Below are 55874 nucleotides of genomic sequence, written 5' to 3' on the forward strand. Positions count from 1 at the left end.
CCTGCCCATGCCGGTGCGGTTCCGTCCGCCGCCGAGTGGGATCATGGCCGGCTTCTCGTCGAGGTTGACCGCGATCCGCAGGTCGCCCCTGCGGTACGCCAGCCAGCGCCCCTGCTCGTCGTGGGCGGTCCGCACCGCGGCCAGATCCGGATCCGACAGATCGGGCATGGTGCGGCGCAGCGCGATCAGTTCGCGGTACCAGGCGTGGAGGCGGGCATGCGGTTCGCGTTCCGGTTCGGTCCAGTCCAGGCATGAGCGGTCGCGGGTGGCCGGGTCCTGCGGGTCCGGGATGTCGTCCGCCGCCCAGCCGTGCGCCGCGAACTCCCGCCGCCTGCCGTTGCGTACCGCCTCGGCGAGAGCCGGATCGGTGTGGTCGGTGAAGAACTGCCAGGGGGTGCGGGCTCCCCACTCCTCTCCCATGAACAGCATCGGGGTGAACGGGCCGGTCAGCACCAGTGCCGCCGCGCAGGCCAGCAGACCGGGGGAGAGCGTGGCGGAGAGCCGGTCGCCGAGCGCCCGGTTGCCGATCTGGTCATGGGTCTGCGCATAGCCGACGAAGCGGGTGGCCGGGGTGCGGACGGTGTCGACGGGGCGGCCGTGCGTGCGGCCGCGGAAGGCGGAGTACGTGCCGTTGTGGAAGAAGGCGCTGGTCACGGTCTTGGCGACGGCGGCCAGCGGGGCGGTGGCGAAGTCGGCGTAGTAGCCCTGGGACTCGCCGGTCAGGGCCGTGTGCAGGGCGTGGTGGAAGTCGTCGTTCCACTGGGCGTGCAGACCGATCCCGCCCTCCCCGCGCGGCGTCGTGGTGCGCGGGTCGCAGAGGTCGGACTCGGCGATCAGGGTCATCGGACGGCCGAGTTCCGCGGCGAGTGCGTCGACCGCCGTGGACAGCTCCTCCAGGAAGGTGAGGGCCCGGGTGTCGGCGAGGGCGTGGACGGCGTCGAGCCGCAGCCCGTCGAGCCGGTAGTCGCGCAGCCAGCCGAGCGCACTGCCGAGCAGATACGCGCGGACCTCGTCCGAGCCGGCGGCGTCGAGGTTGACCGCGGCGCCCCACGGCGTGTGGTGGGTCTCGGTGAAGTACGGGCCGAACGCCGGGAGGTAGTTGCCGGACGGGCCCAGGTGGTTGTGGACCACGTCGAGGACCACCGCAAGACCGAGCCCGTGCGCCGTGTCGACAAAGCGCTTCAGTCCGTCCGGGCCGCCGTACGGTTCGTGCACGGCCCACAGCGACACCCCCTCGTACCCCCACCCGTGAGTGCCGGGGAACGGGCAGACGGGCATCAGCGACACATGCGTGATGCCCAGCTCGGCGAGGTGCGGCAGGCGCGCCGCGGCGGCGTCGAAGGTGCCCTCCTCGGTGTACGTACCGATGTGCAGTTCGTACAGGACGGCGCCCGGCAGCCCACGCCCCGTCCACGCGGCGCGCCAGGGGTACGCCTCCTGGTCGACGACGGCGCTCTCGCCGTCCGGGCCGTCGGGCTGGCGGCGCGAACGCGGGTCGGGCAGCACGGGGCCGTCGTCGAGGACGAAGCCGTAGCGGTCGCCGTCCGCAGCCTCCGCATCGGCCGTCCACCAGCCCGTTCGTACCTCGTCACGCGTCATCGGCCGCAGCGCGCCCGCCAGTCGCAGGCCGACCGAGTCCGCCTCGGGTGCCCATACCTCGAACAGCATGCATCGCTCCTCGTCTCGTCGCCTCGGCCCCATGGTCGGCAGAAGTCGCGATCACCGGCCCACGACACTGGATCGAGCCCATTACTGGCGATTAAGGTCTGGTTCTGATCATTGCCCTGCCAGGTTCTGGCTCATACGTACGGCTGCTGGAGGCCGAGATGACTGTGCCGACGTTCCCGCCGGGATTTCTCTGGGGAGCCTCCGCCTCCGCCTTCCAGACCGAAGGAGCGGCCGACGCCGACGGCAAGGGTCCCTCCGGCTGGGACGCCTTCGCCGCCCAGCCGGGACGGATCAAGGACGGCACCGACACCAGCCGCGGCACCGGCTTCCACGAGCGCTACCGCGAGGACGTCGCTCTGCTGGCCGGTCTCGGCGCCGACGCCTTCCGGTTCTCCGTCAGCTGGCCGCGTGTGGTGCCGGGCGGCAGCGGCGCAGTCAACCCGGCAGGGCTCGACTTCTACGACCGGCTCGTCGACGAACTCTGTGCCCACGGCATCACCCCGGCCCCCACCCTCTACCACTGGGACACCCCGCTGCCGCTCGACGAGGCGGGCGGCTGGCTGAACCGGGACACCGCCTACCGTTTCGCCGAGTACGCGGGCATCGTCGCCGAGCGGCTCGCCGACCGCGTACCGATGTGGATCACCATCAACGAACCCGCCGAAGTGACCATGCTCGGCTACGCGTTGGGCGAGCACGCCCCGGGCCGCACCCTCCTCTTCGACGCGCTGCCCGCCGCCCACCACCAGCTCCTCGCCCACGGTCTGGGCGTCCGCGCGCTGCGGGCGGCCGGCGCCACCGAGATCGGCGTCGCCGTCTCGCACACCCCCGTCTGGACCGCGGGGGAGTCGGAGGAGGACCGGTTCGGTGCCGAGCTGTACGACACCCTCACCAACTGGATGTTCGCCGACCCGATCCTCACCGGCCGCTACCCCGACGAGAACTTCGCCGCGCTGATGCCCGGACCGGTCGAGGACGACCTCAGGACGATCGCCACCCCGCTCGACTGGTACGGGGTCAACTACTACAACCCCACCCTCGTCGGCGCCCCCAGGGCGGACGCCCTCGAAACGTTCTCCGGCTTCGGGATGCCCGCCGAACTCCCCTTCGGCATCCGCGAGATCGAGGGGTACGAGAAGACCGACTTCGGCTGGCCCGTCGTCCCCGACGGACTGCGCGAAACCCTCGTCCAGCTGCAGGCACGCTACGGCGACCGGCTCCCGCCGCTCTACATCACCGAGAACGGCTGCGCCGTCGACGAGGCCGTCACCGACACTCGCCGGATCGCCTTCCTCGAAGGCCACCTGGGCGCGCTGCGCACCGCGATCGACGCAGGCGTCGACGTCCGCGGCTACTTCACCTGGTCGCTGACCGACAACGTCGAGTGGATCGAGGGCGCCAGCAAGCGTTTCGGCCTCGTCCACATCGACTACGAGACGCTGCGCCGGACCCCCAAGGAGTCGTACGCCTGGTACCGCGACGTCATCCGCAGCCAGAAGGCCGCACGGGCCGCGGAGTCAGCGGACTGACCTGATCCGCCACACCAGCACCCCGCCCGCCACTGTCACCACGGTGGACGCCAGGTACAGCCCCGCATAGCCACCCGCGTACGCCACGATCGGCGCGGCCAGGGCCGGACCGAGCACCTGGGGCGCGGAGTTGGCGACATTGATCACCCCCAGGTCCTTCGCCCGGTCCTCGGCCGTCGGCAGGACCTGGGTGATCAACGCCTGGTCGACCGCCACATAGATCCCGTAGCCGAGCCCGAGCAGCACCGCCGCGCCCATCGCCGCCGGCCAGGTGTGCCAGAACGTCAGCAGCAGCGAACCCATCGCCATCACCATCGAACAGACACTGACCATCATCTTCCGCTTGCCCAGCCGGTCCGAGACGATGCCGCCCGCCACCGCCGTCACCACCACGCCGCCGGTGTAGAGCAGCGTCAGATACAGCACACCCATGTCCGGGTCCGGGTAATGCACCGCGTCCTTGAGGAAATACAGCAGATACAGCGTGCCGATCGCATTGCCCAGCTGGACGAGGAACCGGGTCAGCCAGGCCCAGCCGAAGTCCGGATGCAGCCGCGGACTCACCCAGAAGTCCTTCAGCCGCACCGCCGCCCCCGGAATCCCGGGCACCGCCGGATCGCGGGTCAGCAGCACGAACGGCACCGCACACAGCACCACCAGACCCGCCAGCATCAGATACCCCGAGGCGATCCCGGTCACCACCACCGACACCAGCAGCACGCCGAGGACCAGCCCCAGCGTCTGCGGTATCCCGATGAACCCGGACACCGCCGCCCGCTGCCGCACCGGCACCTGGTCCGGCACCACCGCATTCGTGCCCGCCAGCATCGCGTTCAGCCCCAGCTGCGCCAGACACCAGCCGAGCGCCACCCCGACCACGGTCGTCTGCGCCGCCGTCACCACCAGACCGACCGCACCCACCAGCGCGCCGCCCACGATCCACGGGTGACGGCGCCCGAACCTCCCGCCCGTCCGGTCCGACAGCGCACCGGCGACCGGGTTGGCGACCACCGCGACCAACGCCCCGACACCGGTCGCCCAGCCGAGTGCCACCTCCTTGCCGGACGTCGTCAGATCGTCGATCTGCTCCGCCAGCAGCACCTGGATCGGGGTGAGGAAAGCCATGTACAGGCCCAGGTTGGCCAGCACCAGACCACTGATCCAGCCGCCGCCGACGCGGGACTGCGGTTCCGTTCGGGTGTCGTCCACGGTCATCGGCCGCTCGCCATCAGCTCGGTGGTGCGCGTAGCCATCACGGTCGGAGGTGCCCCGGAGGTGCCCGGATCCTATGAACGACCCTCTGAGCGATCAATACTTCGCGTCATGGTCGCTCCGTGGTGGTCCCGGGCCCGGCCGGGGATCTTCGTGCACCGGACACCCGCGTCCGTACCGGCCGCACCGCGCTGACCGCGCTGGTGACCGGGACGGCGGCCGCGGGCGGCAACCTGCTGCTCAATGGGGGGCCGCGCGGCGAGGATGCGACCATCCCCGCCGCGCAGCAGCTCCGCCTCGACCGGCCGGCGGAACTCACCCCGCACCTCACACCAGATGGATGCGTTCCTGTACGACCCGATGGCCGGCCCGGGCGAACGCGGCCGCCATCGGCGCATTGCCCCGGTCGGTGGCGCCCGCGACGAACTCGGCGCCCTCGGCCGCCAGGAAGTGCGTGCACTCGACGAGCAGGTCGTACCCGTAGCCGTGGCCACGCTGTTCAGGCACGACGCCGATGAAGCCGATGCACGGACCGCCCGGGTTACGGGCCGGCACCTGGATGCCGGCCACCTCGCCGTCGGGGGTGTACGCCAGCTGCCACCAGGAGCGCGGCGAGGGGCACCAGTGGAAGAAGTCGAGCTCCTCCTGCGCCGCCTGCTCCAGTCCGCCGGGGCCCTCGATGGCCCGCCGGGCGTGCGCGTCCAGCGTGACGGAGTGGACCCGGCGCAGCACATCGAGGATCACCGCGTCGTCCGGCTCCGGGCGGAACGTGAGCCGGCCGGGCCGCTCGGGCAGCCCGCACTCCGGCGTCCACTCGTACCGGTACCGCTCCACCAGCGGCTCCATACCGGCCGCGCGGGCGGCGGCGATCCTCGACCCGGCGGCGGCCGTGACATCCGGCCGCTCCCGCCAGTCGGCGGGCAGCATCAGCTCGTACTCGGCGTACAGCGGTGCACGGCGCAGCAGTTCACTGCCCGCCTCGTCCTCGCCGTCGGCGAAGTCGAACCAGTCGAGCGTCACCGGCTCGGTGTCATCAGGCCCCGACCACCAGGCGGCCCTGGCCACGACGACACCGTCGCGCAGAGCGACCCAGGTCCACTCGGGACGGGACTCGCCGCCCTCGTGCACGGTGGCATAGCTGTGGCCGAAGGCGGCGCGGCCGACGAGACCGGGGTCCTGCAGGGTGCGGAAAAGATGGGCGTCGCTCTCGGTGAGCGCGCGAACGACCAGATCGGTCATGGAAAAAGTCCTCCGGAAGAAGCGATGCGCTCCCGGTCAGACCGAAACCGAAACCGCCCGGCGAACGGGACGGGAGCGCGGGAATGAAGTGGTATTGGTACGCACTGTTCTCGCCTCCTTCCTCGATCCTCGGACGGGCGACCACCGTAACCGGCCCCACGGCTCACGGTCCACCGATTTATGCCGCGTCCCAGATCATGTTGAACGCGCGCTCGAAGTTGACGTACCCGAGGCGCTCGAACGACTTCGCCATCGGCACATTGCCGAGGTCCGTCGCGGCCCGGATCCGCTCCACGCCGTCCTGCGCTGCGAGCACCCGTGTGCCCTCGGCGAGCAGCTCGTCGATGTGGCCGCGACCGCGCTGCGGCGGCAGCACACCGATGTACGCGATGATCGGGTTGTAGGTGTTGCGGGCCGGGATCACGAACCCGACCGGCTCACCGCCGGGGAGTTCGGCGATCCGCCACCACTCCCGCGGGGTGGTGTACCCAGCGAGCTCCTCGTCGTAGTGCTTCTCCGCCGCCTTGCGCGCGGACAGGCCCGACGCGAGGTCCTCCTGGCCGTGCGCGTCGAGGGTGCCCTCCATCACCGGGGTCATCAGCGCGAGCAGATCCTCGCGCCCGGCCACCGGACGGAAGCGCAGCCGGCCGGTGTCGGCCGGGACCGGCGTACCCGCCCGCCACTCCAGGCGCAGCCGCTCGACCAGCATCCGCGCACCGGTGCGCTCCATCACCCGGATCCGAGCCTCGACGATGTCGCGGGCCACCGGGTCCTCGCGCCAGTCCGGCGGTACGAAACGTCCGTACTCCGGCCGCGGGGCTCCGGCGGGAACGACGGCCGCCGTCGCCGCCTCCAGCAGCCGCACACCTGTCTCGGTGCGTTCGGGCTCGGGCAGCGTGTCGTCGACGTCGAAGAAGTCGAGCGCCAGCGGTACGTCGCCGCCCTGGCTCCACCAGCCGGCCCGCGCCACCACCCGGTCGCCGCGCAGCGCCACCCAGAGCCACTCCGGGCGGCGGCGCCCAGCGGCCAGGTCGTCGGCCAGTTCGTGGTCGAGGACGTACGACAGACGGCGGAAGAGCCCGAGTTCGTCGGGCCCGGTGAGCGGACGGACGGTCAGCTCCAGTGGTGCAGGGGTCACCAAGTCTCCAAATCTGCTCGAGGCGTGCCGGCCAACCGGCGCTCAACGCTCGGCACGCGGCGGCAGACAGTAGCAACGTTCGCCGGACACCGCCCGCGGATTTCGGCAGGGGCGTTCTGCGCAGCTGTTCCACGCAGGTCAGGCGGGCGGAAAGCAGGCATGTTCTGGACACTCCGGGGCGGTCGGCCCGACAATCGGTCCTGTGACGTCCTCCTTCGAGTTCCACACGTATCCCGCGCGGGTCTCCGACGCCCAGCGCGACCGTGTTCTCGGTGTGCTCAGAGAAGGCGCGGCCCAGGGCAAGCTGTCCCATGACACGTTCATGCGGCGCATGGAACTGGCCCTGTCCGCCCACCGCTCGGAGGAGCTGGAGGCACTCACCGCCGACCTGCGGACCGAAGGCCGCTGGACACGCGGGCTGTTCCAGGTGGTGGGCGCGGTCTCCGGGTTCCCCGCCCGGGTGCGCAGGGCCTGGCAGGCCGAGCGGCTGCCGAAGCTGCTGCTGCCCGCGCCCACCCCGTACCCCGTGCTCATCGGCCGCGACCCGGCGAACGGCCTGCGGCTCACCCACGAGACCGTCTCCCGGATGCACGCCGAACTCACGGTGCAGGGCGGCCGATGGATCCTGCGCGATCTCGGCTCGACCAACGGCACGTGTGTGAACGGGCAGCGGGTGACCGGGGCGGTGTCGGTGCGCGACGGGGACCAGGTGAGCTTCGGCCGGATCACCTTCCGGCTCTCCGCGCCCGTACTCAAGCCGCCCGAGTCCCCCGGGATTCCCGGGCGTCCGGTCTGACGCCGACGGGGCAGCCGCGGATCACGCCTGTCGGCGGAGGCCGCATCCGGCGAGGGTGAGGAAGACCTCGCCGACAGTCTCGGAGAGCGTCGGACGGGCGTGGATGTGGTGCGCCACATCGGACGGTTCGGCATCCCGGCGGACGATCAGCCGGCCCGCGGCGATCATCTCGGAGACGTCTCGCGGTGTTCCCCCGAGTGGAGCCGACGGGTGCCCCTGTGGGGTTCACGGAGCGGGCCGGGGGCACGCGGCGTAGCCGGCTCCCACCACTGCGGGTGGGCTTCCGCCGCGACCAGGGCACGTCCACCGCCGGACCGGAGTGGAGTCCTGCCCGGCCGTCCTGCTCGACGTCGTGCCCCGGCTCCGCTGGGCGGACGGGTTCCGTCCGGTCGGCACCGGTCTGATCACCCGCGGTCCGCGGACCCTCCTCGTCCGGCCCGGCTGAGCAGCGCCACCGGCCGCTCGGCGAACAGCTCGGCCACCGCGACCGCACCCCCGGAGAACTCCCGGCCCGGCGTCAGCAGATCGGTCCACGTGCCGTCGTCCGGCAGCGTCAGCTCCGTCCCGCGCCAGCCGCCCGCCCCGGCCAGCCGCAGCGACAGCCTGGTCACCGCCGTGACCACCTCGCCCGAGCGGCAGAAGGCCAGACAGTGCGCGGCCGCCGGACCCTTCACGGTCAGTGGGGTGTAGGTTCCCGATTCGCCGAAAAGCTCCGGCCGCTCGCGCCGCAGCCGGAGTGCCGCCACCGTGAGCGCGGCCTTCTCACCGACGGGCCCGTCCTCGGGCGGCCGCCGGAACGGCTGCCGGTTGTCCGGGTCGACCAGGGCGGCGTACTCCTGTTCCGTCCCCTGGTACAGGTCCGGCACCCCCGGCATGGTCAGCTGCACCAGCGCCGCGCCGGCGATGTTGGCCTGTGCGAACGGTTCGAGCGCGGCCGCGAACCGCTCCAGCACCGCCCGCGCCGGGCCGGTGCCGGCGGCCGGTCCCGTCGCGACGAAATCCGTCACCGCCCGCTCGTACACCGGATCGGGCTCGGTCCAGCTGGTGAAAAGACCCGCCTCCCGAACCGCCTTCAGCAGTGCGGATTCGAACCGCCCCGCTCTCTCCGCGGCCGGCACCCCCGCGCAGCCGAACGCCGTCTGCCAGGCCTGCCAGGCCAGCTGGGGATCGGGTGCGGTCGCCGTCGGCGCCGCCCGCCCCAGCTCCGCCAGAAGCTCCGACCACTGATCCGGGCACTCCGACAGCACCGCGATCCGGGCCCGCACATCCGCACTGCGCTTGGTGTCATGGGTCGTCAGCGCCGTGCCGGTGGCGGGCCAGTCGCGCGCCAGCCGGGCACAGAACGCATGGAACTCCTCCGGAGGCACCGCCGGGGACCCGGGATCACCGCCCACCTCGGCGGCCGAGATCAGCGGCGCGTACCGGTAGAACGCGGTGTCCTCGACCGACTTGGCCCGCAGCGCGGACGCGGTCTGCGCGAACCGGGCGCAGAACGCCGCCCGGTCCGGCCCGTCACCGAGCCGCCCGAGCGCCAGCTCCCGCACCACCTCGACGGCCGCCGCCTCCTGCGGCACGGAGAACACCGCTCGGGCCTCCCGTACGGCCGAGTCCGGCAGCGTCGCCTCCGCCGTCGCCGTGCACGGCCCGCCGGCCGTGACGTACGGACGGTAGACCGGAACCCGGACGAGCAGTTCGCGCACGGCGGTGCGCAGCGCCCAGGGGGCATGGTCGCGCAGCGCGGGGTCCTCGGCGCAGATGCGTACGGCGAGCCTGGTCAGGTGTTCGGTCTCGGCAGCCAGCTCATGCGTCACCACCCGGTACGCGGCCCGGCGGACCGTCGCCGCCCAGTAGCCGCCGCGGTCCCCGGCCGGACTCGCGAACTCCCGGTATCTGCCGGCCAGCTCGGCGGCGCCCGCCGGGTCGATGAACAGCCCGTCGACCCGGTGCAGGGCGTCGTACCCGGTCGTCCCGGCGACGGCCCAGCTCGCCGGCAGCGGCTCGGTGCCGGTGAGGATCTTCTCCACGACCGTCCACCGGCCGCCGGTCGCCTCATCGAGCCGTTCCAGATAGGAGGCGGGGTCGGCGAGTCCGTCCGGATGGTCGATGCGCAGCCCGTCGACCACACCGTCCCGGACCAGTTCGAGGATCTTGTCGTGGGTGGCGGCAAATACCTCGGGGTCCTCGACCCGCACCCCGATGAGGTCGGAGATGGTGAAGAACCGCCGGTAGTTCAGCTCGGTACGGGCCAGTCGCCACCAGCCGAGCCGGTAGTGCTGCGCATCCAGCAGCTTCGTCAACGGCAGACCGGTGGTGCCGGCCCGGAGCGGGAACTCCTGTTCGCCGTAGTGCAGCACCTCCCCGTCGACCCGGAAACGGTCCCTCTCGTCGCTGATCCGGCCGCCGAGCACCGGCAGCAGCACCTTGCCTTCGCCCGCCGCCCAGTCGATGTCGAACCAGCGGGCGTACGGCGACCCGGGGCCCTCGCGCAGGACCTCCCACAGCGCGCGGTTGTGCCGGGGGACAGCGGCCATATGGTTCGGCACGATGTCCAGCACCAGCCCGAGCCCGTGCTCCCGCGCCGTGCGCGCCAGCTGCCGCAGCCCCTCCTCACCGCCGAGCTCGGCCCGGACGCGACTGTGGTCGACGACGTCATAGCCGTGTGTGGAGCCGGGCACGGCTTCGAGAACCGGGGACAGATGCAGATGGGATACGCCGAGCGCGGCGAGATACGGCACCGCGAGCCCGGCGGCCGAGAACGGGAAGTCGGGCTGGAGCTGAAGCCGGTACGTGGCGGTGGGCGTCATGCGAACGTACGTACCCAGCCTGACGCCGACTGTGACACCGTATCCGCCTCATCCATCCGGACGAGCGGTCTCCGCAGAGCAGCCCGGGCACTTCTGTCGCCGTTCTCTTCCCCCAGGGTCTCTCTTCCGGATCATGCCGCATCGGAAAAATAGAGACCCTAAGCCGGCCGCTGCAGTACCGCCATGCTCCGCCCCACCAACGTCACCCGTTCGCCCGCCGCCACCTTCGGTCCCGCCCCCGGGCGTACCCCGTCCGGGCTGGCCGTGTCGACCACGATCGACCACTGCCGTCCATGGTTCACCGGAACGGCGAACTCCAGCGTGTCGGCGCTCGCGTTGAACATCAGCAGGAACGAGTCGTCGGAGATCCGCTCACCGCGTGGCCCCGGCTCCGAGATCGCGTGCCCGTTCAGAAAGACCGTCAGTGCCTTGGCGTGCGCCGCCTGCCAGTCGCGCTGGGTCATCTCACTGCCCTCGGGCGTGAACCAGGCGATGTCGGAGAGTTCGTCGTGCGTGCCCTCCACCGGCCGTCCGTGGAAGAACCGGCGACGCCGGAAGACCGGGTGGTCGCGACGGAGCCAGACCATCGCCCGGGTGAACTCCAGCAGAGTGCTGGCGGGGACGGCGTCAGCCCCGCCGTCGTCCTCGGCCCCGTCGTCGCCCGGGGCGCCGGCCTTGCGCGGTTCCGGCCAGTGTACCCACGACAGCTCGTTGTCCTGGCAGTACGCGTTGTTGTTGCCGCGCTGCGTGCGGGCGAACTCGTCGCCGTGACTCAGCATCGGCACCCCCTGCGACACCATCAGCGTGGCGATGAAGTTCCGCATCTGCCTCTCGCGCAGCTCCAGCACCTCCGGCTGGTCCGCGTCGCCCTCCACGCCGCAGTTCCATGAACGGTTGTGGCTCTCGCCGTCCCGGTTGGCCTCGCCGTTCGCGTCGTTGTGCTTGTCGTTGTACGAGACCAGATCGTGCAGCGTGAACCCGTCGTGGCAGGTGGTGAAGTTGATCGAGGCGAGCGGCCGTCGGCCGTCGTCCTGGTAGAGGTCCGAGGAGCCGGTCAGCCGCCCCGCGAACTCGGCGAGGGTCCGCGGCTCGCCGCGCCACAGGTCGCGCACGGTGTCCCGGTACTTGCCGTTCCACTCGGTCCACAGCGGCGGGAAGTTTCCCACCTGGTAGCCGCCCTCACCCACGTCCCACGGCTCTGCGATCAGCTTCACCTGGCTGACCACCGGGTCCTGCTGCACCAGGTCGAAGAACGACGACAGCCGGTCCACCTCGTGGAACTGGCGGGCCAGCGTGGCCGCCAGATCGAAGCGGAAACCGTCCACGTGCATCTCGGTCACCCAGTACCGCAGCGAGTCCATGATCAGCTGGAGCACGTGCGGCGACCGCATCAGCAGCGAGTTGCCGGTGCCCGTGGTGTCCATGTAGTACCGCTGGTCGTCCGCGAGCCGGTAGTACGAGGCGTTGTCCAGTCCCCGGAACGACAGCGTCGGCCCCAGATGGTTGCCCTCCGCGGTGTGGTTGTAGACGACGTCGAGGATGACCTCGATGCCCGCCTGATGCAGCGCCCGTACGGCCTGCTTGAACTCGCTCACCTGTTCACCGCGGTCGCCGCGGGAGGCGTACGCGTTGTGCGGGGCGAAGAAGCCGATCGTGTTGTAGCCCCAGTAGTTGGCGAGCCCCGCGTCCGCCAGCCGGTGGTCCTGGACGAACTGGTGCACCGGCATCAGCTCGATCGCCGTGACACCGAGCTCCGTCAGATGCGCGATGACCTCCGGGTGGGCCAGCGCCGCGTAGGTGCCGCGCAGCTCCTTCGGCAGCCCCGGATGGAGCATCGTCAGGCCCTTCACATGGGCCTCGTAGATCACCGTGCGGTGGTAGTCCGTACGGGGCCGCCGGTCGTCGCCCCAGTCGAAGTACGGGTTGACCACCACCGACGTCATGGTGTGCGGCGCGGAGTCGAGGTCGTTGCGCGCGTCGGGGCGGCCGAAGGGATAGCCGTACACCGCCTCGCCCCACCGGATCTGTCCGGAGACCGCCCGCGCGTACGGATCGAGCAGCAGCTTCGCCGAGTTGCAGCGGGTTCCGTGCTGCGGCTCGTACGGTCCGTGCACCCGGAACCCGTACCGCTGCCCGGGCATCACTCCGGGCAGATAGGCATGCCGGACGAAGGCATCGGTCTCTCTCAGCTCCACCGCCGTCTCGGAACCGTCGTCGTGCAGCAGGCACAACTCGATTCTGTCGGCGGCCTCCGAGAAGACCGCGAAGTTGGTGCCGACGCCGTCGTACGTGGCACCGAGGGGATACGCCTGTCCCGGCCAGACCTGCATAGATATGACTCTTCCACTTCTGATCCGGGTGCTGGGGGCACTTGGGACCGACCCGGCCAGATCTTCCCCGAAAGAGTGCCCCGCACCTAGGACGTCGCCCGGTCCTGTCAACATCGGTCCTCTCCGTGTCGCCCGGAACCGGAATCCGAGAACCTGACCGGGGCGCACGTCCGGTATGCGGCACCTGACGGGGTACCCAATCACCGTGAATCGGCTCACTCCGGCAGATCTCGCCACCAGGAACAGGCCTTACTCATGGGGGAGTTGAGAAAGGAGCCTGTGCATCCGGCTGCACCGGCTCCCGCTCCCGGAGTACCCTTCCTTGATCATTGGTGGGGGAGCGGAAGGCGGTGCGCGGGTGAGCTCGGGAGGGTTCGAGCTGCCCCCAGGTGACGCAGGTCACGAGGGGGAATCCGTCGACGCCCCGCCGGGGGCGGTATCGCTTGCGCAGCCCATGGAGATCGGCGCCGAACTGGACTGGGGCGCGGATGCCTGGAGCGAGGTCCGGACCCGGGCCCAGCGCGCCGGGCGGGCCTACATCTGGCTGAATCTCGTGGAACAGCGGCTGCGCGCCGTCGTCGCCGCGGTGCTGCGTCCCATCTACGAACCGGTGCACGGCGACGACTGGGTGGTGGCCGCGGCGGGGCCAGCCGGGCAGGAATGGGTGCAGCGCGCCGTCGCCGTGCGCGAGGTCTCCCGCCGCAAGGGATATCTGCTCGACCCGGCCGACGACAACGTGCTCAGCTTCCTCACGCTCCCGCAGCTGCGGGAGCTGATGATCCAGCACTGGCCGTGCTTCGAGCCGTACTTCGACGACCGGCGCGATGTCGAGCTGGCGCTCGACGAGCTGGAGGTCGCCCGCAACGTGGTCTCCCGTAACCGCGCACTGAACGAGGCGGTCCTCGCCCAGGCCGAGCGCGCCTCGGCGCGGCTCCTGGAGATCCTCGGCAGCGGCGCCGCGGTCCCGTCCGCCGACCGGCTGCCGGTCGACGCCGTCGAGGAACTGGTCGGCGACCGCTACGCAGACGTGGTCTCCGTCCACCCCGACCGGGTCCGGCTGCAGCGCCAGCTCCCCGCCGAGGACCTCTTCGGCGGCTCGCGCCGCCTCGACGCGATCGGCATAGGCCTCAATCTGCTGGTGCAGAACTTCTCCGGCCGCAGGCTCGTCCGGCTGGCCGAATCGGGCTGCCGGATCCGGCTGCTCTTCATCAACCCGGCGAGCAGTGCGGTCAAGCGCCGAGAGCGCGAACTGGGCCTCAAGAAGGGCGAGCTGAGCCGGTCCGTGGAGATGAACATCCTCCATATGCGCCGGGTCCGCTCCAAGCTCCGCGATCCGGGTGCCTTCGAGATCCATGTCTTCGACGAGACGCCGCGCTTCACGGCCTATCTGGTGGACGGCGACGGCGCGGACGCGGTGGGCGTCGTCCAGCCGTATCTGCGCCGCGCACGCGGCATGGAGGCGCCGGTGCTGGTGCTGCGGGGCGGAGGCCGGGCGGTGGTCCGCGCGGGACAGGACAACGAGCACGGGCTGTTCGAGACATACCGCGAGGAGTTCGAATCCGTGTGGACGGACTCCCGCCCCGTCTCCTGAGCCAACCGCCTGAGACCGTTGTCAGTGGTGCATGGCAGGGTGGTCATCACCTGGGGGAGAGCACCACGAAGGAGGTACGGGATGAGCTGGCACCGGGAGGCGCTGGTCGGCTTCGACCTGGAGACGACGGGCACGGAGCCACTGGAGGCCCGGATCGTGACGGCTGCGGTCGTCGGCGTCGACAGCAGGGACGGGGAGCCGGTGCGGCAGCGTACCTGGCTGGCGGATCCGGGGATCCGTATCCCGGCACAGGCCTCGGCGATCCACGGCATCAGCAGTGAGCGGGCGGCGGCGGAGGGGCGGCCGGCGCGCGAGGTGGCGGACGAGATCGCCGAGACGCTCGCGGGCTACTGGCGCCAGGGGGTACCGGTCGTCGCGTACAATGCGGCCTTCGATCTGACGCTGCTGACGGCGGAGTTGCGCCGGCACGGGCTGCCGTCGCTGAGCGACCGGCTCGACGGCGGCGGGATCGGACCGGTCGTCGACCCGTACACGATCGACCGGGCGGTCGACCGCTACCGCAAGGGCAAGCGGACGCTGGAGGCGGTCTGCGTCGAGTACGGGGTGGTGCACGGCGGCGCCCATGACGCGGGCGCGGACGCGCTGGCTGCGGTGCGCGTGGCGTACGCGATAGCCGAACGGCACGGCTCGGTGGCCGCGCTGACGGCGGCCGAACTGCACGAGCGCCAGATCACCTGGTACGCGGACTGGGCGTCCGGCTTCCAGTCCCTCCTGCGCCGCAAGGGCACTCCGGACGCAGTGGTCGACCCCCACTGGCCCGTACGGGAACCGGCGCAGATCACCACCTGACTCCATCCACAGACCCGAGCCTGCCCGCAGACCCGGGCCCGGGGGGTCTCCCATCTCCTGAAGGCCATAGGGGAGATTCAGGACAATGTGGCCGCCGGGTGACTCCGGCGGCAACCGCTAGAACGGATACCACCGCACCTCGGCGTCACCGTCACGCAAGGACGCAACCCTGCGTCGGAACTCCGCGAGCGCCTTCGGGTTGCCCGGCGCATGCTGCGAGACCCACGCACAGCTGGCTGTCTCCCGGGCGCCCCGCAGCACCGCGCAGCCGTCCCACTCCCGGACGTCCCAGCCGTACGCGGCGGTGAACGCGTCGTACGCCTCCGCCGCCAGCCCGTACCGGTCGCGGGACAGTGCGAGGACCACCAGATCGTGCTCGCGCAGATCCGCGGAGAACGTCTCGAGGTCCACCAGCACCGGCCCGTCCGGACCGACATGGACGTTGCGCGGCAGTGCATCACCGTGGATCGGCCCCGGCGGCAGATGCGGCACCAACGCCGCCGCGGCCGCGGCGAACCCGTCCCGCCGCTCCCGCAGATATGCGGCGTCGGCCGGATCGATCGCGTCGCCCGCGATCCGCAGCCACCGCTCCACCCCACCCAGCAGCTCCCGCCGCGGCAGCGCCGGTCCGTCCGGGGCGGGCAGTGCGTGGACCAGGGTGAGCAGCGGCGCCAGATCCTGCGGCTCGGCGGGGCGCACCGCGTCGGGTAGCCGGTGCCAGACCGTCACCGGGTGTCCTTCGACAAGCCGCGCCTCCGGCTCCGCCGCCCGCACCGCGGGGATGCCCGAAGCGGCGAGCCACTGCGCGACGGCCACCTCGCGCTCGGCCCGGCTGCGCAGTTCCGGGTTCCGTACGGCGTCCCGGCCGACCTTGACCACCAGGTCGCCGACGGCGAACACCGCGTTCTCGCCCAGCGCGATCAGCTCGGCGTCGCCGGACAGCCCGGCAGCGGTCAGCACCTCGCGCGCACGCATCTCGTTCATGGTCCGATTTTCGCATCCGTGCACACCACCTTGACGAACCGACGGCCCGTCAGCACCATGGCGGGGGCCACCTGAGCGGCCGGAACTGGATGAAAGCGATCCAATGACGCAAGGGGGTCGAATTCATGACGTTGGCGAATGCAACCGCACAGTCCGGACAGCACGGTCCGCCCGGCAGTCCGCGGTCCCGACAGGGCAGACAGGCGCCGCGGATCAACCGGAACGCCGGCACCTGGTTCCTGGTGCTTCCCGCCCTGATCCCGATCCTGATCCTCAGCGTCGGCCCGCTGCTCTACGGCGTCGCTCTGGCGTTCACCGATGCCCAGTCCGGCCGCACCCGGTCCACCCAGTGGGTCGGCGGGCTGAATTTCCAGGACCTGCTCCACGACACCCTGTTCTGGGACTCGTTCCGGATCGGCCTGGTCTGGGCGGTCGGCGTCACCGTCCCGCAGTTCCTGCTCGCGCTGGGCCTCGCCCTCCTGCTCAACCAGAACCTGCGGATGCGCTGGCTGGCGCGCGCCCTCGCGATCATCCCCTGGGCCATGCCCGAGGTCGTCGTCGGCATCATGTGGCGGCTCGTCTACAACCCGGACGCCGGCGTCCTCAACGAGACCATCCGCGATCTCGGGCTCGGTGACGGCCGGGACTGGTTGACCGGACTGGCCACCGCACTGCCCGCCGTGATCGTCGTCGGCGTCTGGGCGGGCATGCCGCAGACCACCGTCGCACTCCTGGCCGGGCTCCAGAACACCCCGCACGAACTCCACGAAGCGGCCGCCCTGGACGGCGCGGGCGCCTGGCGCCGGTTCCGTACCGTCACCTGGCCGGCTCTCAGACCGGTCGCGCTCGCCATCACCGCCCTGAACTTCATCTGGAACTTCAACTCGTTCGCCCTGGTCTACGTCCTGACCAACGGCGGCCCCGGCGGCCGGACCCGGCTTCCGATGCTCTTCGCGTACGAAGAGGCCTTCCGCTACGGCCAGTTCGGCTACGCCGCGGCGATGGGCTGTGTGATGGTCGCGGTGATCTCCGTCGTCCTCGCCCTCCATCTCGTCGGCCGGCTCAGGGGAGGCGAGGACCAGTGAGCCTCCGTACCAGCAGATCCGCCCGCACCGGACAGTACGTCGCGCTCCTGGGCTACCTCGTCTTCCTGGCGTTCCCGTTCCTCTGGCTGATCTCCACGGCCTTCAAACCGGCCCGCGAACTGGGTTCCCTGCACCCCACCTGGATCCCCGAGCATCCGACCCTGGACAACTTCCGGCAGGCCTTCGACGAGCAGCCGCTGCTCCAGGCCGCAGCGAACTCGCTGATCGCCGCAGTGTCCGCCGCACTGATCGCCGTCGTCATCGCGACGCCCATGGCCTATGTGATGGCGCGGCACCGCACCAGGCTCTCGGCGGCCGCCACCGGCTGGGTCGTGGTCAGTCAGGCGTTCCCCTTCGTGCTGCTGATCATTCCGCTCTTCCTGATTCTCAAGAATCTGCATCTGATCAACTCCCTGTGGGGGCTGATCATGGTGTACGTCGTCTGGGCGCTGCCGTTCGCGCTGTGGATGCTGGTCGGCTACGTCCGCGCCGTACCGCCCGAACTCGAAGAGGCCGCCTCGGTCGACGGTGCGAGCCGGCTGCGGACGCTCGTCTCGGTCACCGCTCCGCTGCTGGCCCCAGGAATCGTCGCCACCGCACTCTTCGCGTTCATCACCGCATGGAACGAGTTCTTCTTCGCACTCGTCCTGCTCAAGACACCGGAGAAGCAGACCTTGCCGGTCGTACTCACCCACTTCCTCGGCGCGGAGGGAGCGGCCGAACTCGGGCCGCTCGCCGCCGCCGCATTCCTTGCCACTCTGCCGTCCCTCGTCCTCTTCGCGGTCATCCAGCGCCGGATCACCGGTGGCATGCTCGCCGGGGCGGTGAAGAGCTGATGCGCGCACTGGTACGGACGACGGCCGTCGCGGCCACCGCGCTGGCCCTCCTGCTCACCGGCTGCAGCGGTGGCGGAGGCGGAACGGACACCAACGGGAAGATCGAACTGCGCTTCCAGTCGCTGGCCTGGCAGAAGGAGTCCGTCGACGCCAACAAGCAGCTGGTCAAGGAGTGGAACGCCACCCACCCCGACATCCAGGTCGAGTATGTCCAGGGCAGCTGGGACAGCGTCCACGACCAACTGCTCACCTCCTTCGAGGGTGACGAGGCGCCGGACGTCATCCACGACGCCTCCGACGACCTCGCCGACTTCGCGTACGGCGGCTATCTCGCCGATCTGCGTTCCCTCCTGCCCGACCGGCTGACTGCCGACATCCCGGAGCAGAGCTGGCGGACCACGACCTTCGGTGACGGCGTCTACGGGGTGCCGTTCCTCCAGGAACCCCGGGTCCTGATCGCCAACACCAAGATCCTCAAGGCCTCGGGGGTCCGTATCCCGACCCCCGCGAACCCCTGGAGCTGGGACGAATTCCGGCAGGTCACCAAGGAGCTGACGGGCAAGGGGGAGGGGAAGGCGACGTACGGCGTCGCCTGGCCGCTGAAGGAACCCGTCTCCGTCACCCTCAACCTCGGCCTCTCCAGCGGCGGACAGCTCTTCCATCGCGGCGCCGACGGCAAGGTGACCATTCGCCTCGACGAAGGCGACCAGGTGGTCCCCGGCACCATCCGCGACCAGGTCGACACCGACCACAGCGCTGCCCGCACCGCGCTCGGCATGGGCGGCTCCGACACCCTCCCCGGGCTGTTCGGCGGGCGGTACGCGATGGTCCCGCTGGGGTTCTCGTACCGTCAGCAGGTCGTCGAACAGGCGCCCGAGGGCTTCGACTGGACGGTGCTGCCCGCCCCGGCCGGCAGCGACGGGCTCGCCCAGGGCGTGAGCCCGCAGACCCTGTCCGTCGCCGAGTCCAGCCCGCACAAGAAGGCGGCCGTGCAGTTCATCGACTTCCTGCTGCGTCCACCGAACATGGTGCGCCTGGCAGAGGGCGACTGGATGCTGCCGACCGGCACGGCGGCGCTCGCGGATCCGGCCCTGCACACCACCGAGAACGGCTGGGCGACCGGCGCGGCCCTGGCGAAGGGGCTGCGCTCGGCGCCCGCCCAGTCGGTGCGCGGCTACCCCGAGTGGAAGGACAAGGTCGCCACGCCCGCGCTGCAGGAGTACTACAGCGGGGCGATCGGCCGGGACGAGCTGAACAGGCGCCTGGTCGACGACGGGAACCGGGTACTTGCCCGCTACCAGCGCTGAGGTCCGGCGAACCGGCCGAGGTCTTCCTTCGCTCCGCGCCCCACTCGGGATGCAAGGCCCTTATGTGTATGGGGTGTTGGGGTCGTTCGCCCGACTTGCCCACCGCTGGCGGATTTCTTATTACGAAACCTTGTTGAGTAAGTCACAGCTGTATGAAGGGGTTGATCTGAGCGTGTCAATCGGCGAGGGTTTCGAGCCAGCCCCCGGAGATCTTCCGGCCGAGGGCCAATCCCCCCACAAACAATGCCGAGGAGACCCCTCTTCATGGCCATGCACAAGCGCACACCCCGGACCAAGCTGACCGCGGCGATCACCGCGGCGGCCGCAGTCGCCGGAGTCACCCTGCTGGGCACGTCCTACGCCGGAGCCGCACCCGCTCCCGCGATGGGGACGGTCTACGGTGCGGACGCGGCGACCGCCGTCTCGGGCAGCTACATCGTGATGCTGGACCAGAAGGCCGACAAGGCGAAGCTCGCCAAGGAGTACGGCGGCAAGCTGAAGCGCGCCTACAGTTCCGCCATCAACGGCTTCTCCGCCAGCGGCCTTTCGCAGACCGAGGCCAAGCAGCTCGCGGCCGACCCGGCCGTCTCCAAGGTCGTCCAGAACAAGAAGTTCCACATCGACGCCACCCAGGACAACCCGCCGTCGTGGGGTCTCGACCGGATCGACCAGACCGAGACCGCCGGCGACCATGCGTACACCTACCCGGACAGCGCGGGCGAAGGCGTCACGGCGTATGTCATCGACACCGGTGTCCGTGTCACGCACAAGGAGTTCGAGGGCCGGGCGAGCTCGGGCTTCGACGCCGTGGACAACGACGACAGTGCGGATGACGGCAACGGCCACGGCACCCACGTGGCCGGCACCATAGCCGGTGCGACGTTCGGCGTCGCCAAGAAGGCGAAGATCGTCGCCGTCCGGGTCCTCGACGACTCCGGCTCGGGCACCACCGAGCAGGTCGTCGCCGGCATCGACTGGGTCACCGCGCACCACGAGGGCCCGTCCGTCGCCAACATGAGCCTCGGAGGCGGTGCCGACCCGGCTCTCGACGCCGCGGTCCAGAAGGCCATCGCCTCCGGAGTCACCTTCGCGGTGGCCGCAGGAAACGAGTCCGCCGACGCGAGCGAGGGCTCCCCGGCCCGCGTCCCGGAGGCCATCACGGTCGCCTCGTCCACGGTGGACGACGAGCAGTCGTCGTTCTCCAACTACGGTGCGGTCGTGGACATCTACGCCCCGGGCTCGGACATCACCTCGTCCTGGAACGACAGCGACGACGCGACGAACACCATCTCCGGTACGTCCATGGCGACTCCGCACGTCGTCGGTGCCGCCGCCGTCTACCTCGCCGGACACCCGGACGCCACCCCGGCGGAGGTCGCCACGGCCCTCACCGACGGCGCCACCCCCGACGCGATCTCCGACGCGACCGAGGGAACGCCGAACAAACTGCTGAAGATCGTCGAGTAGCGGGCACCACCGAGACGGCGGCCGCCGCGCTCTCCCCCACGGGGCGCGGCGGCCGCACACCTCCGGAGGATCGTCCTAGGGTGTGCCCATGACCACCAGGTACGCGGCGCTGTTGCGCGGGATCAATGTGAGCGGCTACAAGAAGGTCCCGATGGCCGAACTCCGCACGCTGCTCACGGAGCTGGGCCATGCGGACGTCCGTACGTACCTGCAGAGCGGCAACGCCGTCTTCAGCAGCGCGTCGGGCGACGAGGACGCGCTCACCGCACAGCTCGAGCAGGCCATCGAGGAACGCTTCGGCTTCGCCGTCCCGTGTCTGATCCGGAACGGCCCCTATCTCGCATCGGTCGCCGGCGCCTGCCCGTTCCCGGCCGCCTCCCTCGAGGGCAAGCAGCTGCACGTCACCTACTTCGACCGGCCGGTGGACGCCGCACGCTTCGCCGCGATCGACGCCGACTCCTTCCGCCCCGAGGAGTTCCGGCTCGGCGACCGTGCGCTCTACCTCTATGCCCCCGACGGACTGGGCCGCTCCAAGCTCGCCGCGGTACTCCACCGCCCCTCCCTCACCAAGGGCCTCACCGCCACCACACGCAACTGGAACACCGTTGCCAAACTCGTGGAGATGACGCGTGACTGAGCCGCAGCCCGGCGTGGCCGCCGCCGTCGAGGGCGAGCTCCGGCTCCTCGACCCGCTGGTGCGCTGCTCCGCCGATCTCCTCGTCCAGGTGCTGCACCCGGAGTTCCGCGAGATCGACACTGCCGGCCGCTTCTGGGACCGCGACGCGACCGTCGCCTCGCTGACCGCGGACGAGGCCCCACGGCCCGGACAGCTCACCGCATCACGGATGCACGGAGTCCAGCTCGCCGACGAACTCGTCCATCTGACCTTCGACTCCGAGTCCAAGGGGCTCCGGGCCCACCGCAGTTCACTGTGGCGGCGGACCGAGCGCGGCTGGCTCCTCTACTTCCACCAGGCCACGCCGTTCATCGCCGAACCGACCGACGGCTGACGGCGTCCCGACAGCGATCGACTGCCGTCAGCCGCGCGTGACGCGCTGCGCCCGCGCCGTCCACCGGCCGTACGGGCGATCCGCACCGGATGCCCGAAACAGTGGCTGACCTGATCCGTGGTCAGCACGTCGTCGGCCGGACCCGAGGCCACACACCGCCCCGCCCGAAGCAGCAGCGCATGCGTGGTGGAGGCGGGCAGTTCCTCGAGATGGTGCGTGACCAGGACCGTCGCCAGCTCGGGGTGGGTGTTCCTGGCGCAAGGTGTCGAGGGCGTCCAGCAGCTGCTCGCGGGCGGCGAGATCCAGACCGGTGGCCGGCTCGGGCCCCGGTGGGCGGCCTTCGACAGGTCCGACCCCCCGCATAGGATCTGAACGCCACTATGTGTCACACGGCCGCACCGGACGGAGCCAACATGCGCTACATCATCGTGGGAGCGGGCGCCGTCGGCGGCGCCATAGGCGGGCGGCTGGCCGAGGCCGGCCACGACGTCGTCCTGGTGGCGCGCGGCGCGCAGTACGAGGCGCTGCGCACGGGCGGTCTCCGGCTCACCACGCCGGACGGCCCGCGTACCCACCCCCTCCCTGTCGTCGACCGCCCCGACGCACTGGACCTGACCGCGGACGACGTACTCGTACTCGCCGTGAAGACACAGGACAGCACCGCCGCGCTCGACGCCTGGAGCGTCAGGCCGGTGGCGGGCGGCGGTACCGCGGGCGAGTGGCTGCCCCTGATCTGCGCCCAGAACGGTGTGGAGAGCGAACGTCTCGCGCTGCGCCGCTTCCGGCGTGTGTACGGCATGTGCGTCTGGCTGCCCGCCACCTTCGTCGAAGCCGGCGAGGTGTCCGCGGCCGGAACGCCGCTGACCGGCATCCTGCACCTGGGGCGCTACCCCACCGGGACCGACGAGACGGCCCGGCTGATCGCCGCCGACCTGGAGAAGTCGAAGCTGCTCGCCCCGGTCGTGCCGGACGTGATGCGCTGGAAGTACGGCAAGCTGCTCTCCAATCTGGCCAACGCGATCGAGGCCGTCACCGGTCCGCTCACCGGAGACGACGCCGTCGCCCTGTTCGAGCGGGCGCTCGCCGAGGGCCGGGCCGTGCTGGCGGCCGCCGGTATCGAAGCGGTCGGCCAGGAGGAACAGGCGAAGGCGCGCGGCGACCGGATCCGCTTCGAGCCGTTCGACGGCTCCCCGCGCGGCGCCGGTTCGTCCTGGCAGAGCCTCAGCAGGGGAACGGGCACGATCGAGGCCGACTATCTCAACGGCGAGATCGTGCTCCTCGGCCGGGAGCACGGGGTGCCCACACCGGTCAACGACGTACTCCAGCGCACCGCGAATGCCTTCGCGCGGGAGCGGCGGGAGCCCGGATCGATGTCGGTGGCCGAACTCACCGCACTGATCGACGCGGCCTCCTGACCGGGCCAAGGCCCGGCCGCTGTCGCTTTTCTTCAATACCCGTGGCGGCGGCCGCTCTAGCGTGCTGTGCATGAAGAACGAGCACGCTCACCTGACCGAATGTGCCGCCGAGTCGGCCCGTATCGCCCGCGCCGTCCGCGCCGAACAACTGGACGCTTCCGCCACGCCCTGCAGCGACTGGGAGGTGCGCGGGTTGATCAACCACTGGGTGCTCTACACCTCGTACGGACTGGAGCACCGCGCCCTGCGCAAGGACCTTCCCGACGAGCTCACCACCCGTGACTTCACCGCGGATGCCGACTGGGCGGAGAAGTACGCGGCGCAACTGGACCGCGCCGTCGCGGCCTGGTCGGACCCGGCCGTCTGGGAGGGGGAGATCGACCTCGGGGGTTCGACGTCCCCGGCGTCCGAGATCGCCGCCATGCTCATCGAGGAGACGGCCCTGCACGGCTGGGACGTGGCCCGGGCAACCGGGCAGGAGTTCCGGCTCTCCGATGCGGCGGCAGCCTTCGTCCTCGATGTCGTCGACGGTTCCGCGGCGCTCTACCGGCAGTACGACGGTTTCGCCGACGAGGTCCCGGTGTCCGATTCGGCGCCGGTGTTCGAACGGGCGCTGGCCCACAGCGGACGCGACCCGCACTGGACCGCTGTCTAAAAGTGGCCCATCCGATCGAGTGGGGAATGGCCCGGAGGTGTACGCCAATTCCCGGATAGGCTCGACGCATGACCACTCACCGCACCCCGGCTACGGGCAGGACCGCCGTCGACTTCTACTTCGACCCGGCCTGCCCGTTCGCCTGGATCACCTCCCGCTGGATGCTGGAGGTGGAGCAGCAGCGCGACATCGAGCTCCGTTTCCACGTCATGAGCCTCTTCCTGCACAACGTCGGCAATGAACTCCCCGACTGGTACCGGGAACTGGTCGACAAGTCGATCGGCCCGGTGCGGGTCGCGGTCGCCGCGGCCGCCGACCACGGCGACGGTGTGCTCCGGGAGCTCTACACCGCCTTGGGAACCCGTATCCACGTACAGAAGAACGCGGACTTCGACGAGGTGGTCGCCCAGGCGCTCGCCGAAGTGGGGCTGCCCGACGGACTTGCCGGGGCCGCGCACTCCACGGCGTACGACGAGGCGCTGCGCCGCAGCCACGACGCGGGCAAGGACCCGGAGGCCGACGCCTATGTCGGCACCCCCACCATCCATGTCGACGGCGGCGTCTGGTTCGGCCCGGTCCTCAACTCCGCCCCGCGTGGCGAGGAGGCGGCGAGGCTGTTCGACAGCCTCCGGGTGATGGCGGGCTACCCGGACTTCTTCGAGCTCAAGCGCACCCGCACGGGCAGCCTCGACTTCAGCTGACAGTCGCCTGCTCTCGCCGGTACTTGCTGTTGCCGGTCAGGCGGTGAGCGCCGCCACGCGTGGCACGCACGCCTCGTCGTAGCGCCGCAGCAGCAGCCGTGCCAACTCCGGCGACGGGCCGAGCACGTCGGCCAGCACGTCCGCCCCCGCCCCCCGGGCACCCGCAGCGATACGGTCCGGGAGGCGGCCGGGCGCGATGACGTACGGCGCCACCGCCACACGGCGCACGCCCTCGGCCCGCAGGGCCCGTACCGCGTCCTCGGTACGGGAGAACCCCGCGGGAGATGCCGCGGAGGCGAACGCAGGCCGCACGGAACACCAACCGGTGTGCCGCAGCTCCCGCGCGATTTCAGCGATCACTGCGATCGCCTCCGGGTCTGTGGAGCCCGCCGAGGCCAGGACGAGCCCGGTCGAGCTTCTGTCACCGGGACGGATCCCGGCTGCGTACAGCCGCTGTTCCAGTGCGGAGTTCAACAGCGGTGACGGGCCGAGCACTTCGGCCTGTCGGATGTGCAGCCGCGGCAGTCCGGTCCGGGCCTTGTGCAGCACCGTCGGGATGTCGGACTTGGCGTGGAAGGCCCGGGTGAGGAGCAGGGGGAGCGCGATGACGTCCCTCGCTCCGTCCGCGGCCAGCCGCTGAAGGACCTGCGGCACCGACGGGGCGTTGAAGTCCAGGAAGCCGGTCTCCACCCGCAGGCCCGGCCGCAGCGACCGGACCCGCGCGGTGAGCGCGTGCACGGTCGCCGCGTGCCGCGGATCGCGGCTGCCGTGGGCGATGACAAGGAGAACGGGGGAAGCCATGACAGTACTCAGTTCTTGACGAGGAGGCCGCGGCTGCGCAGCACCCACCGCTCCAGCGGGCTGAAGATCAGCAGGTCGATGGCGATGCCGACGATCAGGATCAGGAAGATGGCGAGGAACACCATCGACATGCTGCTGGTCTCCCGGCCCTGCTCCAGCAACTGCCCCAGGCCCACGCCCAGATCGGGCGACGAGGCGATGATCTCGGCGGCCATCAGCGAGCGCCAGGAGAACGCCCAGCCCTGCTTCAGCCCCGCCAGATAGCCCGGCAGCGAGGCGGGCAGCACGATGTGCCAGGTACCGCGCAGCCCGGTGGCGCCCAGCGTCTGCCCCGCCCGCAGATGAAGCGGCGGGATCTGGTCGACACCGGCGACGAGACCGTTGGCGATCGACGGGACGGCGCCCAGCAGGATCACCGCGTACATCATCTTGTCGTTGAGCCCCAGCCAGAGGACCGCGGGCGGCACCCAGGCCACCGACGGCAGCGACTGGAGACCCGAGAGCACCGGTCCGATCGCCGCGCGCACCACCTTGACGCGCGCCACCAGCAGCCCGAGCGGAGTGCCGATGACAAGCGCCAGAAGGAAGCCGAACAGGCCGCGCGAGACGCTCGTCCAGATGTAGTCGAGCAGGGTGCCCTGCGCCCAGGCGTCGCTCACCTCGTCCCAGACCTGGGAGGGCGACGGCAGCTTGTAGTCGTCGGTGACCTTCGCCCAGATCAGGATCTGCCAGACGACCAGGACGAGCGCGATGGCCGCGACCGGCGGCAGGACCTTCTGCACCAGCACCTGGCGCACCGGGGTGCGGCTCACCCGCACCGCGTCGAGTGCGTCCAGACCCGCCTCGAGGCCGGCCAGATCCTGGGCGGCGTCCTTGACGGCGGCGTCCTCGGTGGTGGTGGTGTCAGTGCTGGCCATGTCGGCGGATCTCCCCACGCAGTTGTTCCGTGATCTCGACGGACAGCTCCGCCACCGCGGTGTCCTCGATGCGGCGCGGCTGGTCGATGTCGACCGTCCACTCGCGGGCGATCCGGCCTGGCCGCGACGACAGCAGGACGACCCGCTCGGCGAGCCGGACCGCCTCCCGTACGTTGTGCGTGACGAAGAGGACCGAGACGTTCGTCTCGCGCCAGATCCGGGTCAGCTCGTCGTGCAGCACGTCCCGGGTGATGGCGTCGAGTGCGGCGAACGGCTCGTCCATCAGCAGCAGTTGACTGTCCTGGGCGAGCGCACGGGCCATCGCCACCCGCTGGCGCATGCCGCCCGAGAGTTCGTGCACCCGCTTCCCGTACGCCCCGCCGAGCCGTACGAGTTCGAGCAGCCGCTCCGCCTCCGCACGGCGGTCGGACTTGGGTACGCCGCGCAGCCGCAGCGCGAGTTCGATGTTCTTGCCCGCAGTCAGCCACGGGAAGAGGGCGTGCTCCTGGAACATCAGGGCCGGCCGCCCGCCGGGGGTCTCGATGGACCCCGCGGTCGGGCGGTCGAGTCCGGCCACCAGGTTGAGCAGCGTCGATTTGCCGCACCCGGAAGCTCCCAGAAGGGTGACGAACTCGCCGGGAGCGACATCGAGCGTGATGTCGTCCAGGACGAGCTGCGTCCCCTCCGGTCCGCCGAAGGACTTCGAGACGTGCGCGATACGGGCGGCGTGCCCGGCCGACACACGGTCCTCGGCCTTGGTGAGAGTGGTCGTCGCCATGGTCGTCACCTCCTGGGAGATCCTGGATCGGTCGGGGGTTACTTGACGCCGAGACCGGCGTCGGCGACCTCGGGCTTGCCCGCGGCCTTGAGGATCTTGTTCAGCGGCTTCAGGTCGTAGATGCCGTTCAGGTCCGTCTGCTCCAGCAGACCGGCCTTGACCGCGTGCTTGGCCTCCGTGTCGAGGGTGGCGGCCAGCGGGTCATCGGTGAACTGGACGGACTTCCACGCCGGGTCGATGACCTCGGGCGGCAGCGCCTTGCCGGACAGCTCCTTGAGCGCCGCGTTGGCGGAGGCCTTCGCCTTGTCCGGGTTGGCGTTGATCCACGCGTTGGTGTTGACCGAACCGCGCAGCACCGCCTCGACGACGTCCGGGTGCTCGCTGAGGAACTTCTGCGACACGATGATGTTCGTGATCACGAACTTCTTGTCCGGCCAGAGAGTCGACTCGTCGAGGAGCACCTTGGCGCCCTGCGCGACCAGCTTGGAGGCGGTCGGCTCCGGGACCCAGGCACCGTCGATGGAACCCGCCTTGTAGGCGTCCGGGGTCACCTTGTTGTCCGTACGGACAACGGAGACGTCACCCTTGCCGCTCTGGGCGTCGACCTTCCAGCCCTTCTCGGAGATCCAGTTGAGGAACGCCACGTCCTGGGTGTTGCCGAGCTGCGGGGTGGCGATCTTCTTGCCCTTGAGGTCGTCGAGGGTCTTGATCTTCTTGGGGTTGACGACCAGCTTCACACCGCCGGACGCCGAACCGCCGATGATCCGCAGGCTCTTGCCCTTGGACTTGGCGAAGCCGTTGATGGCGGGGGAGGGGCCGATGAAGCCGATGTCGATCGACCCCGCGTTGAGCGCCTCGATCTCGGACGGCCCGGCGTTGAACGTCGACGGCTTGACCGTCGTGCCGCCGAGCTCCTTGGCGATCAGGCCTTCCTGGATGCCGACCAGGGCGGTGGCGTGCGTGAGGTTCGGGAAGTAGCCGATCTTCACGGTGTCCGCTGAGAGCTTCTTTCCGCCGGAGGAGACGTTCGCCTTCTTGGCGTCGTCGTCCTTCGCCTCGGAGCCGTAGCCGCAGGCGGTGAGCGCCACGGCGAGCAGCGGCAGAGCGGCGGCAGCGGCGAGGCTGCGGCGCAGGGTGATACGGGTGGCAGGCACGGGAGGCTTTCCTCTCGTTGGCCCGGTACTCGCGTCCCTCGTCGGTTACGGGGACGTGGCCGGGAAGTCGGCATGTCTTCGTCTGAACTGGCGGTACAGGCGGTGCGGTTGGTGCAAGCGGGCGCGCAGGCAGTGCGCGTACGTCATCGCGCACATCGCGCAACCCCGCCCTGGCCGCTGCCGAGGGTGCCGCTGCCGACGCGACCACCCTCCTTCGCGAATGTCGCGAAGACGTCGATACTCATCAGAAGTCCCATTCGGCGTCGTCGGCGGCGGTTTCCTCACCCGTGGCCGCGGCGGCGAACGCCTCGCCCGCCATGCCGGCCGTGAGCGTGGTCCCGTCCGCCGGGTCGATCAGCAGGAACGAACCGGTGCGGCGCGAGTCCGCGTAGGCGTCGAGCGCCAGCGGTTCGGCGGTACGGACGACGACCCGGCCGATGTCGTTGGCGACGAGCCGGCCGGGCGCCGGGTGCTGCGAGAGGTCGTCCAGCGTCAGCCGGGACGGGATGTCCTTGACGATCGCCTTGACCGTGCGGGTGGTGTGCTTGAGCAGTACCCGCTGGCCGACGGCGAGCGGCTGGTCCGCCACGTGGCAGACGGTCGCCTCGACGTCCTGGGTGACTGCCGGTGCGTCATCGGCCGGTGCGATCAGGTCACCGCGCGAGACGTCGATGTCGTCGGCCAGCCGGATGGTCACCGACTGGGGCGCCCAGGCGATGTCCACGCTCTCGCCGAGCGCGTCGATCCCGGCGATCGTCGACGTACGGCCGGACGGAAGGACGGTGACGGTCTCGCCCACGCGGAACGCGCCGGCGGCGATCTGGCCCGCGTAGCCCCGGTAGTCGGGGTGCTCGGCGGTCTGCGGCCGGATCACGTACTGGACGGGGAAGCGTGCGTGGCAGGCGGTGAGGTCGTGGCTGACCGGCACCGTCTCCAGGTGCTCCAGCACCGTCGGACCGCCGTACCAGTCCATGTGCGCGGACGGCTCCACGACGTTGTCACCGGCCAGCGCGGAGATCGGGATCGCGGTGATCTCCGGGACGCCGAGCGAGGCCGCGTACGCGGTGAACTCCTCGGCGATGGCGGCGAATACGGGCTCCGCGTAGTCGACCAGGTCCATCTTGTTGACGGCGAGGACCACGTGCGGCACCCGCAGCAGCGCGGCGACGGCGGCGTGCCGGCGGGTCTGCTCGACGACACCGTTGCGGGCGTCGACCAGGACGACGGCGAGCTCGGCGGTCGAGGCACCCGTCACCATGTTCCGGGTGTACTGCACGTGGCCCGGGGTGTCGGCCAGGATGAACCGGCGGCGCGGCGTGGCGAAGTAGCGGTAGGCGACATCGATGGTGATGCCCTGCTCGCGCTCGGCCCGCAGCCCGTCGGTCAGCAGCGCCAGGTCCGGCGCTTCCTGGCCCCGGTTGCGCGAGGCGTGCTCGACGGCCTCCAGCTGGTCGGTGAGGACCGACTTGGAGTCGTGCAGCAGGCGTCCGACGAGGGTGGACTTGCCGTCGTCGACGGACCCCGCGGTGGCGAACCGCAGCAGGGTCGTGGTCGACAACTGCTCGGATACGGTGGTCATCTAGAAGTACCCCTCGCGCTTGCGGTCTTCCATCGCGGCCTCGGACATTTTGTCGTCGGCGCGTGTCGCGCCCCGCTCGGTGAGCCGGGAGGCGGCGATCTCGGTGATCACGGCGTCGAGCGTCGTGGCGTCGGAGTCGACGGCGCCGGTGCAGGACATGTCGCCGACGGTGCGGTAGCGCACCTGCCGGGTCTCGACCCGCTCGCCCTCCTTGGGGCCGCCCCAGTCACCGGCGGTCAGCCACATCCCGGAGCGGTTGAAGACCTCCCGCTCGTGGGCGAAGTAGATCTCCGGGAGCTCGATGCCCTCGCGCTCGATGTACTGCCAGACGTCGAGCTCGGTCCAGTTGGAGATCGGGAAGACCCGAACGTGCTCGCCGGGGGCATGCCGGCCGTTGTACAGCTGCCACAGCTCGGGGCGCTGGCGGCGCGGGTCCCACTGGGAGAACTCGTCGCGCAGCGAGAAGACCCGCTCCTTGGCGCGCGCCTTCTCCTCGTCGCGGCGGCCGCCGCCGAACACGGCGTCGAAGCGGTGCTGCTGGATCGCCTCGGTCAGCGGCACGGTCTGCAGCGGGTTGCGCGTGCCGTCGGGGCGCTCGCGGAGCTTCCCGGCGTCGATGTACTCCTGCACGGAGGCCACATGCAGCCGCAGCCCGTGCTCGGCGACCGTGCGGTCGCGGTACTCCAGGACCTCGGGGAAGTTGTGTCCCGTGTCGACATGCAGCAGTGCGAACGGCACCGGCGCAGGCGCGAACGCCTTGAGCGCCAGATGCAGCATCAGGATGGAGTCCTTGCCACCGGAGAACAGGATCACCGGTCGTTCGAACTCCCCCGCCACCTCACGGAAGATGTGCACCGCCTCGGACTCCAGGGAGTCCAGGTGGCTGAGTGCGTACGGATTGTCGGTGCCTTCCGACACAGTCGCGACAGTCGTCACGCTGCACCCCTCTCGCTCAGCAGCGCATACAGCTCCGCCGCGGACTCCTGCACGGTCTGCTGGTGCGACTCGATCCGCAGGTCCGGCGACTCGGGCGCCTCGTACGGGTCGTCGACCCCGGTGAGCCCGCGGATCTCGCCCGCCGCCTGCTTGGCGTAGAGGCCCTTCACATCGCGTACGGAGCACACCTCGACCGGAGTCGCGACATGCACCTCCAGATACGCGGTGTCCTCCGCCTGATGGCGCTTGCGTACGGCGTCACGGCTGTCCGCGTACGGGGCGATGACCGGAACCAGCACCTTCACGCCGTTGGCGGCCAGGAGTTCGGCGACGAAGCCGATCCGCTGGACGTTGGTGTGCCGGTCCTCGCGGGAGAAGCCGAGCTCCGCGGAGAGGAACTCCCGGATCTCGTCGCCGTCGAGCACCTCCACCCGGTGGCCCTCGCCACGCAGCCGGCCGGCCAGTTCGTACGCGATGGTGGTCTTGCCCGCGCTCGGCAGACCGGTCAGCCAGATGGTGGCTCCCGTCTCCGTCACGCTCATCGAAGTCTCCTGATCAGTCGTCATCAGCCGTGCAGCCCGCACTCGGTCTTACCCCGTCCGGCCCAGCGGCCGGCGCGCGCGTCCTCGCCCTCCAGCACCCGGCGGGTGCAGGGCGCGCAGCCCACGGAGGCGTACCCGTCCATCAGCAGCGGGTTGGTGAGGACCCCGTGCTCCGCGACATACGCGTCCACGTCGTCCTGCGTCCAGCGGGCGATCGGCGAGATCTTGACCTTCTGCCGCTTCTCGTCCCAGCCGACCACTGGGGTGTTCGCCCGGGTCGGGGACTCGTCGCGACGCAGCCCGGTCGCCCAGGCCGCGTACGAAGTCAGGCCCTCCTCGAGGGGCTTGACCTTCCGCAGCTTGCAGCACAGGTCGGGGTCGCGGTCGTGCAGCTTCGGCCCGTACTCGGCGTCCTGCTCGGCGACGCTCCGACGCGGGGTCAGCGTGATGACATTGACGTCCATCACGGCATCCACCGCGTCGCGGGTCCCGATCGTCTCCTCGAAGTGGTAGCCGGTGTCGAGGAAGACCACGTCGACGCCCGGGAAGGCGCGGGAGGCGAGGTGCGCCACGACCGCGTCCTCCATCGAGGAGGTGACGCAGAACCGCTTGCCGAAGGTGTCGGCGGCCCACTTCAGGATCTCCAGCGGGGAGGCGTCCTCCAGCTCCCGGCCCGCGCGCTCGGCCAGGCTCTTGAGGTCATCGGTCGTCAGAGTGTCCGTCATGTCCCGTCCCCTTCAACGTCGTTGCGCTGCAGTCCCCGGGTCAGCAGACCCAGGAACTTGAGCTGGAACGCGCGGTTGCAGGAAGCACATTCCCAGGCCCCGTGCCCGGTCTCGTGCGGGCGCAGGTCCTCGTCCCCGCAGTACGGGCAGTAGAACGGTGCGGCGCGGCCGCTCATGACAGCGACTCCGCACTGGCCCGCGCCGCCCATGTCGCGAACCGCTCGCCGTCCTCGCGCTCCTTCTGGAACCGGCCGAGCACCCGCTCGACATAGTCCGGCAGCTCGGCCGAAGTGACCTTCAGGCCACGGACCTTGCGGCCGAAGCCGGCCTCCAGACCCAGTGCGCCGCCCAGGTGTACCTGGAAGCCCTCGACCTGGTTGCCGTCGGCGTCCAGGACGAGCTGGCCCTTGAGGCCGATGTCCGCGGTCTGGATACGGGCGCAGGCGTTGGGGCATCCGTTGACGTTGATGGTCAGCGGCTCGTCGAAGTCCGGCAGACGGCGCTCCAGTTCGTCGATCAGCGAGGCGCCGCGCGCCTTCGTCTCGACGATCGCCAGCTTGCAGAACTCGATGCCGGTGCAGGCCATCGTGCCGCGCCGGAACGGCGAGGGCTTCACCTGGAAGCCGAGCGCCTCGAGACCGGCAACCAGGGAGTCCACCTGGTCCCGCTCCACGTCGAGGATGAGCATCTTCTGCTCGACGGTGGTGCGCAGCCGGTCCGAGCCGTGCGCGGCCGCCAGGTCGGCGATCTTGGCCAGCGTGGTGCCGTCCACGCGGCCGACCCGGGGCGCGAACCCGACGTAGAAACGGCCGTCCTGCTGCTCGTGGACACCCACGTGGTCGCGCCAGCGGTTGCTCGGCTGCTCGGGGGCGGGGCCGTCGAGCAGCGGGCGCTTCAGGTATTCGTCCTCCAGCACCTGGCGGAACTTCACGGGGCCCCAGTCGGCCATCAGGAACTTCAGCCGTGCGCGGGTGCGCAGCCTGCGGTAGCCGTAGTCGCGGAAGATCCCGATGACTCCGGCCCAGACGTCCGGCACCTCGTCGAGGGGCACCCAGGCGCCCAGTCGCTCGGCGAGCCGCGGGTTGGTGGAGAGTCCGCCACCGACCCAGACGTCGAAGCCGGGACCGTGCTCGGGGTGGACCACACCGACGAACGCGATGTCGTTGATCTCGTGCACCACGTCCTGCACCGGCGAGCCGGAGATCGCGGTCTTGAACTTGCGCGGCAGGTTGGAGAATTCCTTGCTGCCGATGTAGCGCTCGTGGATCTCGTCGACTGCGGGCGTGCCGTCGATGATCTCGTCGGCGGCGATCCCCGCCACCGGGGAACCGATGATCACCCGGGGGGTGTCGCCGCACGCCTCGGTGGTGGAGAGCCCGACGGCCTCCAGCTTCTCCCAGATCGCCGGGACGTCCTCGATGCGGATCCAGTGCAGCTGGATGTTCTGCCGGTCGGTGATGTCCGCGGTGCCGCGCGCGTACTCCTGCGAGATCTCGCCGATGACCCGCAGCTGCGCAGTGGTCAGCCGGCCGCCGTCGATCCGCACCCGCAGCATGAAGTACTTGTCGTCCAGCTCCTCCGGCTCCAGGACCGCAGTCTTGCCGCCGTCGATCCCGGGCTTGCGCTGGGTGTACAGACCCCACCAACGCATGCGTCCACGCAGGTCGTTCGGGTCGATCGAGTCGAAACCCCGCTTGGAGTAGATCGTCTCAATGCGTGTCCGCACATTGAGACCGTCGTCGTCCTTCTTGAACTGCTCATTGCCGTTGAGTGGAGTGTGGTGCCCCACGGCCCACTGGCCTTCGCCACGGTGGCGTCCGGCCTTGCGGCGAGGCGTGGTGGTCGCAGGCTGTTCCGGGGTAGCGGCCATGACAGTACGTCCTTCGGGACTGCAGGAGGGCGGCTCTGAACTGCACACTCGCGCTGAGGCGCGGCGGTGCGCAGGCGTTGCAGAGAAAGGGGGATCGCGGCGGTGCTGGGACTCTCAGCCCGCCGGACAGATGGCGCTGGACATGCGGCCGAAGTCGACGTGGCGTCGACTCACCAAGGCAATTCCAGTTCCAGACATGACGGAAGCGTGTCACGCGCCTCTCGGGACAGTCCACCGCTATCCAGGATGTGGACGAGACTGTCCCGATAAATGAGACGGTGTGGCCGCCGTCACCTCGCCCGCCTGTGTCACGGCGTCCGTAATGGAGGTAATGGCCGAAACGTGCCGCTCTACCGCGCGGCGCCGGGCCATGGCCCCGGCGTCGCCACGTCCGCCTCCAGCTCGACCTCGGTGTCGAAGAGCCTGAACCCGCGGCGCAGATAGTTGTCCATGGCGTGCGGGCCGTCCTTGGAGCAGGTGTGCAGCCATACCCGCTTCGTCGGCGGCCGCTCCGGCCAGCGCTCCGCCAGGTCCCAGGCGCGCGCGGCCCCGTACGCGAGAAGGTGACCGCCGATCCGGCGCCCCCGGAAAGCCGGGATCAGGCCGAAGTACATGATCTCGACCACGCCGTCGTCCTGCGGGTCCAGCTCGATGTAGCCGGCCGGGGTCCCGTTCTCGTACGCCACCCAGGTCTCCGCCCCGGGCCGGTCCAGGGCCTCCTGCCACTCGGCGTATGTCATCGAGAGCCGGTCGGTCCACTGGACATCGCCGCCCACCGCCGTGTACAGGAAGCGGCTGAACTCCGGCAGCGGCACCGCCGACCGTACGATCCGGACGTCACCCTCGGGGGCCGCGGCGGCCCGCAGGTCGTCGGGGGAGGTCTGTTCCAGGGACCAGACGGTCACCTCGGCGGCGGAAGGTGCGGGCTCAGGGTTGCTCATGCCTGCCAGGGAACCATGCTGTACAGCTCTGGCCAAAGCCTGTCCCGCCGCCTGGACTGCGACTCCGATCACGGCCCGGCTCCGGTCACCGCCCGGCCGACCGCGCGCCGCCAGCCCGGCTCCGGTGCCGACCCGGCTCCGGTCACGCCGTCGTACGGGCCCTGACCACCACCGGCGCCGTCGACCGCGGCAGCAGATCGCCCGGGTGTTCCGGATGGATCACCTCCACCGCGACGCCCTCACCGAAGCGGTACGGCCGGTGCGCCAGCACCTCGGCCAGATGGCGTCGCAGCCGTGAGATCTCCGCCCGCACCGTCACCGTCCGGGTCGCATCGCCGAAGATGTCCTCCGCCAGCTCCGACGCCGTACGCCCCTCGGGGTGCAGCGCCAGCGCGTACAGCAGCTCGGCATGGCGAGGCGAGAGCCGCTGGGTCGACGAGCCGACCGGGCCCGTCACCGTGACCGTGAGGCCGGGCGGCCGACTGAGATCGAGGACCACCCGGCGCGGCGGCGCATCCGACGGTTCGTCCGTCACCTGCACCAGCCAGCCGCCGGGCAGCGGCTCCACCCGGCACATACCGAGCGACGGCAGCCACACCCGGCCGGCCTGCAGTGACTTCGGCAGCGGCAGCCGGTCGACCGGCGGCATTCCGGTGACGGCGGCCAGCCAGCCGTGCGGGTCCACCGCCAGGGCCCGGCCGCCCAGCCGGGCGAGGAGCGGGGCCGCAACCGACCGCAGCCGGTCGACCGCGACCAGATGCCGGGTCCGGATCTCGTTCTCGGCGAGCCGGGCCACCGAACCGACCAGTGCCAGCGTCATCGGATGGAACGTGGTCGCGGGGCCACTGATGTCGACGATGCCGATCAGCCGGCCGTCGCGCGGGTCACGGACCGGGTTCGCCGCACACGTCCAGGAGTGCAGACTGCGGACGAAGTGCTCCGACGAGTGGACCTGGACCGGGGCGCGCGAAGCGAGCGCCGTACCGATCGCGTTCGTGCCCGTGATCGTCTCGGCCCAGGACGCACCCTCCTCCAGACAGATGCCGTCGGCCCGGCGCAGCACCCCCGGGTTTCCCTGCCGCCACAGCACCCGGCCCTCGGTATCGGTGACGACCATGATCTGCTGCGCGGTGTCGGCGATGGAGACCAGACCGTCGCTGAGCAGCGGCATCACCTCACCCAGCGCGGAACTGCGGCGCCGGTGCTCGATCTCGTCCGTCTCCAGCAGCACGCTCTGGGTGGACTGCTCGGGGTCGATGCCGCTGCGCAGCACCCGATCCCAGGAGGCGCCGATCTCGGCCCGTGGTGCGACGGGCGGGCGGTCGCCGGCGAGCCTCGCCTCCCGGGCCTTGTGGAGTAAGCGCGTGGCCCGGTCCGAACCCAGGGCGGCCAGCCGTGTCACCTCGACCTGACTTGTCTCCACCGTCGAACCCCCCAGCTGCCGGAGCCGTCCACGGCCCGCCGCTTCCATCCTGCCGTTGTGGGGTTCCCGATACTGCGCACTCCACACACTCGTTGCAACCCTTTGCAACTCTGGCGGTCGCGTGTCCATACGTACGAGAGTGGCCTGATACCGCGCGGCGGAGCCTGTGCCCCGCTGTTCGGTGTGCACAGCATGAAGGGTGGTGCCGTGTCGGCGCAGCACCACCCTTCGTCGCTGTTCCACCTCAGGGCGCGACCGGACGGGCCCGCTCCACGATCGAGGCCAGGTCCAGACTGTGCGGCAGCGTCCCGAACGCCGAACCCCAGTCCCCGCCCAGCCGTGACGCACAGAACGCGTCGGACACCTCCGGCGGCGCCCAGCGCACCAGCAGCGAACCCTGCAGCACCAGTGCCATCCGCTCGACGAGCCGCCGGGCCCGCGCTTCGATCCCGTTCAGATCGGCCAGCTCGGTCAGCATGTCCTTGATGGCCCCGTCCAGCCGGTGATCCGCGCCGCGCGCCCTGCCGACCTCCTGCAGGAACGCGTTCAGCGCCTGCGGCTCGCGCTGCAGCGCCCGCAGCACGTCCAGCGCCTGTACGTTCCCCGAGCCCTCCCAGATCGAGTTGAGCGGAGCCTCGCGCAGCAGCCGCGGCATCCCGGACTCCTCGACGTAACCATTGCCGCCCAGACACTCCAGCGCCTCGCCGGCCAGCGGTGTGCACCGCTTCGTCACCCAGTACTTCGCCGTCGGCACCGCGATCCGCAGGAAGGCCCGCTCCGTCTCCGTATCGGCGTCGTACGCGGCGGCCAGCCGCAGCGCCAGCACCGTCGCCGCCTCCGACTCCAGCGCCAGATCGGCCAGCACATTGCGCATCAGCGGCTTCTCGATCAGCACCCCGCCGAACGCGCTGCGGTACGTGCTGTGGTGGATCGCCTGCGCCACCGCCTGCCGCATCAGCGCCGCCGAGCCGAGGACACAGTCCAGCCGGGTCGCGGCGACCATCTCGATGATGGTGCGCACCCCGCGCCCCTCGTCACCGACCCGGCGTGCCCACGTCCCGTCGAACTCGACCTCGCTCGACGCGTTGGACCGGTTGCCCAGTTTGTCCTTGAGGCGCTGGATCGCGAACGCGTTGCGGGTGCCGTCCGGCAGCACCCGGGGCAGCAGGAAGCACGTCAGCCCGCCGGGCGCCTGCGCCAGAACCAGGAAGCCGTCGGACATCGGCGCCGAACAGAACCACTTGTGCCCGGTCAGCAGATACTCGCCGTCGGCCGACAGCGGCTCGGCCCGCGTCGTGTTGGCCCGCACGTCGGAGCCGCCCTGCTTCTCCGTCATGCCCATTCCGAAGAGCACGCCGGTCTTCTGCGCGGGGGGCCGCAGCCCCTCTTCGTACACCCACGACGTCAGGCGTGGCTCCCACTCGGCGGCCAGCACCGGATCGGTCCGCAGCGCGGGCACCGCCGCGTGCGTCATCGACAGCGGGCAGCCGTGCCCGCCCTCGGGTTGCGTCCACACCAGGAACCCGGCGGCGCGCCGCACATGACCGCCCGGCCGGCCCCAGGCATCGGTCAGCCCGGCGGTGACCGCGTGCCCCAGCAGCCGGTGCCAGGCCGGATGGAAGTCCACTTCGTCGATGCGATGCCCGTACCGGTCATGGGTACGCAGTTTCGGCGGGTACTCGTTCGCCTGCGCACCCCACCGCTGGACCTGAGCGGACCCGGCGGACCGGCCCAGCTCGCCGAGCTCGTCGCGTGCACCGGCGAGCAGCTCGGGTGCGAGGTGCCGCTCGACGGCCTCGGTGAGCGCGCGGTCGGCGGCGAAGACGTCGTAGTCGACCAGGGGCGGGACCTGGTTGGACACTGTGTGGGTGGTGGCTGCCATGCCGATACGGTAAGGACGTGCAGGCAGCAAATGAAACACCCGAGCGGCCACCCGGGCGGCTCCACCGGGCCCGAGTCCTCTACCGCAACGTATCCAAGCGGCAGATGGTCTGGCAGTTGCTCAAGGACACCGTCAATTCGTGCATGGAGTACCGCATTCTGGGGCTCGCGGCCGAGGCGGCGTTCTTCACCCTGTTGTCGCTTCCGCCGCTGCTCCTCGGACTGATCGGACTGCTCGGTTACGTCGATGAGTGGACGAACACCACCACGGTCGCGTCCATCGAGAGCAACATCCTCAACGCGGCGCAGACGGTCCTGTCCGAGCGGGGCGTCAACGACTTCGCCAAACCGCTCCTGGCGGACGTCACGACCGGTGCGCGCCCCGATGTCATCTCCATCGGCTTCGCGATCGCGCTCTGGTCGGGGTCCCGCGCGGTGAACGTCTTCATCGACACCATCACCGTGATGTACGGCCTCGACGGCCAGCGCGGCATCGTCAAGACACGGCTGCTCTCGTTCCTGCTGTACATCGTGGCGCTGCTGCTCGGCGCGGTCGTGCTGCCGCTGCTCGTGGTCGGCCCCGACCGGGTCGTGGAGTTCATCCCGTGGGGCACGGAGGTCATAAGCGTCTTCTACTGGCCCCTGGTGATCCTGCTGTCGATCGCGTTCCTGACGACGCTCTACCACGTGTCCGTGCCGGTCCGTTCGCCGTGGATCGAGGACGTGCCGGGTGCGCTCGTGGCGTTCGTGATGTGGGTGGTCGGGAGCTTCCTGCTGCGGATCTATCTGACCAGCACGGTCGAGGGGCCGACGATCTACGGCTCGCTCGCCGCCCCGATCGCCGTGTTGCTGTGGATCGGCATCTCGGCGTTCGCGGTGCTGGTGGGGGCGGCGGTCAACGCCGCCATCGACCGTGTGTGGCCCTCGCTGGCGACGGCGGCGGCGCGTGCGGCCAACGACCGGGTACGGGCGGCCCAGGCCGCGGAGCTCCTGGCGCGGGCGCAGGCGGAGAACGCCGAGGCGGACTGGGACGACATCGACGAAGGCGACACCCCCTATATGCCGTCCGAGTTCCCTGAGCGGTGGTCGAGGTTCCTGCCGCCGGACGATGTGAGGTCCAGGCTGCGACAGCCGAGAGGCGACAAGATGTCCAAGGACGCGGAGCGGGAGGGGAAGAGGCCCCCGAAGCCGCGGCCGTAGTGCCGCAGGTGTCGCGCCGGTCGACCGGGAAACCGACTCGGTTGCCGGGACAGCCCTTAGCGTGTGAGGTATGGGTGAAAGCTACGCAGAGCGGGAGTCCCGCTTCGACGGGGCGATCGTCTGGACGCGGGACGTGCCGCAGGGGCCCGTCCGGCCCGTGCTGCCCGACGGCTGCATGGACCTGCTCTGGATCGACGGCCGGCTGATCGTCGCCGGGCCCGACACCCATGCGTACGAACCCGCCGAAGGGACCGGCGGCCGGTTCACCGGCATCAGGTTCGCCCCCGGCACCGCCCCGGCCCTCCTCGGCGTACCGGCGCACGAACTGCGTGACCTGCGGGTCGACCTCGCCGATCTGTGGCCGGGCGCCCAGGTGCGCATACTCACCGAGCGCATCGCCGACGCCGACGACCCCGCTGCCGCACTGGAGTCCCTGGCGCTGCGGCGGGCGGCCGCCACCGGGCCGCCGGACCCGCTGATGCGGTCCGTCGCCGGGCAGCTCGCGCAGGGGCGGTCGGTCGTCGCCACCGCGCACACGGCCGGTCTCGGCGCCCGGCAGTTGCACCGCCGATCGCTGGCGGCCTTCGGCTACGGGCCCAAGACCTTGGCCAGGGTCCTGCGACTGCAGCGCGCACTGGGACTCGTACGGACCGGCATGCCGTACGCCGACGCGGCGCTCGCGGCGGGCTGCACCGACCAGGCGCACCTCGCGCGGGAGATGCGCGAACTGGCCGGTACGACCCTGACCGCCTACTGCGAGGCGCTGGCGAAGAGCGACACCGCGCAGCCGTCCGGGTCGAGGACCACCGCGTAACGCTGCCCCCACACGGCGTCCCATGGCTTCAGATGGCCCTGGTACCCGGCGCCGGTCAGGTCGTCGTACACCGCGTCCACCTCCGCCGGGCTGTCGCAGACGAACGCGAGCCCGACCCGGTCACCTCCTTGCGAACCGGCCCACCCGGGGTCGAAGGAGCGGATGACGTCCTCGGTGTCCCACAGGATGCGCTGTCCGTTCGGCAGGGTCACTTCGACATGGGGTGCGGAGTCCGCTCCGGCGGGGATGTCGAGCCCGAGCCGGCGGTAGAAGGCGAGCGATGCGGCCAGATCCGCGGTGGTGATGCCGATCGCGTCGAGTCGTGGAGTCATGGTCCGAACGTAGAGCGCGGCCGCGCGGCGGGTCTTGTACGAATCGGTCATGCGCTGAACCGGCGTGGGTGGGCCCGTGAAAATCGACTTCGGCACACTGGCCGTCGGCGATCCCGCGGTCGATCTGCTGCCAGTGTGGATGTTCCTGCCCGCCGGGGCGGGGGACGTCTTCCGGGCAGTGCTCGACGTCGACGACGCGACCTGGGCACGGGGGCGGGGCTGGGCACCGGCGAGTTCCCCGCCCGTGCCCGACGACCCGTACTTCCACGACCCGGCGCGGGTGAGCGCCGCCTTGTATCGCCTCGACGAACTCGGCGCCGACCTTTAGGGCCTCTCGTCTGGATCAGGCTGGGCTCGCGGGGTCCGGCACGCGCATCTGCCGCGTTGTCGTCGGTCTTCCCCGAGCTCTCGGCTTCGCTCGAGCAGGGGAGACCCCATTCGCTCCGCGTGGACTCCTTCCTCCGCCTTGCGGCTGCACGCACCACGGTGACATCAGCCGCTCCCTGATCCAGCCCGATCCGAACGAAAGACCCTGGACCGTTCGGATCGGGCCCACTCGGCCCGATCCGAACGGGACAGCCCTCAGCCCAGGCAGTCGCCCGGGGAAGTCCCCGGGTCCGTCAGCGCCAGGCCCAGTTGGGCGCGCTCGGTGATCCAGCGGGCCGGGCGGTAGCGCGGGTCGCCGGTCGTCGCGTGCAGTGCCCGGTGCAGTTCCAGCATCCGGTCCGCGCCGATCCGGTCGCCCCAGGCCAGCGGCCCCACCGGGTAGCCGAGACCGGTCGTGACGGCCAGATCGATGTCGGCCGGGGTGGCGAGGGAGCGTTCGGCGATCGACGCGGCGACGGACACGATCGAGGCCAGCAGCCGCTGCGCGACCGAACCCGCCGTGTCCCGTACCACCGAAACCGCGTACGCCTCGCCGTCGTCCTCCGCCGCCCGGGCCAGCACCGCGCGGGCGTCCCGTGCGGCAGCCGGGTCCGCCGCCGCCGTCACGGCGAGTACCCGGCGGCGGCCGGCCGGAGCGAGCGGGTCCACTCCGAAGGTGCGGCCGGCGGGCAGCCGGTACGCGGCGACCGCGGCGGCCACGGTCGTGCCCCAGACCGGGACCAGCACCAGGGCGTCGGCGGACGGCTCGGCGCCGGTCTCGACGGTGGCGCCCGCCGCGGCCAGCGCCTCTCGCAGCGCGGCCGCGTCGGCGTCCGCCGTGTCCCCGACGACGTACACCGGCCGGTCCGCATCGCCGGTGACGGGCGGCTCCGGAGCGGCGGCGGGCGCGTCGGAGGCGTACGCGAACCAGCCGTGCCCGGTCTTGCGGCCGTGCAGCCCCGCGGCTACCCGGTTCGGGGTGAGGTACGAGGGGCGGAGGCGGTCCGCGTACCGGAAGCCCTCCCAGATCGAGTCGATGACCGCGGCCGTCACATCCAGACCGGTGAGGTCCATCAGCTCGAACGGGCCCATCCGCAGGCCGAGCACGTCACGCGCGATCCGGTCGATGCCTGCCGGGTCGGCGACCGACTCCTCCAGCAGTGCGAGCGCCTCGGTCACCAGACCGCGACCGGCGTGGTTGACGAGGAAGCCGGGGGTGTCGGCGATCGTCACCGCCCGGTGCCCGCAGCCTTCGACGAGCGTGGTGAGGGCCGGTGGGATCTCCGGGCGGGTGGCCGCGCCCGGCACGATCTCGACGATCTTCATCAGCGGCACCGGGTTGAAGAAGTGCAGCCCGGCCAGGCGGGTCGGGTCCTTCAGCGTCGCGGCGATCCGGGTGACCGACAGGGAGGAGGTGTTGGTCGCGAACACGGCCGAGGCGGGCAGTGCCTGCTCCAGCCGGCCGAAGACCTCCGCCTTGGTGCCGAGGTCCTCCCGCACCGCCTCGATGACCAGCTCGACGTCCGGCCCGTCCGCCCACGGATCATCGAGCGGAACGAGCCGTTCCAGGGTGGCGGCGCAGTCCTCGGCGGACAGTCGGCCCTTCTGTACGGCACGGTCGAGCATGGACCGTACGAAGCCGAGGGCCGCGGTCACCGCCTCGGTCCGTACGTCGCACAGCTCGACGGTGTGTCCGGCGGTCGCGGCCCACTGGGCGATGCCACGGCCCATGGCTCCGGCGCCGACGATCCTGATACGCATGGCAGTTGGGGTCCTCTCGGGTGCGGGTGAGCGGGTGCAGTCGTCTGTCTCAGCGAAGATTGACGCGCAGTCGTCTCAGCGAAGATAGACGCGTTCGGGGTCGACGTCCTCACGCAGCAGCCGCAGCTCCTCGGCGGTGGGCGGCGGTACGGTCTCCACCGTGTCGGCGACGGACAGGTCCCAGCCCGTGGCCGCCCGTACCTGTTCGACCGTGACACCCGGCTGGACGGCGACCAGCCGCAGCTCCTCGCCGATACCCGCGCGGGCCAGGATGCCCAGTTCGGTGATGACCCGGGTGACGCCGATGCCCAGCGGCCGGATGCCCTCGGCGAGCGCCCGGTCCGGTCCGGGCGTGGTGCAGAAGTCGAGGGCCGCAGTGAAGGAGCGCGGGGTGTGACGGCGCATCACCACGAACACCTCACGGGAGTTGGCCATCACCTCGACGCCGCCGCCGGAGCCGGGCAGCCGGACCGTCGGGCTGTCCCAGTCGCCGATCACGGAGGTGTTGAGATTGCCGTGGCGGTCGATCTGCGCGGCCCCCAGGAACCCGACGTCGATATGGCCGCCCTGCAGTACACAGCCGAAGAGCGCCGGCATGGAGAGGACCGCCTCGGCGCCCGTGATGAGGACGGCGTCGGCGATGGTCTCCGGCAGCTGGGAGGGGTGCGCGCCGCAGACCCCGGACTCGTACACGACCTCGATGTCCGGAGCGACCGTCAGACGGGCCAGTTCCGTGGCGAGGGTCGGCAGGCCGATGCCGGCGAACACGGTGCGGCGCGCGACCAGTTCGCGCGAGGCGACGACGGAGAGCAGCTCCGACGAGGTGACGGTGGTCATGCCCTGCTCCTTCTCGTGTCCCGTACTCACAGTCGCCGCCCGTAGTTCACCGGTTCGCTGAGCGCCGCGCCGACCGCCAGACCCGCCCAGAACTCGTCGCCGAGCCTGTCGACGTACTGGGAGTGGTCGGCCGTCCCGCGCACCCACTCGTCCAGCCACTCCTGCAGCCGCTGCGGATCCTTGCTGATCTGCGACCAGGCCCGGTAGAAGGCGTTGTCCCGGTCGTAGTACCCCTGTGCGAACGAGGGGTGCGCGCCGCGTGGGCAGGCGACGACGGCGTCGACCGCATGGGCCGGGACGAGCGTACGGTTCGGGTCCGAGCGGATCACCTCGTCGTCGACTATCTCCTCCACGACGACGATCGCCTTGTCCGCCGCGTACACGGCCTCCGCCTGGATGCCGGTCAGGCCCCATATCTGGGTGTTGCCGCGGCGGTCGGCCCGCTGTGCGTGGATGATCGTGACATCCGGGTTGACGGGCGGCACCACATAGATCTGCTCGGATCCGCCGTCCGGGCCCGGGTAGGGCGAAGTGACCTTCCGCAGATCGCTGTTGACGGACGGCAGATCGCTGCCGCCGTACGAGCGCAGCGGATAGAACGGCAGCCGCTGGGAGCCGGCGAGATAGCGGCAGATCATGCCGTAGTGGCTGTACTCCTCGAAGACGAGCGGCGCCGGATCGCCGGTCTCGACGCGCCGCCGCAGCTCGCCCAGCGAACCGGCCGAGGAGTTGCCGACGAAGGAGGAGACCAGCCGTGAGACGCACCCCGCGGCGATCATCTGGTCGACGACGATGTCGGCGGTCATCCGGACGACGGTGAGGTCGCGGCGGCCCTGGCGGATGATCTCGTGGCCCGCGGCGGTCGGGATGAGATGGGTGAAACCTTCGAGGCAGACGGTGTCGCCGTCGTGGACGAAGGAGGCGATGGCCTCCCTCATCGACAGCGTCTTGTCCGCCCTGTCCGTTGTGGCCACGGTGCTCCTCTGCGTGTGCGTGCGCGTCGCCCCACCGTGCCAGCGGTCATTGATTGCTGTCCAATACCAAATTAAGGTCGAATCAAGACTCCTGATTTATGAATGAGGTGGGGAATGGAGCTGCGTCATCTGTCCGCGTTCATCGCAGTGGCCGAGGAGCTGCACTTCGGCCGGGCCGCCAAGCGCCTGCAGATGGCCCAGCCGCCACTGAGCCAGCAGATCCGGCAGCTGGAGAAGGAGCTCGGCGTCCAGCTCTTCGAGCGCAACACCCGCTCGGTGCGGCTGACCAGCGCGGGGGAGTCGTTCCTCCAGCCGGTGCGGACCGTGCTCGACGATCTCGACACGGCGGTACGGGCCGCCAGGGCGGCCGGCCGCGGCGAGTACGGGCGGGTCACCATCGGCTTCGCCGGCGCCTCCAGCCACGAGACGCTGCCACTGCTGACCAGGGCGGTGCGCGCCGCCCATCCCGCCCTGGAGCTGGTCATGAAGGGCCAGACGTACGCGGATGTCGCCCTCGCAGGAGTGGCGGACGGCTCGCTCGACCTCGGATTCGTCCGGCTGCCCGTGACCCGGCCGGGCGTGCAGTACCGGGTCATCGACGAGGAGGAGCTGGTCTGTGCCCTGCCCTCCGACCACCCGCTCGCCAGGCTGGAGCAGGTCCCGATCGAGGTGCTCGCCCAGGAACCTTTCGTCTCCTTCCCCGCCAACACCGGCTCGACCGTGCGGGACGCGACCGTCGGGGCGTGCGAGGCGGCCGGATTCAACCCGCGCGTGGTGCAGGAGGCCCCCGACTCGTACACCATCCTGGCCCTGGTCGCCGCCGGCGTCGGTGTGACGCTCACCGTCACCTCCTGCCAGCACATCCAGCAGAACGGCCTGGTCTACCGACCGCTCGCCGGGCCGCCGATCCGGCTTCAGGCGGCGCTGGCCTGGCGGACCGACAACCCGTCCGCCGCCCTGCGCGCGGTACTCGCTGTCGCGGAGGGCGCGCTGCCGACCCCGATCGGTCATTGAGACGCGTGGCGTCTTGAACCAGAGCGAACTGGATATTGGACCGACTCAGTCACCGGGTGCGAGGGTCGGTGGACACCCACCCGTGCATGAACAACCGCATGTACGCGCACTCGTCCCCGTCACCCGCCCGTGCCACCGGAAGGTCCCGCCGTGCCCGACCAGCAGCCCGACATCGTCATCTGTGAACCGCTGCGCACCCCCATCGGCCGCTTCGGGGGGGCCTTCGCCCAGCAGACACCGGCCGCGCTCGCCGCACGTGTGATCGCCGAGATCGTCGCCCGTACCGGCATCGACCCGGCCCAGGTGGACGAAGTGATCCTCGGCCACGCCTACCCGTCCTCCGACGCCCCGGCCATCGGCCGGGTCGCCGCCCTCGACGCCGGACTCCCGGTGTCCGTGACCGGCTCCCAGATCGACCGCCGCTGCGGCTCCGGCCTGCAGGCCGTACTCGACGCGGCGATGCAGATCCGGGCGGGCTTCAGCGACGTCGTGATCGCGGGCGGCGTCGACGTGATGAGCGCCGCCCCCTACTACACGCACGACGGCCGCTGGGGCATCAAGGGCCCCGGCCTCCAGTTGCACGACTCCCTGGCCCGCGGCCGGGTCACGGCGGGCGGCGTCAACCATCCGGTCCCCGGCGGCATGATCGAGACCGCGGAGAACCTGCGACGGGAGTACGCCGTCAGCCGCGCCGACCAGGACGCGCTCGCCCTGCGCTCGCAGCAGCGCGCCGCCCGGGCCGCGGCCGACGGGCGCTACGACGCGGAGACCGTCCCCGTCACCGTACGCACCCGCAAGGGCGAGACGACCGTCACCGCCGACGAGCACCCGCGCCCCGACACCACCGCCGAACAACTCGCCGCGCTGCGTCCGATCATGCTGAAGTCCGACCCGGACGCCACCGTCACCGCGGGCAACGCCAGCGGACAGAACGACGCGGCCGCCGCCTGCCTGGTGACGAGCGCGGCGACAGCCGAACGCCTCGGCCTGACTCCGCTGGTGCGTCTGGTCTCCTTCGCCCGCGCCGGAGTTCCGGCCGCGACCATGGGGATCGCCCCCGTCCCGGCGACCCGTGCGGCACTCGCCCGCGCCGGCCTCGGCCTCGCCGACCTCGACCTGATCGAGCTCAACGAGGCGTTCGCCGCCCAAGTCCTGGCCTGCACCCGCGAGCTGGGCCTGGGCGACACCGACCACGAGCAGCGGATCAACGTCAACGGCTCCGGCATCTCCCTCGGCCACCCGGTCGGCGCCACCGGCGCCCGCATCCTGGCCACGCTGACCCGGGAGATGCACCGTCGCGAGGTGCGCTACGGCCTGGAGACCATGTGCATCGGCGGCGGCCAGGGTCTCGCCGCGATCTTCGAGCGCATCGCGGCCTGACGGGCACCGCGCTCGTCGCACGAACGGCAGCTGACCGGCACGCGCCGCGACGGGCCCGTACGGACGCGCCATCGCCCACGGGTACATGGTCCTCAGTTGGGGGATCCCGATGTTCGGTGAACTGCTCCAGGTGCAAGGCGTGGGCGGGCACTCAACTACGGAGTGAACAAGGTCCGTTATCCCGCGCCGGTACCGGTCGGCAGCCGTGTGCGGCTGCACGCGTCGGTCGTCGGGGTGAAGGAGGTCGCGCGGGGCGGCGTACAGATGACCCGCGCCTTCACCTTCGAACTCGAAGGGTCCGAGAAGCCGGCCTGCGTCGCCGAATCGCTGACGCACTTCTACTCGTAGGGGCCCGGCCCTGTGCGCACCGGCTGCCGGTGACGCGCGAGATGCCCCGCATGTACGCGAGGGCGGCGGAACGCGACAGGTCCGGCAGCACAGCTGAGGCTGTCCTGCCGGACCTGTCGCTATTTCCCTGTTACGCCAATCCTGCTTATGCGTCAGTTCCGCGAAGCGCGGGCGCGGCGCATCAGCAGGGTGCCGCCGAGCAGAAGAGCAGCGCTGCCGCCGGCCGCCAGCCCGAGGTCGGCGGAGCCGGTGCGGGCCAGCTGAGAGCCGGGGGTGTTCACGCCGGCGGGGATCACGGTGGGGGGCTCCACGACGGGGGGCTCCACGACGGGCGGTTCGACGACGGGGGGCTCCACGACGGGCGGTTCGACGACGGGGGGCTCCACGACGGGGGGCTCCACGACGGGCGGTTCGACGACGGGGGGCTCCACGACGGGGGGCTCCACGACAGGCGGTTCGACGACAGGCGGCTCCACTACGGGCGGCTCGACGGGCGGCTGGCCCGTCGACGGCCCGCTGCCGTTGGAGCAACGGTTGCCCCCCGCGGGGTTCAGTGCGCCGACCACATCGACGGTGTTGCCACAGGCGTTGACCGGGACGTCGACAGGAACCTGGACCAGGTTGCCCGAAAGCACCCCGGGCGAGTTGCTGGTGCTACCGACGGCACTCGCGCCCTGGGCGCCGTCGTCGTCGGAGCGGTCGCTCGCGTTCTCGCACGTGTTACCGAATGCCGGGTTCAGCAGACCGACCACATTGACGGTGTTGCCGCAGACATTGACGGGAACGTGCACCGGCACCTGTACGGCGTTGCCCGAGCCGACGCCCGGCGAGCCGGCAGCGGAGCCGTCGGCCGAAGCATCCGCCTGTGCGTAACCGCCTGCCGCGGTCAGGATGCCTGACGCCGCCGCCATGACGAGCATGCTCTTACTCAAAGCTTTTCGCATTGGTTGCCCTTCCTTAGGACATTTCGCGCGGGCGGATCGCCCGCAGTTCATTCATCAGGCGGTGCAGCTATCACCGGGGATACCGCCCCGGCGCCTCGCCATACGCGATTCGGCAAGCGGCGGTCACGGCTCAGCGGAACTCACACGGACTCCTCTGACACGCGTCCCGAAGTCGCGCTTGACGACAGCCATAACGACAAAGATTTGGTGGGGGAAACTCAGAATTTCGTGGAAATTATGTAACCACCCGGACGGATTACGTACGTGCGTTCGCCGCTCTGCGACGCGGGCGGCGCGGCAGGGTCCGCGGCGCCCCTCGGTGCGAGCGTCCGTGGCCACCCGGCATTCGGGTGAATGGAGAGAACCAAACGCCCGGCGGTGAGTTGGTCAGGGTGCTCCGAGCGGGGCGACAAGTACGAGAAGGGTTGATCGTGATCAAGAAGGTCCTGGCTACGGGCGCTGTCGCCGCCTCCATCGTCGGCATCTCGGCGACGCTTGCTCCGCAGGCGATGGCCATCGGCAACGACACCGGTACCACCTCGGTCAACGGCAACGGCTCTTCGCAGTCGTTCGGCAATGCCGAGACCCGTGGTGACTGGAGCCCGCAGTTCGGCCTGGTTCAGGGCAGCCTGAACAAGCCATGCGTCGGCTTGCCGGCCAAGGTCAACGCCGGTTCGCTCGTCGGCGTGGTCCCGGTCGCGGTCCAGGACGTCAACGTCCTGTCCTCGCCGCAGAACCAGCAGTGCACCGAGAACTCCACCCAGGCCAAGGGTGACGAGCCGCTGTCGCACATCCTGGACAGCATTCCGGTGCTCTCGGGCAACGGCACCGGCAACAGCTGAGTCTGCCGGACCGAAGGCCCGGGCCCGCCGGGGTTCCTCCCTCCGCGCGGCTCGGGCCTGCTGTTGCCTGTCGGTCCCTCGGTACATCGGGAAATCGGGAAATCGAATGATCCCTGCGGTTGTGCCGAGTGGCGAATGTTGCACCATCCGGGCGGATTTTCAAGAATCTTCTTCTTGGAGAGTTTCGCGCACGGTCTTAAGTCGTTACGAATTGTAGTGGCGGAGTTACGAGCGCTAAGAACTGCGCTCGTGCGGCACGAAAGTCGTGGCCGCTCCGGACTCCGTCAAAGAAAGGGATGAAAGTGAAGTACACCAAGGTTGCCGCCATCGCCGCCGGAACCCTGATGGCGATCGGTGCCGCAACTCCCGCCTTCGCCGACTCCGGTGCCGAGGGCGCGGCCAACAACTCCCCCGGTGTCCTTTCCGGCAACGTCATTCAGGTTCCGATTCACGTCCCGGTCAACGTCTGCGGCAACACGCTGAGCGTGATCGGCCTGCTCAACCCCGCGTTCGGCAACGCCTGCTCCAACGGCTGAATTCCGGTCGGCTGAGCCCAGCGCTCACTGCCCGTCCGCCCCGGATCGCGCCTCGTGCGCGATCCGGGGCTTTCCTCTTTCCGCGTGCTCCGTTCCGCGCGTTCGCCGTGCTTCCGGATGCGGTGGAACGGCCGAGGTCGTTCCGCATCGCCCGAGGCGCGGTGCGCCGGCGGCTGGAGGCGGACACCCGGACAGCTGCGCGGAACGGAGCACCTGACAGTGCACCACTCATTCCGGCCGCGGAACCCCCGCAACACTCGTTCCGGTGAATAGTCATGCGATCGATCGAGTGGTCCACAAGAAAAGGCGGACCGTGCAGTTGCCCGAACGGAACCGATTCGTTACCCAGGTCGAAAGCGGCAGAAGTCACAGGTAAAGAACGCTTGTGCGGCGCGGGGACGCGACCGAAACAGATGCCGCTGCAGAAGGGAACCTGAAAGTGAAGTACGCGAAGACTGCTGCGTTCGTTGCCGGTTCCGTGGTTGCTTTCGGAACGGCTGCTCCCGCCTTCGCCGTTACCACCGCCACGGCCCCCAGCGTCAGCCTCGACGGCGGCGTCAACCAGGTGTTGGCCGCAGCCCCCCAGGGCGTCGACCCGATCGTCGACACCATCGGTGACGCCACGGATTCGGTGCAGAAGAAGGGCACCGTCACCAAGGTTGCCGGTCAGGCCACCGGTGCGGCCAAGAGTGCGGCTCCGCTGCTCGGTGGCGTGCCCCTCGGTGGCTGATCCGTCAAAGGGTGGCAGTTCCCAGCGCATTCGCGGTGATTGCCATTCTCCGGTATCGCTACCGCGCATTCGGCAACACCCGGACGGCAGAAGCACCGTTCGGGTGAAGCGGCACATCCGAACCCGTCGTAGTGAGTTGATCAAAGCGCTCCGGACAGGCGGACAACAGAAGACCCCCAGAAGGGCTATTTCATGATCAGGAAGATTATGGCCTCGGCAGCCGCAGCTGCTGCGATCGTCGGCGTCTCCGCCGCGATCGCCCCGCAGGCCATGGCCATCGGCAACGACACCGGTACGACGTCGTACAACGGCAACGACAACACGCAGTCGTTCGGCAACTCGGCCACTCAGGGTGACTGGAGCCCGCAGTTCGCGCTGGTCCAGGGCTCGCTCAACAAGCCGTGCGTCGGCTTGCCGGCCAAGGCCAACGTCGGTTCGCTCGTCGGCGTGGTCCCGGTCGCGGTCCAGGACGTCAACGTCCTGTCCTCGCCGCAGAACCAGCAGTGCACGGAGAACTCCACCCAGGCCAAGGGTGACGAGGCCCTGTCGCACATCCTGGACGACATCCCGGTCCTGTCCGGCAACGGCACCGGCAACAGCTAGAGCCTCACCGCTCCGGACGGCGTTTCCCCGATTCCTTCGTGGGGCCGGTTCATCCACGCGGCAGCCATTCCTCGGCGGCCCGGACGGACCGGCCCCTCGTCGTGCGTCGAAGGGTGATCCGCCAGGGTTTGCGGGACGGCCCTCAGCCCGCCGAAAACCCTCGATGGAGGGGCGTACTGGGCCGGTTGCCGTAGTGCCGGCTGCGGTCGGCCGCCGCACCGGGTAGAGGCCCGTCATGGACCATTACGACAGTGAGCGCCCGTGCGGCCGGCACCGGCACACGGAGGACGTCACACCCATCTACGACCGGCTGCTCGCCGAATGGGAGGCAGCCCGGCGGGTCAGGCAGCAGGGCGTGCCGCGCCCCGAGTCCGATCCGCCCTACGTGGGTCGGCTCGTCCCCGCGGCACGCACGTCCGGCGAGACGCTCGGTGACTGACCGTCCCGGGCCGAACTCGCTACGGATCCAATCCATTTGAGTGGTGCCGCGGAACCGACGCTTCCGTATCCGGTCGATCAGGACGTTCCAGAACGGGACGCGCTGAAAGGTGAAGCGTGAAGAAGATGATGGCCGGCGCGGCAGTGGCCGTATCCCTGGTCGGTCTGTCGGCTGCCGCGGCCCCCTCGGCCATGGCGATCGGCAAGGACCAGGGCACCACGTCGGTCAACGGCAACGGGACGCAGCAGCAGTTCGGCAACAGCGTGACCCAGGGCGACGGCAACCCGCAGCTGCAGCTCGTCCAGGGATCGCTGAACAAGGCGTGCGTCGGTCTGCCGGCCAAGGCCGACGCCGGCTCGGTCGCGGGGCTGCTGGTGCCCGTCGCGGTCCAGGACGTCAACGTCCTGCACTCGCCGCAGAATCAGCAGTGCGCCGAGAACTCCACCCAGGCCAAGGGCGACGAGGCTCTCTCGCACATCGTGGACGACGTCCCGGTCCTGTCGGGCAACGGCGCCGGCAACAGCTGACGCCGCGTGAGCCGCGGGCTGTCCAGGGGCGCGCCCGGACCGCCCGCTCTCCGATGTGGGGCGCCGCGCACGGCGATGTCCACCGCTCAACGGGGGGCGGTGGACATCGGACGGACCGGGCCGGGCGGATCAGCCCAGGGAGCGCACCGGCAGAAGACAGTGGGCGGAGGTCATGACGACCTCCTCGTCCGCGGCGAAGGAACGCAGCAGCTCCTCGCTGACAGGCCGGCCCGGTACGGCAGCCGGCCACGGGCGGGTGGCGAACATCGCGTAGACCTCGCCTCGGTCGCGGGCCGCGACCAGCCACTGAGGTGGCACCCGGTACTGCGCGCTGAAGTGAGGCAGTGTCAGTGCCGCCTCGCCGGCCTGGACCAGGAGCGTGACCGGGAGGCCCGGCGTCTCGGCGGCGCGCACGAGACCGGCGCCGACCGGCAGCCCGCAGCGCTCCAGAGCCAGTTGCATCGCGGCCTCACCGGCGGCCGGCCCGTCCGTCCCGTCGCCCAGCGAGTAGACGAGCAGGAATGCGACATCGTGTCCGCCATCGGGGTGCTCGCCGCTCCACCCGATCAGGGAGAGCGTGCCCAACTGGGCTTGTGTGAACGTGCCGATGGCGGTCCGGGGTGAGGTCATGCTCGGCACCATAACGGCCATGGACCGGTGGTTGTGCGCCTGTTTCACCTGATCGAGGGAGACTTCGTGATAACTCCGACGAAGGTCCCGGACCGGTGTGCCCGCGAGGACCTGAGGCAAAAAATACGTTGACGGCATCGGGCGGCCCCCGGCTATCGTGTGGAGCGTTGCGGCCGGCGGACTTACCGTCGGTGTCGGCCCGTGCTGTGAACCAGGAGGTGAGGACATTGATGACTGTCGTTGCGATGGGCGCTGCCCACAACCGGAAGAGCATCGTTCTCACCCCCGTGGTCGCCGGCTGACCTTCTTTCGTACTTCTCCGCGCCCGAGTGCGCGTTGCCGGGGCCACCCTCCGAAGGGTTTCCCTTGTCTTTCTCCCCGCTTTCCCCGCTCTCCTCCAACACCGACCCGTCCTCGTCGCATCCGCTGTCGCCGTACGGCTGGGACGACGCCTGGGCGGCCGAGTTCGCACCGCACGCCGCTAAGGGGCTGCTGCCCGGACGGGTGGTGCGGGTGGACCGTGGTCAGTGCGATGTCGTCACCCCCGACGGCACCGTCCGCGCGGACACCGCGTTCGTCGTCCCCCGCGACCCCATGCGGATCGTCTGCACGGGCGACTGGGTCGCCGTCGACCCCGACGGTGATCCGCAGTTCGTACGGACACTGCTGCCGCGGCGCACCGCCTTCGTGCGCTCGACGTCGTCACAGCGCTCCGAAGGGCAGGTGCTCGCCACCAACGTCGACCACATCGCCATCTGCGTCTCGCTCGCCGTGGAGCTCGACCTGGGGCGGGTGGAGCGCTTCCTCGCGCTCGCCATGTCCAGCTCCAGCGGTGACGCGCTGCTGCGGGACGGTGCGTCCGCCACGGACGGTGCCGCCCAGCCGATCGTGGTGCTGACCAAGACCGATCTGGTGCCGGACGCCGACACGCTGTCGTATTTCGTCCAGGACATCGAAGCCGTCGCGCCCGGGGTCCAGGTGCTGCCCGTCAGCTCCGCCACCGGGGAGGGGCTCGACGTCTTCGGTGCCATCGTCTCGGGCGGCACGAGTGTGCTGCTCGGGGCGTCCGGTGCGGGCAAGTCGACCCTTGCCAACACGCTGCTCGGCGACGACGTGATGGACGTACAGGCCGCCCGAGACGTCGACGGCAAGGGCCGGCACACCACCACGACCCGCAATCTGCTGGTTCTGCCCTCCGGGGGCGTACTGATCGACACACCCGGGCTGCGCGGGGTCGGCCTCTGGGACGCGGAGACCGGTGTCGGCCAGGTCTTCTCGGAGATCGAGGACCTGGCCGGGCGATGCCGGTTCCACGACTGTGCCCATGAGTCCGAGCCCGGCTGTGCGGTACTCGCCGCGGTCGACGACGGTTCGCTCTCCGAGCGGCGCCTCGACAGCTTCCGCAAGCTGCTGCGCGAGAACCAGCGCATCGTGGCCAAGACCGATGCCCGGGTGCGGTCCGAGATGCTGCGCGAATGGAAGCGCAGGGGGGCCGCGGGCCGGGCCGCCATGGACGCGAAGCAGGGTCGGGTGCGGTAGGGCCGTGCCCCGATCGGGGGCCGGGTCGACGTCCGAAAACCGCGAGTGTGGCACTGCCCGGTGGCGCACACTGGACGGTGTGATGGACGAACGGACCAGGTACGAGGCGGTGAGCAGCCGCGACGCGCGGTTCGACGGGGAGTTCTTCTTCGCCGTCGAGACCACCGGCATCTACTGCCGGCCGAGCTGCCCCGCCGTCACTCCCAAGCGGAAGAACGTCCGGTTCTTCCCGACCGCCGCCGCTGCCCAGGGCAACGGCTTCCGGGCGTGCAGGCGCTGCCGCCCGGACGCCGTGCCGGGGTCCGCGGAGTGGAACGTACGGGCCGATGTCGTCGGCCGTGCCATGCGGATGATCGGTGACGGCGTGGTCGACCGGGAGGGCGTGCCCGGGCTCGCGCACCGGCTCGGATACAGCTCGCGCCAGGTGCAGCGGCAGCTCAACGCCGAGCTGGGCGCAGGACCCGTCGCGCTGGCCCGCGCCCAGCGGGCACACACCGCACGGGTGCTGCTCCAGACGACGGGGCTGCCCGTCACCGAGATCGCCTTCGCGTCCGGCTTCGCCAGCGTGCGCCAGTTCAACGACACGATCCTGCAGATCTACGCCCGCACGCCGAGCGCTCTGCGGACCGAGGCCGGGACCGGACTGGGGGCGGCGGCGCAGGAGACGCGCACGGCCGGAATCCCGCTCCGGCTCGCCCACCGGGGACCGTACGCCGCCCGGGAGGTCTTCGACCTGCTGGCCGGCGAGGCGGTCGCCCGCGTGGAGGAGGTCAGCGGCGAGCCCGGCGCCCGCACCTACCGGCGCACCCTGCGGCTGCCCTACGGCACGGGGGTCGTCGCCGTCGACGAGCGGTCCGCCGGGGCATGGCTGGACGCCAGGATCAACCTCACGGACCTGCGCGATCTGACCACGGCGGTGCAGCGGCTGCGGCGCCTCTTCGACCTGGATGCCGATCCGTACGCCGTCGACGAGTGGCTCGGCGCCGACCCCGGGCTGGCACCGAGCGTCGCGGCCCGCCCAGGGATGAGGTCGCCGGGCGCCGCGGACCCCGAGGAGTTCGCCGTACGGACGCTCGTCGGCCGGGAAGCGGCGGAGCGGCTCGTGGAGACGTACGGGAAGGTCCTCGATGTGCCGTGCGGCGGTCTGACCCATGTGTTCCCGGAGCCGGGAGTGCTGGCCGGCGCGGCCGACGATCCGGTGCTGCGGACACTGGCGGCCGCGCTCGCCGACGGGACCGTGCGTCTCGACGCCGGGGCCGACCGCGACGAGGCAGAGCAGGCGCTGCTGCGGCTGCCGGGGATCGGTCCGGCAGCCGCGGCGCTGATCAGGATGCGGGCGCTCGGCGATCCCGATGTGGATCCGGACCGGTCGCCCTTGGCGGAGCGGTGGCGGCCCTGGCGCTCGTACGCCGTGCGCCATCTGGACTGCCGGTGACATCGGCCCCGTCGAGGGCCCGCATTCCATTCACCGGCCGGAATTCGGGACCGGCCTCCCAGCACATCGGCCGGCCCCGCACGCCGACCACGCCGCTGCGTCGGCTGTCGTACCGGATGGTGGTCCTACGACTGCGACCGGAGCGGCTCAGACCGGCAGACCCCAACGCGGCGCCGCCGCGTTCGGGGCGACCGGACGGATCGTCAGGTCCGGGCGGTCGCCCTCAGCCGTGATCAGCGCCGAGTCGCCCTTGCGGAGGCCGATCCGCACCGTGCCGTCCGCCACCTCCTCGTACTTCACCGGCCGTCCGTGGCGGTCCCGGATCTCGATCGGGCCGTCCATGCCATGGCGTACGACGCAGGGGGCGCCGGCCTCGCTGGTCACCCGCACCCAGCGGGTCCGGCCTTCTTCCCGTACCGCGCTGAGCAGGAACGCGCCCTGGGTACGGAAGTCGTGGACGGTCAGTTCCCGCCAGGCGGCGGGCAGCGCAGGGAAGACC

General features: G+C 70.5%; 53 protein-coding genes and 4 pseudogenes (2 of these 57 cut by a window edge). 28 read left to right on the forward strand and 29 right to left on the reverse strand.

The window, feature by feature from the left end; genetic code table 11:
* Positions 1–1668: the 5' portion of a malto-oligosyltrehalose trehalohydrolase gene (gene treZ, locus ACIA8E_RS03810; protein ID WP_399294078.1), read on the reverse strand. It extends 93 nt beyond the left edge of the window; 1668 of the gene's 1761 nt are visible here — the first part of the coding sequence; its start codon is at positions 1666–1668; its stop codon lies off the left edge, out of view.
* A gap of 158 nt (positions 1669–1826) precedes the next feature.
* On the opposite strand from treZ, the gene ACIA8E_RS03815 reads away from it, so the two are divergent.
* A complete protein-coding gene (locus ACIA8E_RS03815) occupies positions 1827–3197 on the forward strand; it encodes a GH1 family beta-glucosidase (RefSeq protein ID WP_399294081.1) in 1371 nt (456 codons plus the stop codon).
* Here the strand turns inward: ACIA8E_RS03815 and ACIA8E_RS03820 are convergent.
* The 3 genes from ACIA8E_RS03820 to ACIA8E_RS03830 all read right to left on the reverse strand — a co-directional run bounded on the left by ACIA8E_RS03820 (position 3186) and on the right by ACIA8E_RS03830 (position 6786).
* On the reverse strand, positions 3186–4412 hold the full coding sequence (locus ACIA8E_RS03820) for an MFS transporter (RefSeq protein WP_399294084.1): 1227 nt from the start codon (positions 4410–4412) through the stop codon (positions 3186–3188). The genes ACIA8E_RS03815 and ACIA8E_RS03820 overlap by 12 nt on opposite strands.
* 324 nt (positions 4413–4736) lie before the next feature.
* A complete protein-coding gene (locus ACIA8E_RS03825; protein WP_399294087.1) occupies positions 4737–5648 on the reverse strand; it encodes a GNAT family N-acetyltransferase in 912 nt (303 codons plus the stop codon).
* Positions 5649–5826: 178 nt separating this feature from the next.
* Entirely contained in the window at positions 5827–6786 is a 960-nt protein-coding gene (locus ACIA8E_RS03830) for a GNAT family N-acetyltransferase (protein WP_399294090.1), read from the reverse strand.
* Positions 6787–6988: 202 nt separating this feature from the next.
* Between ACIA8E_RS03830 and ACIA8E_RS03835 the strand changes: the two genes are divergently transcribed.
* Entirely contained in the window at positions 6989–7582 is a 594-nt protein-coding gene (locus ACIA8E_RS03835) for a DUF1707 and FHA domain-containing protein (RefSeq protein WP_267000574.1), read from the forward strand.
* 21 nt (positions 7583–7603) lie between these two features.
* Here the strand turns inward: ACIA8E_RS03835 and ACIA8E_RS03840 are convergent.
* Positions 7604–7759 (reverse strand): annotated as a pseudogene (locus ACIA8E_RS03840) (dihydrolipoyl dehydrogenase); the annotation flags it as partial.
* A 139-nt stretch (positions 7760–7898) separates the two neighbouring features.
* Here ACIA8E_RS03840 and ACIA8E_RS03845 point away from each other — a divergent pair.
* A pseudogene (locus tag ACIA8E_RS03845) lies at positions 7899–8027 on the forward strand (cytochrome); the annotation flags it as partial.
* Here ACIA8E_RS03845 and treY read toward each other — a convergent pair.
* A complete protein-coding gene (gene treY, locus ACIA8E_RS03850; RefSeq protein WP_399294093.1) occupies positions 7987–10386 on the reverse strand; it encodes a malto-oligosyltrehalose synthase in 2400 nt (799 codons plus the stop codon). The pseudogene ACIA8E_RS03845 and the gene treY sit on opposite strands and share 41 nt — an antisense overlap.
* Positions 10387–10544: 158 nt before the next feature.
* Positions 10545–12716 carry a glycogen debranching protein GlgX gene (gene glgX / locus ACIA8E_RS03855; RefSeq protein ID WP_399294096.1) on the reverse strand — a complete coding sequence of 724 codons (2172 nt, stop codon included), beginning with the start codon at positions 12714–12716 and terminating at the stop codon, positions 10545–10547.
* A 358-nt stretch (positions 12717–13074) separates the two neighbouring features.
* Here glgX and ACIA8E_RS03860 point away from each other — a divergent pair, with 358 nt between their 5' ends.
* Positions 13075–14307, forward strand: coding sequence for an SAV2148 family HEPN domain-containing protein (locus ACIA8E_RS03860; protein WP_037821892.1), 1233 nt, complete (start codon positions 13075–13077; stop codon positions 14305–14307).
* Between the two features lie 81 nt (positions 14308–14388).
* A complete protein-coding gene (locus ACIA8E_RS03865; RefSeq protein WP_399294100.1) occupies positions 14389–15117 on the forward strand; it encodes a 3'-5' exonuclease in 729 nt (242 codons plus the stop codon).
* Positions 15118–15234: 117 nt separating this feature from the next.
* Here the strand turns inward: ACIA8E_RS03865 and ACIA8E_RS03870 are convergent, their stop codons facing one another.
* Positions 15235–16101 (reverse strand): phosphotransferase enzyme family protein, encoded by an 867-nt coding sequence (locus ACIA8E_RS03870; RefSeq protein ID WP_399294102.1) that lies wholly within the window; start codon positions 16099–16101, stop codon positions 15235–15237.
* 125 nt (positions 16102–16226) lie between these two features.
* On the opposite strand from ACIA8E_RS03870, the gene ACIA8E_RS03875 reads away from it, so the two are divergent.
* From ACIA8E_RS03875 to ACIA8E_RS03900, 6 genes are all read left to right on the forward strand, one after another.
* Entirely contained in the window at positions 16227–17186 is a 960-nt protein-coding gene (locus ACIA8E_RS03875) for a carbohydrate ABC transporter permease (protein ID WP_399294105.1), read from the forward strand.
* Positions 17183–18022: a carbohydrate ABC transporter permease gene (locus tag ACIA8E_RS03880; protein ID WP_399294108.1), complete on the forward strand. Its 840-nt coding sequence runs from the start codon at positions 17183–17185 to the stop codon at positions 18020–18022. The genes ACIA8E_RS03875 and ACIA8E_RS03880 overlap by 4 nt, the downstream gene beginning before the upstream one ends.
* Positions 18022–19329, forward strand: coding sequence for an ABC transporter substrate-binding protein (locus tag ACIA8E_RS03885; protein ID WP_399294111.1), 1308 nt, complete (start codon positions 18022–18024; stop codon positions 19327–19329). The genes ACIA8E_RS03880 and ACIA8E_RS03885 overlap by 1 nt, the downstream gene beginning before the upstream one ends.
* A gap of 264 nt (positions 19330–19593) precedes the next feature.
* Positions 19594–20796 (forward strand): S8 family serine peptidase, encoded by a 1203-nt coding sequence (locus ACIA8E_RS03890; protein ID WP_399294114.1) that lies wholly within the window; start codon positions 19594–19596, stop codon positions 20794–20796.
* 88 nt (positions 20797–20884) lie between these two features.
* The gene (locus tag ACIA8E_RS03895) at positions 20885–21433 is read left to right on the forward strand and encodes a DUF1697 domain-containing protein (protein ID WP_399294117.1); all 549 of its coding nucleotides are present in this window, start codon (positions 20885–20887) and stop codon (positions 21431–21433) included.
* Positions 21426–21806, forward strand: coding sequence for a DUF4440 domain-containing protein (locus tag ACIA8E_RS03900; protein ID WP_399294120.1), 381 nt, complete (start codon positions 21426–21428; stop codon positions 21804–21806). Before ACIA8E_RS03895 ends, ACIA8E_RS03900 begins: the two co-directional genes overlap by 8 nt.
* Here ACIA8E_RS03900 and ACIA8E_RS03905 read toward each other — a convergent pair.
* Positions 21758–22127: pseudogene (locus tag ACIA8E_RS03905) on the reverse strand (hypothetical protein); the annotation flags it as partial. The gene ACIA8E_RS03900 and the pseudogene ACIA8E_RS03905 sit on opposite strands and share 49 nt — an antisense overlap.
* Before the next feature lie 92 nt (positions 22128–22219).
* Here ACIA8E_RS03905 and ACIA8E_RS03910 point away from each other — a divergent pair.
* The 3 genes from ACIA8E_RS03910 (at position 22220) to ACIA8E_RS03920 (ending at position 24577) form a co-directional block, all read left to right on the forward strand.
* Complete coding sequence (locus ACIA8E_RS03910) at positions 22220–23221, forward strand: ketopantoate reductase family protein (RefSeq protein ID WP_399294123.1); 1002 nt, start codon at positions 22220–22222, stop codon at positions 23219–23221.
* Between the two features lie 70 nt (positions 23222–23291).
* Entirely contained in the window at positions 23292–23876 is a 585-nt protein-coding gene (locus ACIA8E_RS03915) for a TIGR03086 family metal-binding protein (RefSeq protein WP_399294126.1), read from the forward strand.
* Between the two features lie 68 nt (positions 23877–23944).
* The gene (locus tag ACIA8E_RS03920) at positions 23945–24577 is read left to right on the forward strand and encodes a DsbA family protein (RefSeq protein ID WP_399294129.1); all 633 of its coding nucleotides are present in this window, start codon (positions 23945–23947) and stop codon (positions 24575–24577) included.
* A 36-nt stretch (positions 24578–24613) separates the two neighbouring features.
* Here the strand turns inward: ACIA8E_RS03920 and ACIA8E_RS03925 are convergent, their stop codons facing one another.
* The 13 genes from ACIA8E_RS03925 to ACIA8E_RS03985 all read right to left on the reverse strand — a co-directional run bounded on the left by ACIA8E_RS03925 (position 24614) and on the right by ACIA8E_RS03985 (position 38125).
* Complete coding sequence (locus ACIA8E_RS03925) at positions 24614–25378, reverse strand: sirohydrochlorin chelatase (protein ID WP_399294132.1); 765 nt, start codon at positions 25376–25378, stop codon at positions 24614–24616.
* 8 nt (positions 25379–25386) lie between these two features.
* Complete coding sequence (locus ACIA8E_RS03930) at positions 25387–26295, reverse strand: ABC transporter permease (RefSeq protein ID WP_399294135.1); 909 nt, start codon at positions 26293–26295, stop codon at positions 25387–25389.
* The gene (locus ACIA8E_RS03935; protein ID WP_030974941.1) at positions 26282–27073 is read right to left on the reverse strand and encodes an ABC transporter ATP-binding protein; all 792 of its coding nucleotides are present in this window, start codon (positions 27071–27073) and stop codon (positions 26282–26284) included. Before ACIA8E_RS03935 ends, ACIA8E_RS03930 begins: the two co-directional genes overlap by 14 nt.
* A gap of 38 nt (positions 27074–27111) precedes the next feature.
* Positions 27112–28227: an ABC transporter substrate-binding protein gene (locus ACIA8E_RS03940; protein ID WP_399294139.1), complete on the reverse strand. Its 1116-nt coding sequence runs from the start codon at positions 28225–28227 to the stop codon at positions 27112–27114.
* Between the two features lie 244 nt (positions 28228–28471).
* Positions 28472–29806, reverse strand: a complete 1335-nt coding sequence (locus ACIA8E_RS03945) for a sulfate adenylyltransferase subunit 1 (RefSeq protein ID WP_399294141.1) — start codon at positions 29804–29806, stop codon at positions 28472–28474.
* Complete coding sequence (gene cysD, locus ACIA8E_RS03950) at positions 29807–30742, reverse strand: sulfate adenylyltransferase subunit CysD (RefSeq protein ID WP_093775719.1); 936 nt, start codon at positions 30740–30742, stop codon at positions 29807–29809.
* Entirely contained in the window at positions 30739–31308 is a 570-nt protein-coding gene (gene cysC / locus ACIA8E_RS03955) for an adenylyl-sulfate kinase (RefSeq protein WP_399294145.1), read from the reverse strand. Before cysC ends, cysD begins: the two co-directional genes overlap by 4 nt.
* Positions 31308–32009 (reverse strand): phosphoadenylyl-sulfate reductase, encoded by a 702-nt coding sequence (locus ACIA8E_RS03960; RefSeq protein WP_399294148.1) that lies wholly within the window; start codon positions 32007–32009, stop codon positions 31308–31310. Before ACIA8E_RS03960 ends, cysC begins: the two co-directional genes overlap by 1 nt.
* Positions 32006–32185 (reverse strand): hypothetical protein, encoded by a 180-nt coding sequence (locus ACIA8E_RS03965; RefSeq protein ID WP_267000524.1) that lies wholly within the window; start codon positions 32183–32185, stop codon positions 32006–32008. Before ACIA8E_RS03965 ends, ACIA8E_RS03960 begins: the two co-directional genes overlap by 4 nt.
* Positions 32182–33879, reverse strand: coding sequence for a nitrite/sulfite reductase (locus ACIA8E_RS03970; RefSeq protein WP_399294151.1), 1698 nt, complete (start codon positions 33877–33879; stop codon positions 32182–32184). Before ACIA8E_RS03970 ends, ACIA8E_RS03965 begins: the two co-directional genes overlap by 4 nt.
* Positions 33880–34229: 350 nt before the next feature.
* Positions 34230–34820, reverse strand: coding sequence for a GNAT family N-acetyltransferase (locus ACIA8E_RS03975; protein WP_399294154.1), 591 nt, complete (start codon positions 34818–34820; stop codon positions 34230–34232).
* A 142-nt stretch (positions 34821–34962) separates the two neighbouring features.
* Positions 34963–36243, reverse strand: a complete 1281-nt coding sequence (locus ACIA8E_RS03980; RefSeq protein WP_399294157.1) for a GAF domain-containing protein — start codon at positions 36241–36243, stop codon at positions 34963–34965.
* Between the two features lie 244 nt (positions 36244–36487).
* A complete protein-coding gene (locus ACIA8E_RS03985; protein ID WP_399294160.1) occupies positions 36488–38125 on the reverse strand; it encodes an acyl-CoA dehydrogenase family protein in 1638 nt (545 codons plus the stop codon).
* Positions 38126–38142: 17 nt separating this feature from the next.
* On the opposite strand from ACIA8E_RS03985, the gene ACIA8E_RS03990 reads away from it, so the two are divergent.
* Entirely contained in the window at positions 38143–39324 is a 1182-nt protein-coding gene (locus ACIA8E_RS03990; RefSeq protein ID WP_399294163.1) for a YihY/virulence factor BrkB family protein, read from the forward strand.
* Between the two features lie 70 nt (positions 39325–39394).
* Positions 39395–40138, forward strand: coding sequence for a helix-turn-helix domain-containing protein (locus ACIA8E_RS03995; protein WP_399294166.1), 744 nt, complete (start codon positions 39395–39397; stop codon positions 40136–40138).
* Here the strand turns inward: ACIA8E_RS03995 and ACIA8E_RS04000 are convergent.
* Entirely contained in the window at positions 40075–40521 is a 447-nt protein-coding gene (locus ACIA8E_RS04000; protein WP_399294169.1) for a VOC family protein, read from the reverse strand. The genes ACIA8E_RS03995 and ACIA8E_RS04000 overlap by 64 nt on opposite strands.
* A gap of 25 nt (positions 40522–40546) precedes the next feature.
* Between ACIA8E_RS04000 and ACIA8E_RS04005 the strand changes: the two genes are divergently transcribed.
* Positions 40547–40798: a hypothetical protein gene (locus tag ACIA8E_RS04005; RefSeq protein ID WP_399294172.1), complete on the forward strand. Its 252-nt coding sequence runs from the start codon at positions 40547–40549 to the stop codon at positions 40796–40798.
* A gap of 254 nt (positions 40799–41052) precedes the next feature.
* Here ACIA8E_RS04005 and ACIA8E_RS04010 read toward each other — a convergent pair whose 3' ends face one another.
* The 3 genes from ACIA8E_RS04010 to ACIA8E_RS04020 form a co-directional block, all read right to left on the reverse strand.
* Complete coding sequence (locus ACIA8E_RS04010) at positions 41053–42597, reverse strand: 3-hydroxyacyl-CoA dehydrogenase (protein ID WP_399294175.1); 1545 nt, start codon at positions 42595–42597, stop codon at positions 41053–41055.
* Positions 42598–42672: 75 nt separating this feature from the next.
* Positions 42673–43434 carry a CoA-transferase subunit beta gene (locus ACIA8E_RS04015; protein WP_399294178.1) on the reverse strand — a complete coding sequence of 254 codons (762 nt, stop codon included), beginning with the start codon at positions 43432–43434 and terminating at the stop codon, positions 42673–42675.
* Between the two features lie 26 nt (positions 43435–43460).
* On the reverse strand, positions 43461–44372 hold the full coding sequence (locus ACIA8E_RS04020; RefSeq protein WP_399295040.1) for a CoA transferase subunit A: 912 nt from the start codon (positions 44370–44372) through the stop codon (positions 43461–43463).
* A gap of 150 nt (positions 44373–44522) precedes the next feature.
* Here ACIA8E_RS04020 and ACIA8E_RS04025 point away from each other — a divergent pair, with 150 nt between their 5' ends.
* The 3 genes and pseudogenes from ACIA8E_RS04025 to ACIA8E_RS04035 form a co-directional block, all read left to right on the forward strand.
* Positions 44523–45422 (forward strand): LysR family transcriptional regulator, encoded by a 900-nt coding sequence (locus tag ACIA8E_RS04025; protein WP_399294181.1) that lies wholly within the window; start codon positions 44523–44525, stop codon positions 45420–45422.
* A gap of 150 nt (positions 45423–45572) precedes the next feature.
* Positions 45573–46802, forward strand: coding sequence for an acetyl-CoA C-acetyltransferase (locus tag ACIA8E_RS04030; protein WP_399294183.1), 1230 nt, complete (start codon positions 45573–45575; stop codon positions 46800–46802).
* Between the two features lie 40 nt (positions 46803–46842).
* Positions 46843–47150 (forward strand): annotated as a pseudogene (locus ACIA8E_RS04035) (MaoC/PaaZ C-terminal domain-containing protein); the annotation flags it as partial.
* Between the two features lie 152 nt (positions 47151–47302).
* Here the strand turns inward: ACIA8E_RS04035 and ACIA8E_RS04040 are convergent.
* On the reverse strand, positions 47303–48070 hold the full coding sequence (locus ACIA8E_RS04040) for a chaplin (protein ID WP_399295042.1): 768 nt from the start codon (positions 48068–48070) through the stop codon (positions 47303–47305).
* Positions 48071–48525: 455 nt separating this feature from the next.
* Between ACIA8E_RS04040 and ACIA8E_RS04045 the strand changes: the two genes are divergently transcribed.
* The 6 genes from ACIA8E_RS04045 (at position 48526) to ACIA8E_RS04070 (ending at position 51771) form a co-directional block, all read left to right on the forward strand.
* Positions 48526–48936 carry a rodlin gene (locus tag ACIA8E_RS04045; RefSeq protein WP_399294186.1) on the forward strand — a complete coding sequence of 137 codons (411 nt, stop codon included), beginning with the start codon at positions 48526–48528 and terminating at the stop codon, positions 48934–48936.
* A gap of 302 nt (positions 48937–49238) precedes the next feature.
* Positions 49239–49472: a chaplin gene (locus ACIA8E_RS04050; RefSeq protein WP_030917090.1), complete on the forward strand. Its 234-nt coding sequence runs from the start codon at positions 49239–49241 to the stop codon at positions 49470–49472.
* 439 nt (positions 49473–49911) lie between these two features.
* Positions 49912–50202, forward strand: coding sequence for a hypothetical protein (locus ACIA8E_RS04055; RefSeq protein WP_399294190.1), 291 nt, complete (start codon positions 49912–49914; stop codon positions 50200–50202).
* A 192-nt stretch (positions 50203–50394) separates the two neighbouring features.
* The gene (locus tag ACIA8E_RS04060; RefSeq protein WP_399294193.1) at positions 50395–50805 is read left to right on the forward strand and encodes a rodlin; all 411 of its coding nucleotides are present in this window, start codon (positions 50395–50397) and stop codon (positions 50803–50805) included.
* 235 nt (positions 50806–51040) lie between these two features.
* Complete coding sequence (locus ACIA8E_RS04065; protein WP_399294195.1) at positions 51041–51244, forward strand: hypothetical protein; 204 nt, start codon at positions 51041–51043, stop codon at positions 51242–51244.
* Positions 51245–51360: 116 nt separating this feature from the next.
* Positions 51361–51771 (forward strand): rodlin, encoded by a 411-nt coding sequence (locus ACIA8E_RS04070; RefSeq protein ID WP_399294198.1) that lies wholly within the window; start codon positions 51361–51363, stop codon positions 51769–51771.
* Between the two features lie 129 nt (positions 51772–51900).
* Here the strand turns inward: ACIA8E_RS04070 and ACIA8E_RS04075 are convergent, their stop codons facing one another.
* Complete coding sequence (locus tag ACIA8E_RS04075) at positions 51901–52401, reverse strand: DUF5949 family protein (protein WP_399294201.1); 501 nt, start codon at positions 52399–52401, stop codon at positions 51901–51903.
* Positions 52402–52767: 366 nt separating this feature from the next.
* Between ACIA8E_RS04075 and rsgA the strand changes: the two genes are divergently transcribed.
* The gene (rsgA, locus tag ACIA8E_RS04080) at positions 52768–53940 is read left to right on the forward strand and encodes a ribosome small subunit-dependent GTPase A (protein WP_399294203.1); all 1173 of its coding nucleotides are present in this window, start codon (positions 52768–52770) and stop codon (positions 53938–53940) included.
* Between the two features lie 82 nt (positions 53941–54022).
* The gene (locus ACIA8E_RS04085; protein WP_399295044.1) at positions 54023–55375 is read left to right on the forward strand and encodes a DNA-3-methyladenine glycosylase 2 family protein; all 1353 of its coding nucleotides are present in this window, start codon (positions 54023–54025) and stop codon (positions 55373–55375) included.
* A gap of 147 nt (positions 55376–55522) precedes the next feature.
* Here ACIA8E_RS04085 and ACIA8E_RS04090 read toward each other — a convergent pair whose 3' ends face one another.
* A protein-coding gene (locus ACIA8E_RS04090) for a glycosyl hydrolase family 95 catalytic domain-containing protein (RefSeq protein WP_399294206.1) crosses the window boundary here: on the reverse strand, positions 55523–55874 show its 3' end. 2045 nt of this gene lie beyond the right edge of the window; the window shows 352 of its 2397 coding nt (coding positions 2046–2397); the start codon falls outside the window, past its right edge; the stop codon is at positions 55523–55525.

Source organism: Streptomyces sp. NPDC051664 (assembly GCF_044453545.1).
GTDB lineage: Bacteria > Actinomycetota > Actinomycetes > Streptomycetales > Streptomycetaceae > Streptomyces.

What these genes read in the sequence shown, in the direction of transcription:
- ACIA8E_RS03815 (WP_399294081.1), top strand. Translation starts at nt 1,827, where the DNA reads ATGACTGTGCCGACGTTCCCGCCGGGATTTCTCTGGGGAGCCTCCGCC.
- ACIA8E_RS03820 (WP_399294084.1), bottom strand. Translation starts at nt 4,412, where the DNA reads ATGACCGTGGACGACACCCGAACGGAACCGCAGTCCCGCGTCGGCGGC.
- ACIA8E_RS03825 (WP_399294087.1), bottom strand. Translation starts at nt 5,648, where the DNA reads ATGACCGATCTGGTCGTTCGCGCGCTCACCGAGAGCGACGCCCATCTT.
- treY (WP_399294093.1), bottom strand. Translation starts at nt 10,386, where the DNA reads ATGACGCCCACCGCCACGTACCGGCTTCAGCTCCAGCCCGACTTCCCG.
- glgX (WP_399294096.1), bottom strand. Translation starts at nt 12,716, where the DNA reads ATGCAGGTCTGGCCGGGACAGGCGTATCCCCTCGGTGCCACGTACGAC.
- ACIA8E_RS03865 (WP_399294100.1), top strand. Translation starts at nt 14,389, where the DNA reads ATGAGCTGGCACCGGGAGGCGCTGGTCGGCTTCGACCTGGAGACGACG.
- ACIA8E_RS03870 (WP_399294102.1), bottom strand. Translation starts at nt 16,101, where the DNA reads ATGAACGAGATGCGTGCGCGCGAGGTGCTGACCGCTGCCGGGCTGTCC.
- ACIA8E_RS03875 (WP_399294105.1), top strand. Translation starts at nt 16,227, where the DNA reads ATGACGTTGGCGAATGCAACCGCACAGTCCGGACAGCACGGTCCGCCC.
- ACIA8E_RS03885 (WP_399294111.1), top strand. Translation starts at nt 18,022, where the DNA reads ATGCGCGCACTGGTACGGACGACGGCCGTCGCGGCCACCGCGCTGGCC.
- ACIA8E_RS03890 (WP_399294114.1), top strand. Translation starts at nt 19,594, where the DNA reads ATGGCCATGCACAAGCGCACACCCCGGACCAAGCTGACCGCGGCGATC.
- ACIA8E_RS03895 (WP_399294117.1), top strand. Translation starts at nt 20,885, where the DNA reads ATGACCACCAGGTACGCGGCGCTGTTGCGCGGGATCAATGTGAGCGGC.
- ACIA8E_RS03910 (WP_399294123.1), top strand. Translation starts at nt 22,220, where the DNA reads ATGCGCTACATCATCGTGGGAGCGGGCGCCGTCGGCGGCGCCATAGGC.
- ACIA8E_RS03915 (WP_399294126.1), top strand. Translation starts at nt 23,292, where the DNA reads ATGAAGAACGAGCACGCTCACCTGACCGAATGTGCCGCCGAGTCGGCC.
- ACIA8E_RS03920 (WP_399294129.1), top strand. Translation starts at nt 23,945, where the DNA reads ATGACCACTCACCGCACCCCGGCTACGGGCAGGACCGCCGTCGACTTC.
- ACIA8E_RS03925 (WP_399294132.1), bottom strand. Translation starts at nt 25,378, where the DNA reads ATGGCTTCCCCCGTTCTCCTTGTCATCGCCCACGGCAGCCGCGATCCG.
- ACIA8E_RS03930 (WP_399294135.1), bottom strand. Translation starts at nt 26,295, where the DNA reads ATGGCCAGCACTGACACCACCACCACCGAGGACGCCGCCGTCAAGGAC.
- ACIA8E_RS03935 (WP_030974941.1), bottom strand. Translation starts at nt 27,073, where the DNA reads ATGGCGACGACCACTCTCACCAAGGCCGAGGACCGTGTGTCGGCCGGG.
- ACIA8E_RS03945 (WP_399294141.1), bottom strand. Translation starts at nt 29,806, where the DNA reads ATGACCACCGTATCCGAGCAGTTGTCGACCACGACCCTGCTGCGGTTC.
- cysC (WP_399294145.1), bottom strand. Translation starts at nt 31,308, where the DNA reads ATGACGACTGATCAGGAGACTTCGATGAGCGTGACGGAGACGGGAGCC.
- ACIA8E_RS03960 (WP_399294148.1), bottom strand. Translation starts at nt 32,009, where the DNA reads ATGACGGACACTCTGACGACCGATGACCTCAAGAGCCTGGCCGAGCGC.
- ACIA8E_RS03965 (WP_267000524.1), bottom strand. Translation starts at nt 32,185, where the DNA reads ATGAGCGGCCGCGCCGCACCGTTCTACTGCCCGTACTGCGGGGACGAG.
- ACIA8E_RS03970 (WP_399294151.1), bottom strand. Translation starts at nt 33,879, where the DNA reads ATGGCCGCTACCCCGGAACAGCCTGCGACCACCACGCCTCGCCGCAAG.
- ACIA8E_RS03975 (WP_399294154.1), bottom strand. Translation starts at nt 34,820, where the DNA reads ATGAGCAACCCTGAGCCCGCACCTTCCGCCGCCGAGGTGACCGTCTGG.
- ACIA8E_RS03985 (WP_399294160.1), bottom strand. Translation starts at nt 38,125, where the DNA reads ATGGCAGCCACCACCCACACAGTGTCCAACCAGGTCCCGCCCCTGGTC.
- ACIA8E_RS03995 (WP_399294166.1), top strand. Translation starts at nt 39,395, where the DNA reads ATGGGTGAAAGCTACGCAGAGCGGGAGTCCCGCTTCGACGGGGCGATC.
- ACIA8E_RS04000 (WP_399294169.1), bottom strand. Translation starts at nt 40,521, where the DNA reads ATGACCGATTCGTACAAGACCCGCCGCGCGGCCGCGCTCTACGTTCGG.
- ACIA8E_RS04010 (WP_399294175.1), bottom strand. Translation starts at nt 42,597, where the DNA reads ATGCGTATCAGGATCGTCGGCGCCGGAGCCATGGGCCGTGGCATCGCC.
- ACIA8E_RS04015 (WP_399294178.1), bottom strand. Translation starts at nt 43,434, where the DNA reads ATGACCACCGTCACCTCGTCGGAGCTGCTCTCCGTCGTCGCCTCGCGC.
- ACIA8E_RS04020 (WP_399295040.1), bottom strand. Translation starts at nt 44,372, where the DNA reads ATGAGGGAGGCCATCGCCTCCTTCGTCCACGACGGCGACACCGTCTGC.
- ACIA8E_RS04025 (WP_399294181.1), top strand. Translation starts at nt 44,523, where the DNA reads ATGGAGCTGCGTCATCTGTCCGCGTTCATCGCAGTGGCCGAGGAGCTG.
- ACIA8E_RS04040 (WP_399295042.1), bottom strand. Translation starts at nt 48,070, where the DNA reads ATGCTCGTCATGGCGGCGGCGTCAGGCATCCTGACCGCGGCAGGCGGT.
- ACIA8E_RS04060 (WP_399294193.1), top strand. Translation starts at nt 50,395, where the DNA reads ATGATCAGGAAGATTATGGCCTCGGCAGCCGCAGCTGCTGCGATCGTC.
- ACIA8E_RS04065 (WP_399294195.1), top strand. Translation starts at nt 51,041, where the DNA reads ATGGACCATTACGACAGTGAGCGCCCGTGCGGCCGGCACCGGCACACG.
- ACIA8E_RS04075 (WP_399294201.1), bottom strand. Translation starts at nt 52,401, where the DNA reads ATGACCTCACCCCGGACCGCCATCGGCACGTTCACACAAGCCCAGTTG.
- ACIA8E_RS04085 (WP_399295044.1), top strand. Translation starts at nt 54,023, where the DNA reads ATGGACGAACGGACCAGGTACGAGGCGGTGAGCAGCCGCGACGCGCGG.